The 55,020-nt window shown below is 67.3% G+C and carries 55 protein-coding genes (2 of these 55 only partly in view); 21 read left to right on the top strand and 34 right to left on the bottom strand.

Going from position 1 to position 55,020, the window contains the following annotated elements:
• Positions 1-160, bottom strand: partial view of an SDR family oxidoreductase gene (locus tag VH569_RS14160; protein ID WP_423315913.1) — the start only. The gene continues 707 nt to the left of window position 1, outside the view; the window shows 160 of its 867 coding nt (coding positions 1-160); its start codon is at positions 158-160; the stop codon falls past the left edge of the window.
• Positions 161-265: 105 nt separating this feature from the next.
• On the opposite strand from VH569_RS14160, the gene VH569_RS14155 reads away from it, so the two are divergent.
• Complete coding sequence (locus VH569_RS14155; RefSeq protein ID WP_423315961.1) at positions 266-1,171, top strand: LysR family transcriptional regulator; 906 nt, start codon at positions 266-268, stop codon at positions 1,169-1,171.
• An 8-nt stretch (positions 1,172-1,179) separates the two neighbouring features.
• Here the strand turns inward: VH569_RS14155 and VH569_RS14150 are convergent, their stop codons facing one another.
• On the bottom strand, positions 1,180-2,088 hold the full coding sequence (locus VH569_RS14150; protein ID WP_423315912.1) for a LysR family transcriptional regulator: 909 nt from the start codon (positions 2,086-2,088) through the stop codon (positions 1,180-1,182).
• A 123-nt stretch (positions 2,089-2,211) separates the two neighbouring features.
• Here VH569_RS14150 and VH569_RS14145 point away from each other — a divergent pair, with 123 nt between their 5' ends.
• From VH569_RS14145 to VH569_RS14135, 3 genes are all read left to right on the top strand, one after another.
• Positions 2,212-2,964: an SDR family NAD(P)-dependent oxidoreductase gene (locus VH569_RS14145; RefSeq protein WP_423315911.1), complete on the top strand. Its 753-nt coding sequence runs from the start codon at positions 2,212-2,214 to the stop codon at positions 2,962-2,964.
• A gap of 62 nt (positions 2,965-3,026) precedes the next feature.
• The gene (locus VH569_RS14140) at positions 3,027-3,752 is read left to right on the top strand and encodes an SDR family oxidoreductase (RefSeq protein ID WP_423315910.1); all 726 of its coding nucleotides are present in this window, start codon (positions 3,027-3,029) and stop codon (positions 3,750-3,752) included.
• A 214-nt stretch (positions 3,753-3,966) separates the two neighbouring features.
• Positions 3,967-5,460, top strand: a complete 1,494-nt coding sequence (locus VH569_RS14135) for a M20/M25/M40 family metallo-hydrolase (RefSeq protein WP_423315909.1) — start codon at positions 3,967-3,969, stop codon at positions 5,458-5,460.
• A 107-nt stretch (positions 5,461-5,567) separates the two neighbouring features.
• On the opposite strand, the gene VH569_RS14130 is transcribed toward VH569_RS14135, so the two are convergent.
• From VH569_RS14130 to VH569_RS14100, 7 genes are read right to left on the bottom strand one after another with little or no spacing between them, the layout of a single operon-like run.
• Complete coding sequence (locus VH569_RS14130; RefSeq protein ID WP_423315908.1) at positions 5,568-6,707, bottom strand: M24 family metallopeptidase; 1,140 nt, start codon at positions 6,705-6,707, stop codon at positions 5,568-5,570.
• The gene (locus VH569_RS14125; RefSeq protein ID WP_423315907.1) at positions 6,707-7,918 is read right to left on the bottom strand and encodes a M20 family metallopeptidase; all 1,212 of its coding nucleotides are present in this window, start codon (positions 7,916-7,918) and stop codon (positions 6,707-6,709) included. Before VH569_RS14125 ends, VH569_RS14130 begins: the two co-directional genes overlap by 1 nt.
• A gap of 19 nt (positions 7,919-7,937) precedes the next feature.
• Positions 7,938-9,539: an ATP-binding cassette domain-containing protein gene (locus tag VH569_RS14120; RefSeq protein WP_423315906.1), complete on the bottom strand. Its 1,602-nt coding sequence runs from the start codon at positions 9,537-9,539 to the stop codon at positions 7,938-7,940.
• Entirely contained in the window at positions 9,536-10,366 is an 831-nt protein-coding gene (locus VH569_RS14115) for an ABC transporter permease (protein WP_423315905.1), read from the bottom strand. The genes VH569_RS14120 and VH569_RS14115 overlap by 4 nt, the downstream gene beginning before the upstream one ends.
• Entirely contained in the window at positions 10,359-11,306 is a 948-nt protein-coding gene (locus tag VH569_RS14110) for an ABC transporter permease subunit (RefSeq protein WP_174472124.1), read from the bottom strand. Before VH569_RS14110 ends, VH569_RS14115 begins: the two co-directional genes overlap by 8 nt.
• 4 nt (positions 11,307-11,310) lie before the next feature.
• Positions 11,311-12,882, bottom strand: coding sequence for an ABC transporter substrate-binding protein (locus VH569_RS14105; protein ID WP_423315904.1), 1,572 nt, complete (start codon positions 12,880-12,882; stop codon positions 11,311-11,313).
• Positions 12,879-14,252 (bottom strand): M20 family metallopeptidase, encoded by a 1,374-nt coding sequence (locus VH569_RS14100; RefSeq protein ID WP_423315903.1) that lies wholly within the window; start codon positions 14,250-14,252, stop codon positions 12,879-12,881. The genes VH569_RS14105 and VH569_RS14100 overlap by 4 nt, the downstream gene beginning before the upstream one ends.
• Positions 14,253-14,377: 125 nt before the next feature.
• Between VH569_RS14100 and VH569_RS14095 the strand changes: the two genes are divergently transcribed.
• Positions 14,378-15,106 carry a GntR family transcriptional regulator gene (locus VH569_RS14095; RefSeq protein WP_423315902.1) on the top strand — a complete coding sequence of 243 codons (729 nt, stop codon included), beginning with the start codon at positions 14,378-14,380 and terminating at the stop codon, positions 15,104-15,106.
• Between the two features lie 69 nt (positions 15,107-15,175).
• Here the strand turns inward: VH569_RS14095 and VH569_RS14090 are convergent, their stop codons facing one another.
• The 6 genes from VH569_RS14090 to VH569_RS14065 form a co-directional block, all read right to left on the bottom strand.
• A complete protein-coding gene (locus VH569_RS14090) occupies positions 15,176-15,877 on the bottom strand; it encodes an ABC transporter ATP-binding protein (protein WP_423315901.1) in 702 nt (233 codons plus the stop codon).
• Complete coding sequence (locus VH569_RS14085; protein WP_423315900.1) at positions 15,877-16,632, bottom strand: ABC transporter ATP-binding protein; 756 nt, start codon at positions 16,630-16,632, stop codon at positions 15,877-15,879. The genes VH569_RS14090 and VH569_RS14085 overlap by 1 nt, the downstream gene beginning before the upstream one ends.
• Complete coding sequence (locus tag VH569_RS14080; protein ID WP_423315899.1) at positions 16,625-17,614, bottom strand: branched-chain amino acid ABC transporter permease; 990 nt, start codon at positions 17,612-17,614, stop codon at positions 16,625-16,627. The genes VH569_RS14085 and VH569_RS14080 overlap by 8 nt, the downstream gene beginning before the upstream one ends.
• Positions 17,611-18,543, bottom strand: a complete 933-nt coding sequence (locus VH569_RS14075) for a branched-chain amino acid ABC transporter permease (RefSeq protein WP_423315898.1) — start codon at positions 18,541-18,543, stop codon at positions 17,611-17,613. The genes VH569_RS14080 and VH569_RS14075 overlap by 4 nt, the downstream gene beginning before the upstream one ends.
• 32 nt (positions 18,544-18,575) lie before the next feature.
• The gene (locus VH569_RS14070) at positions 18,576-19,772 is read right to left on the bottom strand and encodes an ABC transporter substrate-binding protein (RefSeq protein WP_423315897.1); all 1,197 of its coding nucleotides are present in this window, start codon (positions 19,770-19,772) and stop codon (positions 18,576-18,578) included.
• A 297-nt stretch (positions 19,773-20,069) separates the two neighbouring features.
• On the bottom strand, positions 20,070-20,537 hold the full coding sequence (locus VH569_RS14065) for an ester cyclase (protein ID WP_423315896.1): 468 nt from the start codon (positions 20,535-20,537) through the stop codon (positions 20,070-20,072).
• A 94-nt stretch (positions 20,538-20,631) separates the two neighbouring features.
• On the opposite strand from VH569_RS14065, the gene VH569_RS14060 reads away from it, so the two are divergent.
• Positions 20,632-21,570: a LysR family transcriptional regulator gene (locus VH569_RS14060; protein ID WP_423315895.1), complete on the top strand. Its 939-nt coding sequence runs from the start codon at positions 20,632-20,634 to the stop codon at positions 21,568-21,570.
• 31 nt (positions 21,571-21,601) lie between these two features.
• Here the strand turns inward: VH569_RS14060 and VH569_RS14055 are convergent, their stop codons facing one another.
• The 14 genes from VH569_RS14055 to VH569_RS13990 form a co-directional block, all read right to left on the bottom strand.
• Positions 21,602-22,279 (bottom strand): TetR/AcrR family transcriptional regulator, encoded by a 678-nt coding sequence (locus VH569_RS14055; protein ID WP_109490819.1) that lies wholly within the window; start codon positions 22,277-22,279, stop codon positions 21,602-21,604.
• Positions 22,280-22,401: 122 nt separating this feature from the next.
• Positions 22,402-23,421 carry a TRAP transporter substrate-binding protein gene (locus VH569_RS14050; RefSeq protein ID WP_423315894.1) on the bottom strand — a complete coding sequence of 340 codons (1,020 nt, stop codon included), beginning with the start codon at positions 23,419-23,421 and terminating at the stop codon, positions 22,402-22,404.
• Positions 23,422-23,456: 35 nt separating this feature from the next.
• Complete coding sequence (locus tag VH569_RS14045; RefSeq protein WP_423315893.1) at positions 23,457-24,737, bottom strand: TRAP transporter large permease subunit; 1,281 nt, start codon at positions 24,735-24,737, stop codon at positions 23,457-23,459.
• 12 nt (positions 24,738-24,749) lie between these two features.
• Positions 24,750-25,376, bottom strand: a complete 627-nt coding sequence (locus VH569_RS14040) for a TRAP transporter small permease (RefSeq protein WP_423315892.1) — start codon at positions 25,374-25,376, stop codon at positions 24,750-24,752.
• A 57-nt stretch (positions 25,377-25,433) separates the two neighbouring features.
• Positions 25,434-26,336: a shikimate dehydrogenase gene (locus VH569_RS14035; RefSeq protein WP_423315891.1), complete on the bottom strand. Its 903-nt coding sequence runs from the start codon at positions 26,334-26,336 to the stop codon at positions 25,434-25,436.
• Positions 26,333-26,782, bottom strand: coding sequence for a type II 3-dehydroquinate dehydratase (aroQ, locus tag VH569_RS14030; RefSeq protein ID WP_109447771.1), 450 nt, complete (start codon positions 26,780-26,782; stop codon positions 26,333-26,335). The genes VH569_RS14035 and aroQ overlap by 4 nt, the downstream gene beginning before the upstream one ends.
• A gap of 40 nt (positions 26,783-26,822) precedes the next feature.
• Positions 26,823-28,754, bottom strand: coding sequence for a bifunctional sugar phosphate isomerase/epimerase/4-hydroxyphenylpyruvate dioxygenase family protein (locus VH569_RS14025; protein ID WP_423315890.1), 1,932 nt, complete (start codon positions 28,752-28,754; stop codon positions 26,823-26,825).
• Between the two features lie 355 nt (positions 28,755-29,109).
• A complete protein-coding gene (locus VH569_RS14020; RefSeq protein ID WP_098735723.1) occupies positions 29,110-29,574 on the bottom strand; it encodes a DUF1348 family protein in 465 nt (154 codons plus the stop codon).
• 96 nt (positions 29,575-29,670) lie between these two features.
• Positions 29,671-31,770 carry a pyridoxamine 5'-phosphate oxidase family protein gene (locus tag VH569_RS14015; RefSeq protein ID WP_423315889.1) on the bottom strand — a complete coding sequence of 700 codons (2,100 nt, stop codon included), beginning with the start codon at positions 31,768-31,770 and terminating at the stop codon, positions 29,671-29,673.
• 88 nt (positions 31,771-31,858) lie between these two features.
• The gene (locus tag VH569_RS14010; RefSeq protein ID WP_423315888.1) at positions 31,859-32,470 is read right to left on the bottom strand and encodes a glutathione S-transferase family protein; all 612 of its coding nucleotides are present in this window, start codon (positions 32,468-32,470) and stop codon (positions 31,859-31,861) included.
• Positions 32,471-32,643: 173 nt separating this feature from the next.
• Complete coding sequence (locus VH569_RS14005; RefSeq protein ID WP_423315887.1) at positions 32,644-33,543, bottom strand: LysR family transcriptional regulator; 900 nt, start codon at positions 33,541-33,543, stop codon at positions 32,644-32,646.
• Between the two features lie 155 nt (positions 33,544-33,698).
• A complete protein-coding gene (locus tag VH569_RS14000; protein ID WP_423315886.1) occupies positions 33,699-33,941 on the bottom strand; it encodes a hydrogenase maturation nickel metallochaperone HypA in 243 nt (80 codons plus the stop codon).
• A 176-nt stretch (positions 33,942-34,117) separates the two neighbouring features.
• Positions 34,118-36,289: a formate dehydrogenase subunit alpha gene (gene fdhF / locus VH569_RS13995; protein ID WP_423315885.1), complete on the bottom strand. Its 2,172-nt coding sequence runs from the start codon at positions 36,287-36,289 to the stop codon at positions 34,118-34,120.
• 67 nt (positions 36,290-36,356) lie between these two features.
• Positions 36,357-36,899, bottom strand: coding sequence for a 4Fe-4S dicluster domain-containing protein (locus VH569_RS13990; RefSeq protein WP_377805154.1), 543 nt, complete (start codon positions 36,897-36,899; stop codon positions 36,357-36,359).
• 547 nt (positions 36,900-37,446) lie between these two features.
• On the opposite strand from VH569_RS13990, the gene VH569_RS13985 reads away from it, so the two are divergent.
• Genes VH569_RS13985 through VH569_RS13930 form a run of 12 tightly spaced genes read left to right on the top strand, consistent with a single transcriptional unit; the run spans position 37,447 to position 49,783 of the window.
• Positions 37,447-38,040 carry a 4Fe-4S dicluster domain-containing protein gene (locus tag VH569_RS13985; protein WP_098735729.1) on the top strand — a complete coding sequence of 198 codons (594 nt, stop codon included), beginning with the start codon at positions 37,447-37,449 and terminating at the stop codon, positions 38,038-38,040.
• Positions 38,037-40,064: a hydrogenase 4 subunit B gene (gene hyfB / locus VH569_RS13980; protein WP_423315884.1), complete on the top strand. Its 2,028-nt coding sequence runs from the start codon at positions 38,037-38,039 to the stop codon at positions 40,062-40,064. Before VH569_RS13985 ends, hyfB begins: the two co-directional genes overlap by 4 nt.
• 12 nt (positions 40,065-40,076) lie before the next feature.
• Positions 40,077-41,015, top strand: a complete 939-nt coding sequence (locus tag VH569_RS13975; RefSeq protein ID WP_423315883.1) for a respiratory chain complex I subunit 1 family protein — start codon at positions 40,077-40,079, stop codon at positions 41,013-41,015.
• Between the two features lie 19 nt (positions 41,016-41,034).
• A complete protein-coding gene (locus VH569_RS13970; RefSeq protein ID WP_423315882.1) occupies positions 41,035-42,498 on the top strand; it encodes a hydrogenase 4 subunit D in 1,464 nt (487 codons plus the stop codon).
• A gap of 14 nt (positions 42,499-42,512) precedes the next feature.
• A complete protein-coding gene (hyfE, locus tag VH569_RS13965; protein WP_098735733.1) occupies positions 42,513-43,166 on the top strand; it encodes a hydrogenase 4 membrane subunit in 654 nt (217 codons plus the stop codon).
• Positions 43,167-43,171: 5 nt separating this feature from the next.
• Positions 43,172-44,812 (top strand): hydrogenase 4 subunit F, encoded by a 1,641-nt coding sequence (locus VH569_RS13960; RefSeq protein WP_423315881.1) that lies wholly within the window; start codon positions 43,172-43,174, stop codon positions 44,810-44,812.
• Positions 44,809-46,524, top strand: coding sequence for an NADH-quinone oxidoreductase subunit C (locus tag VH569_RS13955; RefSeq protein ID WP_423315880.1), 1,716 nt, complete (start codon positions 44,809-44,811; stop codon positions 46,522-46,524). The genes VH569_RS13960 and VH569_RS13955 overlap by 4 nt, the downstream gene beginning before the upstream one ends.
• 12 nt (positions 46,525-46,536) lie before the next feature.
• On the top strand, positions 46,537-47,112 hold the full coding sequence (locus VH569_RS13950) for a formate hydrogenlyase complex iron-sulfur subunit (protein ID WP_423315879.1): 576 nt from the start codon (positions 46,537-46,539) through the stop codon (positions 47,110-47,112).
• Positions 47,109-47,912 (top strand): NADH-quinone oxidoreductase subunit B family protein, encoded by an 804-nt coding sequence (locus VH569_RS13945; RefSeq protein ID WP_423315878.1) that lies wholly within the window; start codon positions 47,109-47,111, stop codon positions 47,910-47,912. Before VH569_RS13950 ends, VH569_RS13945 begins: the two co-directional genes overlap by 4 nt.
• Positions 47,909-48,376: a formate hydrogenlyase maturation HycH family protein gene (locus tag VH569_RS13940; RefSeq protein ID WP_423315877.1), complete on the top strand. Its 468-nt coding sequence runs from the start codon at positions 47,909-47,911 to the stop codon at positions 48,374-48,376. The genes VH569_RS13945 and VH569_RS13940 overlap by 4 nt, the downstream gene beginning before the upstream one ends.
• Entirely contained in the window at positions 48,373-48,831 is a 459-nt protein-coding gene (gene hycI, locus VH569_RS13935; protein WP_377805143.1) for a hydrogenase maturation peptidase HycI, read from the top strand. The genes VH569_RS13940 and hycI overlap by 4 nt, the downstream gene beginning before the upstream one ends.
• Positions 48,832-48,874: 43 nt before the next feature.
• On the top strand, positions 48,875-49,783 hold the full coding sequence (locus tag VH569_RS13930; protein WP_423315876.1) for a formate/nitrite transporter family protein: 909 nt from the start codon (positions 48,875-48,877) through the stop codon (positions 49,781-49,783).
• Positions 49,784-49,854: 71 nt separating this feature from the next.
• Here the strand turns inward: VH569_RS13930 and fdhD (VH569_RS13925) are convergent, their stop codons facing one another.
• Positions 49,855-50,637: a formate dehydrogenase accessory sulfurtransferase FdhD gene (fdhD, locus tag VH569_RS13925; RefSeq protein WP_423315875.1), complete on the bottom strand. Its 783-nt coding sequence runs from the start codon at positions 50,635-50,637 to the stop codon at positions 49,855-49,857.
• 483 nt (positions 50,638-51,120) lie between these two features.
• On the opposite strand from fdhD (VH569_RS13925), the gene hypA reads away from it, so the two are divergent.
• From hypA to VH569_RS13910, 3 genes are read left to right on the top strand one after another with little or no spacing between them, the layout of a single operon-like run.
• The gene (hypA, locus tag VH569_RS13920; protein ID WP_423315874.1) at positions 51,121-51,462 is read left to right on the top strand and encodes a hydrogenase maturation nickel metallochaperone HypA; all 342 of its coding nucleotides are present in this window, start codon (positions 51,121-51,123) and stop codon (positions 51,460-51,462) included.
• A gap of 23 nt (positions 51,463-51,485) precedes the next feature.
• A complete protein-coding gene (locus VH569_RS13915) occupies positions 51,486-51,767 on the top strand; it encodes a HypC/HybG/HupF family hydrogenase formation chaperone (protein WP_423315873.1) in 282 nt (93 codons plus the stop codon).
• A gap of 44 nt (positions 51,768-51,811) precedes the next feature.
• On the top strand, positions 51,812-52,390 hold the full coding sequence (locus tag VH569_RS13910; protein ID WP_423315872.1) for a HupE/UreJ family protein: 579 nt from the start codon (positions 51,812-51,814) through the stop codon (positions 52,388-52,390).
• 120 nt (positions 52,391-52,510) lie between these two features.
• On the opposite strand, the gene fdhD (VH569_RS13905) is transcribed toward VH569_RS13910, so the two are convergent.
• The 4 genes in view from fdhD (VH569_RS13905) to fdnG are tightly spaced (at most 16 nt apart) and all read right to left on the bottom strand, a layout consistent with a single transcriptional unit that may run on beyond the window.
• Positions 52,511-53,347, bottom strand: coding sequence for a formate dehydrogenase accessory sulfurtransferase FdhD (gene fdhD / locus VH569_RS13905; RefSeq protein WP_423315871.1), 837 nt, complete (start codon positions 53,345-53,347; stop codon positions 52,511-52,513).
• A 16-nt stretch (positions 53,348-53,363) separates the two neighbouring features.
• Complete coding sequence (locus tag VH569_RS13900; RefSeq protein ID WP_423315870.1) at positions 53,364-54,023, bottom strand: formate dehydrogenase subunit gamma; 660 nt, start codon at positions 54,021-54,023, stop codon at positions 53,364-53,366.
• Positions 54,020-54,931, bottom strand: coding sequence for a formate dehydrogenase subunit beta (gene fdxH, locus VH569_RS13895; protein ID WP_423315869.1), 912 nt, complete (start codon positions 54,929-54,931; stop codon positions 54,020-54,022). Before fdxH ends, VH569_RS13900 begins: the two co-directional genes overlap by 4 nt.
• A 4-nt stretch (positions 54,932-54,935) precedes the next feature.
• Positions 54,936-55,020: the 3' end of a formate dehydrogenase-N subunit alpha gene (gene fdnG, locus VH569_RS13890; RefSeq protein WP_423315868.1), read on the bottom strand. It continues 2,978 nt past the right edge of the window; only the last 85 of its 3,063 coding nucleotides appear in the window; its start codon lies beyond the right edge, outside the window — the gene reads right to left on this strand; it ends in the stop codon at positions 54,936-54,938.

The raw sequence follows: 55,020 nt of genomic DNA, 5'->3' as shown, positions 1-55,020 counted from the left end.
CGATGTCCAGCATGTCGCCCTGGGCGACTTCCACACCGGCGGGGAAAGCGGCTTTCGACGGGTCGCGGGTCAGCACGCGCACGTCGGCGCCGCGCTTGACCAACTGGTCGACGACATGGCGGCCGACACGGCCGGTGGCTCCGGTAACGAGGATGGTCATGGGGGTCACTCCGCTTTGGGGTTCAGTTGACGCCCTTGACTTTACCGATCCATGCAGGGTCCGATAGGCGGCGAATTTGGACGGATCGTCTCACTGGTGGAACGGATGGACCTGCTCGCCCTGGCCGATTTCAATCTGGTCGCCCGCCATGGCGGGTTTGGAAAGGCGGCGCGCGCGGCCGGTCGCCCAAAGGCGACCTTGTCGCGGCGTGTCGCGGAGTTGGAGGCAAGCCTCGATCTCCGCCTGTTCGAGCGCGGCGCTCGGACGCTCAAGCTGACCGCGGAGGGCCAGGCGCTGTTCGAGCGGACCGGCGCATTGCTGACCGAACTCGACGAGACGGCGAAGGCGATTGCGTCCGGCGGCCACAGCCCTCGCGGACGGTTGCGGATCAGCGCGCCGCTGCTGTTCTCGCAGACCGCCGTTGGCAAGCTGGCGGCCGGATTCCTGCGCAAATACCCGGAGGTCCGGCTTGAGATCGTCACGGAGGACCGCGCCGTCGACATGGTCGAGGAAGCCTATGATCTGGTCATCCGCGTCAATCCGGACCCGGACGAGGGCCTTGTCGGGCGCGTCTTCCTGCGGGACCGCCTTGTCGTGGTGGCGAGTCCGGACCTGCCGTTCCCCGCGGGCAACGACACCGTTCCTGTCGTCACCCGCGGATCGCCGGGACAAGCCGGACCCGGGTCCGGATCGTGGGAGATTGCGACATTGGCCGGGCCGTCGAGTATCGCGGTCGAACCGATGCTCAGCCTCTCGTCCTTCGTCATGGTCCGCGATGCGGTTCGCATGGGTGTGGGGGCCGCCCGCCTGCCGCTGTCGCTCGCCAGCCCGGATCTGGCTGCCGGCAGGCTGGTGAGATGGGGCGATGTTGTCGGGTCCGAGACGGAGTTGTGGGTGCTCTACCCGACGCGGCGGCTGCTCAATGCGCGCGTCTCTGCCTTCCTGGAGCATCTGAAGTCGGCGTTCCCACAGGGAACCCCGGAAGAGCTTGCGGCCTATGTCGAGGGGTGACAGGACGGTTACCCGGATTTCGTTCCCTCACGGTGGCGCCGCACATGGTCGATCAGGGCGCGGAGCTTGGGCGTCACCGTCCGCCGGCTCGGAAAATACAGGAAGAAGCCGGCGAAGGGCGGCAGCCAGTCGTCGAGGATCGTGACCAGTTCACCGCGCTCAAGATAGGGCTGGAACGTCTCCTCGATCCCAAAGGTGATGCCAGCGCCGGCGAGCGCGGTGCGAAGCATCAGCAGCATGTCGTTGGTGGTGATCTGCGGCTCGACCGACACGTCGAAGGCGTGCCCGTCCTTCTCGAACTCCCAGCGGTAGGGGGCCGTCTCCGGCTGTGGCCGCCAGCCGATGCAGCGGTGGCGGACGAGGTCGCGCGGGTGCCCCGGCGTCCCGTGACGCGCGAGATAGCCGGGTGTCGCCACCGCGATCTGGCGCTGGTCGCCCGTCAGCGGCACCGCGATCATGTCGCGCTCGATGACCTCGCCGAGACGCACGCCCGCATCGAAGCCGGCAGCAACGATATCGAATTCCAGATCGGTCACCGTCACGTCGAGGGTGACGCCCGGATAGGCTTCGCTGAAAGAGGCGATCAGCGGCCCGGACAGGAAGCGCTCGGCAATCGAGGTGACGGCGATCCGCAGCAGGCCGCGGGGTTCCGCCGCCGAGCCTGACGCCGCATCGATGGCGCCCGCGATTTCGGCCAGTGGGGTGGAAACCTGCGCCAGGAAGCGCTCCCCGGCTTCGGTCAGCCGCACGCTGCGGGTGGTACGCAGGAACAGCGCCTGCCCCAGCGCCGCCTCCAGGCGCTGGACGCCCTGGCTGACGGCCGAGCGCGTCACCCCGAGGCGGTCGGCCGCCGCACGGAAATTGCCGGTCTCCGCCACCGCGGCGAACAGGGTCAGGAGGTTTAGGTCGATCTGCATTGGTTAGCTGTTCTAACCACAGCGTCCAATAAATGGCAAGTTATCTCGACAGCGGTCGAATGCCACCTTCTGGGCATGGACGGCAGGCGAGTACATCGCTCTGCCGGATTGAGGGAGACCGCAATGACCAATCTGCCAAACACCTACGATCTGACCGGCAAGGTGGCGCTCGTGACCGGCGCCCGTCGCGGCATCGGGCGGGCCGTGCTGGACCTGCTGCGGACCCGCGGCGCGCGGGTCGTGGCGACCGACCTGTCCGACGAGGTCCGGTCGCTCGAAGCCGACGATGTCGCCACGCTGGTCGGCGACGTCTCGGACGAGGGGCTTGCCCGGCGTTCGGTCGATCTCGCCCGCGAGCGCTTCGGCCGGCTCGACATCGTCGTCTGCAATGCCGGACGGACCCTGAACAAGCCGCTGGCCGAAACCTCGGTCGAGGAATACGACCGCATCTTCCAGATCAACGCCCGCGGCGCTTTCGTCACCATCCGCGCGGCGGTGCCGCTGATGGAGGAAGGCGGCGGCGGTGCCATCGTCATCAATTCCTCGCTGTCGGCGACCACGGCTTTTCCAACGCAGGCTGCCTATGCCTCATCGAAGGCGGCTTCAGCGCAGCTCGCCCGCATCGTCGCCGTCGAATATGGCCGTCGCGGCATCCGCTGCAATGTGGTCCTGCCCGGCGTCATCGACACCGACATCATGGAAGGCGTGGTCGAGAACGGCCGGGAGATGCTGCGGAGCTTCGGCGACGCCCACCCGGTCGGTCGCATTGGTCGTCCGGAGGAGGTTGCCGAGGCAATCGCATTCCTGGCTTCGCCAGCCTCCAGCTTCATCACCGGCGCACAGCTTTTCGTCGATGGCGGCTACACGGCGCAGTGACCGCCGCCGATAGCTTGCCGCAACCGTCGACATCCATATCCATTGAAATACAGGAAATCGTCATGACCATCGACCAAGTCGTTCTCATCACCGGTGCGTCCAGCGGCATCGGCGAGGCCACCGCGCGCATTCTCGCCGGGGCCGGTACCACCCTGATGCTGGGGGCGCGGCGGACGGAGCGGCTCGACGCGCTTGTCCGGGAAATCCAGGCGAAGGGCGGCAGGGCCGCCGCCCGCGCCCTCGACGTGACCGACCGCGCCAGCATGGAGGGCTTCGTTGCCGAAGCCAGGGACCGCTTCGGCCGGATCGATGTCCTCGTCAACAATGCCGGCGTGATGCCGCTCTCCCCGCTCGCCTCCCTGAAGGTCGAGGAATGGGACCGGATGATCGACGTCAACATCCGCGGCGTCCTCCATGGCATCGCGGCGGTCCTGCCGGTCATGGAGGCGCAGGGAGGCGGGTACGTCGTCAACATCGGTTCGGTCGGGAGTTTCGAGGTGGTGCCGACCTCCGCCGTCTACAGCGCGACCAAATTCGCGGTGCGGGCCATCACCGACGGATTGCGGCAGGAGAGCGAGACGATCCGCACGACCTGCATCTATCCCGGCGTGACGCGCTCCGAACTCGCCGACACCATCACCGACGAGACGGCTGCCCGCGCGATGGTCGAATACCGCCGCAACGCAATCGAACCGGAAGCCATCGGGCGGGCCGTCCTCTTCGCCATCGAACAGCCGCGGGATGTCGGGGTCAACGAGATCACCGTCCGTCCCGTCGCCCGCAGCTGAAGGCAGGGCGCGCCGATCCGTCGGGAGTTGCCGGGGCCGTCCGCCCCGGCCGCTTGCCGCGCGCGCTGCACAGGGCAGCCCTGTGAAAACAGGTGATAAACTTGACGGTGCCTGCAATTCCTTCGTAAAAATTACGTCATGAACACGTAAGAGGGAAGAAATGTCGGGCAGAGAGAAACTTTCTCTTAAACAAGCGCTTCTCATCGGCGCGTGCATGTTTTTGCCGGTCCAGGCGGGTGCCGCGTCGCCATCCACGGATACGCTTGCAGCGAAGCACGCATCTGCGAATTACAAGGAATTTGTCGAGCTTCTCGCCATTCCCAACGATGCAGTTGTTCCGGCTGACATTCAGAAGAACGTCGCATGGCTGGAGCAGGCCTTCCAGAAGCGCGGCTTCCAGGCGCGGGCGTTGGCGAACAACGGCAAGCCGATGCTGTTTGCGGAACTGCCCGGCGCCGACCCTGCCAAGAAGACCATCCTGTTCTACGCCCATCTGGATGGCCAGTCGGTCACCCCGCAGCAGTGGAAGCAGAAGAGCCCCTGGGACGCGACGCTGAAGCAGAAGACCGACAAGGGCGAGTGGGAGACGATCCCGCTGGAGAGGCTGTACGGCGAGCAGGTCGACCCCGACTGGCGGCTGTTTGCGCGGTCTTCGTCGGACGACAAGGGTCCGATCATGATGCTGCTGACGGCGTTCGACGCGCTGAAGGAGGCCGGCCAGAAGCCCAGTGTCAACGTCAAGATCATCCTCGATTCCGAAGAGGAGAAGGGGTCGCCGTCGCTCGGCGAGGTGATCCGGCAGAACGCCGAGCTGCTGCAGAATGACGCGCTGCTGGTGCTCGATGGCCCGATGCACCAGAGCAACAAGCCGACGCTGGTGTTCGGCAACCGCGGAGTCGCCCAGGCGACCCTGACGGTCTTCGGCGCCAAGCAGGGCCTGCACAGCGGTCATTTCGGCAATTATTCGGCCAACCCGGCGATGCGGCTGGCGCAGCTGTTGGCGTCGATGAAGGACGAGAACGGTCGGGTCACCATCCCCGGCTATTACGACTCCGTGAAGATCGACGCGGCGGCGGAAAAGATCATGGCCGCCGTCCCCGACGACGAAGCGGCGCTGCGCAAACGGCTGGGCATCACGCAGGCGGAAAAGGTCGGCAAGAACTATCAGGAAGCGTTGCAGTACCCGTCGCTCAACGTCCGCGGCATGGCGGCGGGCGACGTGGGTGCCAAGGCGCGGACGATCATTCCGGAAAGCGCCGTCGCCGAACTCGACTTGCGCACGGTTCCGGAAACGCCGCCGGAGCAGCTGATCGGCATGCTGAAGACGCATATCGAGGCCCAGGGCTATCATCTGGTCCAGGGCAACCCGACGGACGAGGACCGGGCCAAGTACGACAAGCTGGCCTCCCTGGCTTCGGAGGAGGTTTCCGCCTCCAGTTCCGCGGCGCGGACCGACATGCAGGCGCCGGTCGGCGAGTGGCTGTACCGCTCCTTCAAGGCGACCTACGGCGAGGACCCGGTGCGCATCCGCATGATGGGCGGCACCGTACCCACCGGAGCGGCGGTCGAGGCGCTGAAGGTGCCCTTCGTCATCGTCCCGCTGGTGAATGCCGACAACAACCAGCACAGCTACGACGAAAACCTGCGCGTCGGGAATTTCGTATCGGGCGTGAAGGGCCTGATCGGACTGCTCCAGCAGCCGTTCTGATCCCCGAAGCGGCGCGCCCGGGCTCCCCAGCCCGGCGCGTCGTTTTCCGCATATGGCTCAGGTCTGGTGCGACACCTGACCGAACCGTGCTCGACACTGTGGCGGGCTCAGCCTTCCATGGGCCGACGCGGGCAGGTCGTCAGCAGGCGCGGCTCGCCTTCGGTCACAAGAACGGTCTCGCTCACGGCGACGCCGCGCGCCGACACGTACATGTGGAACACCTGCCCCGCTTCCAGACGGAAGTCGGCACCGGGGTGGAAGGACTGCGAGAAATCGCTCGGCCGCGGCGTGCGGGCGTAGAGGCCCATGGCGTAGCCGGTCACGTTGCCGTAGTCGGCCCGCAACCCGGCGTCCAGCACCGCCGTCCGCAGCAGGGCATCGACATCGCGGGCCGCCGCTCCCGGACGCATGGCGGCGATCTGCCGGTCCTGAAGCTCCGCCAGCTGTTGGAAGGTCTCCCGCGCCCCGGCCGGCGGGTCGCCGACGAAGACCGGCCGCATCAGCCGGGCGCCGTAGTTGCCGACCCGCGGTGTCAGCTCGACATGCAGGATGTCGCCCGGCATCAGCGTCCGGTCGAGGCCGCTGCCGTGCAGGAAATCGACGTGGCCGCCGGTTCCATGGCTGCCCGACACCAGGATCGGCCCCGGTCCGCCGTCGTCGGCGCCGAGCCAGAGCTGCGCCGCCGCCGCCGCCGCCGCCACTTCCCGCACCGTCCGGCCGGGAGGCACATGGCCTTCCAACCCCAGCATGCACCGGTCGGCAATGGCCGCCGCCGCCGCGATGGCGTCGATCTCGTCGGCGAACTTGCAGGCGCGCAGACGGTCGCTCACACCCGGCAGCGGGACGAACCGGGCGTCGGGAAGCAACTCGGCAAGGCGCTGCGCGGTGGCGACGGTGTGGCCGTAGGAGGCCGGATCGACGCCGATCCGTGCAGCCGCGAGGCCATGTGCGGCGAGCGCGTTCGCCACCGCGCCATGTGGGTCCTCGTGGCCGTCGAAGGTCACCACCTCGTCGAACCACACCCCGGCGCGGCAGGGACCGGCGTCGATGGAGCGCAGGACGAAGCAGGGATCGGCGTCCATCGGCACGATGACGGCGCGGTAGAGCGTTTCCGATACGGTGTAGCCGCAGATCCAGGCGATCAGCTCGGCATGGTCGGCCAGGAAGGCGTCGCAGCCCCGGGCCGCCATGGCCTCGCGCAGCCGGGCGATCCGCGGCGCGAAGCGTGCTGCGGACGAGCCGGCCATTATCCGCAGATCTCCAGGATGGTCAGCATGTAGACGCGGATCATGTCGAGATAGTCGTCGATGTCCACCCGCTCGTCCGGCATGGTGTTGTAGCGCCCGCCGGGACCGCAGACGACGCCCTCCATGCCGCCGGAATGCTGGAGATGGCCGGCGTCGGTGCCGTAGAAGCCGGGCGGGGTGATGGCGCCGGTCGGCTGGTCGGTGCCGCGCACCGCGCGATAGGCGCGGTTCACCGCCTGGACGATGGCACTGTCCTTCGCCACCTCGAAGGTCGGCATGGTCGGTGTGCCGCCGCGGTCCTCGGAGAAGACGCTGGCCTTCAGGCCCGGAAAGCGCGCTTCCAGCGCGTCCAGCTCGCGCCGCAGGTCGGCCAGCGCCCCGTCCTCGCTCTGGCCGGTGGCGTAGCGGGCGGACCCCTTGATCCGCACGAAGTCGGCGACCTGCGGCGAGCGCCACTCGTGCAGTTCCTTGCCCAGCGCGCCGTGGACGACGCCGACATGGACACGGTTGATCGTCGCATGCTCCGGCGACCTGGCACCGGACAGGGCCAGGGCGTTCAGCCGCGGGATCAGGTCGCAGGCGGCGACGACGGCGTCGACCGCCTCCTCGCGCTTGGACAGGTGGCGGGTGTCGCCGACCAGTTCGATGACGAAGCTCAGCGCCGCCGCGTGCATCGTCATCGCCTGGAGGTCGGTCGGCTCGCTGTTGATGAAGCAGTCGGCGCGCAGCCCCTGCTCCATCAACGCGAGCGTGCCGACGCCGCCCTGAAGCTCGCCCACCACATAGGTCAGGATGACGTCGCCGCGCAGCTTCACCCCGGCGTCCATCAGGGTCTTGACCGCGCAGAAATAGGCGGCGTCGCCCGCCTTCATGTTGGAGCAGCCGATGCCGTAGATGAACTTGTCGTCGATCTTGCCGCCCCAGGGATCGACGGTCCAGCCCTCGGTCACCGGGTTGGTGTCGATGTGGCCGTTGAACAGCAGGCTCTTGCCGCCGCCGGTGCCGCGCCAGCGGCCGACGGCGTTGACCCGCCCGCCGGGCACCGGCGTCAGTTCCGCCTCCAGCCCCAGCCCCGACATGGAGGCGGCCATGAAGCGGGCCAGCTCGCGCTCGCCCTCTGTCTGGCTGTAGCTCTTGTGCTGGACCATGCGGGCGAGGAAGGCGAGGGCGGCATCGGTGTCCAGGCGGGCGAGAATCTCTGCGGTGTCCATGAGGAATGTTCCCGGAAGCTCAACCGACGGGCGTCGGCGAGGCGGCCATCAGGTCGCGCGTGTAGGGGTGGACATGGTCGGCGTCGACCGCGTCGATGGGCAGCAGGTCGACCAGTTCGCCCCGGCGCATCACGGCGATGCGGTGGGCGATCTGGCGGATCAGGTTGATGTCGTGGGTGATGAAGAGATAGGCGGCCCCGGTCTCGGCCCGCAGGGCCAGCAGCAGCTCGATGATCGAGGCCTGGACCGAGACGTCGAGCGGGGCGGTGATCTCGTCGCAGATGACCAGCGAGGGCTTGGCGGCGAAGGCGCGGGCGATGGCGACGCGCTGCTTCTCGCCGCCGGAGAGCTGGTGCGGCCAGCGGGTGGCGTAGGCGGCCGGCAGGCGCACCTGCTCCAGCAGCCGGCCGATCTCGGCACTCAAGTTGCCGGTGGTGGGATTGCCCGAGCCGGTGCCGAACAGCTTCAGCGGGCGCGACAGGATCTCGCCCACCGTCTGGCGCGGGTTCAGCGAGCCGTCGGGATGCTGGAAGACGATCTGCACCGCGCGGCGATAGGCGCCGTCCATGTCGCGGGCCGAGCCGATCGGCCGGCCATCGAAGCGGATGCCGCCGGAAAACTCGGCCAGACCGGTCAGCGCTCGCGCGATGGAGGATTTGCCGGAGCCGGACTCGCCGACGATGCCCAGGATCTCGCCGGCCCTGATGTCGAATCCCACCGCGTGGGTCGCCGGCGGCGGGGGCGGACGGAACAGGCGCGGCCGGGCGTAGCGGACCGAGACGGCCTCGGCGGCGAGCAGGACGCGGTCGCCCGGCCGGTCGTGGACCAGCCGGTTTTCCGGACGCGGCACCGCCGCCACCAGCTTGCGGGTTTCCTCGTGGGCGGGGCGGGCGAAGATCGAGGCGGCCGGGGCCTCCTCCACCAGCCGGCCCTTCTTCATCACCGCCACCCGGTCGGCGACGCGCGAGACCAGGGCGAGGTCGTGCGAGATGTAGAGCGCCGCCACCCCGGTCTCGGCGCGAAGCCGGGCGAAGAGGTCGAGGATGCGGGCGCCGGTGATGACGTCGAGCGCGGTGGTCGGCTCGTCGAAGACGATCAGCTCCGGCCGGCAGCCGAAGGCGGTGGCGATGAGGATGCGCTGCTTCTCGCCGCCGGAGATCTCGTGCGGATAGCGGCGCATCAGCGCTTCGGGGTCGCGCAGCTCGACATGGCCCAGCAGTTCCAGCGCCAGATCCCAGGCGGCGCGCCGGGTCAGGCCGCGGTTGGTGACCAGCGTCTCCGTCACCTGCCGGCCGACGGTCAGCGTCGGGTTCAGCGCGGTCGACGGATCCTGGAACACCATGCCGATGCGCCGGCCGCGGATGCGGGTCAACTCGCGCGGCGGCAGGCTCCGCAGGTCGGTGTCGCCGAGCCGGATGCTGCCCGACAGCTCGCGGGCGTTCTTCGGCAGGTGCCGCATGATCGCCCAGGCCAGCGTGCTCTTGCCCGAGCCGGATTCGCCGACCAGCCCCAGCACCTCGCCGGGCGCGATGTCGAGGCTGATGTCCTGCAAAACCCGCAAGGGACGGCTGCCGGTGAGGTAATCCAGCGTGTAGTCGCGCAATGAGAGGACTGCGGTCATCGTTCGTCCCGCGGGTTCATAGCGTCGCGCAGCCCGTCGCCGAGCAGGTTGAAGGCGATTGCGGTCATCGCGATGGCCAGCGACGGCGCGATGAGGATCCAGGGCGCCTGATGGACGTACTGGCGCGCCTCCGCCACCATCAGGCCCCATTCGGAGGCCGGCGGCTGGGCGCCGAGGCCGAGGAAGCTGAGGGTGGCGAACAGCATCACCGCGAAGGAGACGCGGATCGTCGCCTCGATCACCACCGGGGCCATCACGTTCGGCAGCATCTCGCGGAAGATGATCCAGGACGCGCGCTCGCCGCGCACCGTGGCCGACTTGACATAGTCCTGACCGCGTACGGTCAGGGCCACCGCGCGGGTGACGCGCGCCATGCCGGGAGCAAAGGTGACGGCGATGGCGATCATCGCGTTGCCGGCGCCGTTGCCCAGCGTGCTGACCAGCAGCAGGGCGAGCAGCAGGCCTGGCACCGCCATCACCGCGTCGATGGTGCGCATGATCGCCTCGTCCCAACGCCCGCCGAGATAGGCCGACGCGGTGCCGACCACGGCGCCGGCGACGGTGCCGAGCAGGGTGGCGGCCAGCGCCATCGGCAGGGTGGAGCGGGCGCCGACCAGCAGGCGGCTCAGCACGTCGCGGCCGAACTGGTCGGCACCGAACCAGTTCTGCGCTCCGAGCGGGCGGAAGCGGCCGAGGAAGTCCATCTTCTCCGGGTCGTGGGGGGCCAGCCAGGGGCCGAGCAGGCAGGCGGCGGCCAGCACCGCCAGCAGGATCAGGCCGATGGCGCCTTGCGGCGTGCGCATCAGGCGGCGCAGCAGGTCAGTCATAGCGGATCCTCTTGTCGAGGACGGCGTAGGCGACGTCGGCCAGCGTGTTGGCGACGGCGTAGGTCGCCGACATGATGAGGGCGCCGGCCTGGATCGACGGCAGGTCGCGGGCGGTGACCGCCACCATCAGCTGCCGGCCGATGCCGGGAATGGCGAAGATCTCCTCGATGACGATGATGCCGCCCAGCAGATAGCCGACATCCAGCGCCACGATGGTGACCACCGGCAGCAGCGCGTTGCGCAGGGCGTGGCGGACCAGCACCGTGCGTTCCGGCAGCCCCTTCAGCCGGGCGGCGCGGATATAGTCGCTGTGCAGCACGTCGAGCGTCTCCGACCGCACCATGCGGGCGACATGCGCCACCAGGATCAGCGAGGCGGTCAGCACCGGCAGGGCCAGATGCCGCAGCGCCCCGCCGAAATCCTCCAGCGGCGAGACGTAGCCGGTGGCGGGCAGCCATTGCAGGGTGTCGGCCAGCAGCATGGCGAGCAAGGTCGCGGTGACGAATTCCGGGAAGGACACCCCGAGATAGGAGATCAGCCCGGTCGCCATGTCGGCCAGCTTGCCTTGCCGCACCGCCGCCAGCATGCCGAGCGGTACGGCGATCACCAGCATGACCAGGATCGCGGCGACGGCCAGCAGAAGCGAACGGCCGAGCGCCGTCAGCATCTCCGGCCCGACCGGCTGCCCGGTGCGCATCGACAGGCCGAAATCGCCGGTCGCGGCATGGCCGACCCAGCGCAGATACTGCCACCAGATCGGGTCGCCGAGGCCGAGGCGCTCGCGGATCGCGTTCAGCGCCTCGGCGGTGGCGTTCTCACCCAGCAGGGTGACGGCGGCGTCGGCGGGCAGCGCCTGGGTGATGCCGAAGACCAGCACCGACACGATGAACACCGTGTAGAGGATCAGCGCCAGCCGCCGCAGGAGCCAGGATGCGCTCACGGCCTCAACCCCGCTTGGGAGCAGCCGCCCCGAACGAGACGAAGTCGAGGCGGAACACCGAGCCGCGCGGGTGCAGGTCGTAGCCCTCCACGTAATCGCGCCGCGCCGCCAGCAGGTCGAAGAAGACGGGGATGACCGACGGCACCTCGTCATGCATCAACTGCTGCGCCTTGGCGTAGAGGGCGGCGCGCTCGGTCTCGTCGGTCTTGGCCCGCGCCTCGGCGACCAGGGCGTCGAAATCCTTGTTGTTCCAGCGCGTCTCGTTCCAGGCGGCGTCGGAGGTGTAGAGCAGCGAGAAGACCGCATCGGCGGTCGCCTGCATGTTGTAGAAGCCGACGTAGAAATTGCCCTTCTTCCACACCTGATCCAGATAGGTGGCGTGCGGCATGGTCTGCACCTGGATGCGGAAGCCGGCGGGCTTCGCCATCTCGCGGATGGCGACCGCCAGTTCGGTGCGGGTGCCCGGCTTGTCCGACGCGATCATGGTCAGATCGACGCCGTTCGGATAGCCGGCCTCTGCCAGCAGCTTCTTCGCCTGGGCGAGGTCGGCCTTGCGCAGCGGCTGCTCGCGGTGGAAGCGGTAGGCCGGGCTGATCGGCGTGTCGTTGCCGGGGGTGCCGTAGCCGCCGGCGACGAAACCCACCATCGCCTCGCGGTCGACGGAGAGCGCCAGCGCCTTGCGGACGCGCGGGTCGGAGAAAGGCTTCTGGTCGCAGCCCATGTTGACGTTCAGGAACTGGCCCGACGGCACGCGCAGCGCCTTGACGCCGGCAGCCTTCTCCAGCCGCTGATATTCGCCGGGGGCGGTGCCCAGCATCAGGTCGATGTCGCCGGAGATCAGCGCCGAAGCCTCGGCGGTGCGGTCGGGATAGACCAGCACCTCGACCCGGTCGAGATAGGGGCGCGCCGGGTCGTAATAGGCGGGATTGCGCTCCACGACGATCTTGCGGTCGGGTTCGAAGGAGACCAGCTTGAACGGGCCGGTGCCGACGGCGCCGCGCGACAGGCTGTCGAGGTCGGTCTCGATCACCTTGGCCGGAACGATGCGGGCGTTGGTGTAGGCCAGCGCCACCGGCAGGTCGGCGTAGGGCGAGGTCAGGCGGAACAGCACCGTCCGCTCGTCCTTGGCCGTCACCTCCTTGATCGGGCCGACGTTGGTGCGGCCCGGCGAGGCGGTCTTGGGATCGAGGATGGCGGTGAAGGTGGCGACCACGTCGGCGGCGGTGCAGGGCGAGCCGTCATGGAAGGTCAGGCCCGGCCGCAGGACGAAAGTCCATTCGGTCAGCGTCTGGTCGGGCGACCAGGATTCGGCGAGGTCCGGTTCCACCTTCATGCCGGCGGCGAGCCGCGTCAGGCCGGAATAGAGCAGCTCCGCCACCAGATATTCCGGATTCACGCGGGTGCGCAGCGGATGGATGACGCTGGCGGCCTGATCGACCGAGATGCGCAGAACGCCGCCGCGGCGCGCGGCGGTCTGTTGGGCGAAGGCCGGCAAAGCGCCCAGCAGGTTAAAGGCGGGCAGGGCGCCGAGGCCGGCGGTCCCGGCGAGAAAGCGGCGGCGGGTCACGGAATTCATCGGTCGGACTCCTTCTGCGGGCCGCGGCCTGGGGTCGGCACGGCGTTCGGATCGGTGTTCTCGGGAATAAGGTTGGGGGCGAAGCCGGCGGTCAGATAGGCCAGCACGCTCTGCGCCAATGCCACGATGTCGGCGACGGTGGTGTGTTCGTCGGGGGAGTGGACGTTGCTCTCCGGCCGGCCGAGCCCGGTCAGCAGCACCTCCTGCATGCCGGTGCGCTGGACCCAGCCGAAGTCGGAGCAACTGGCCGCCCCCCAGGCGCGGAACTCTTCCCCGCGGTAGCCGAAGCCGGCCGACAGCGCCGCCTGCCAGCGCGGCCAGTGCGGCCCGGTTGGATCGCCGGTTGGGGCGAGGTGGCCGACCAGCTGGATGTCCACCGCGATGCCGGGGCTGCCTGCCATCGCGCGGGCGACGGCCGTTTCGATCTCCGCCCGCGCCTCCTCATAGTCCTCTTCCGGCGCATAGCGGCGGCAGACCAGGATCTCGAACAGCGAGGGGACCTGCCCGCCGCAGATGCCGCCATGGGCGGCGGCGATGTCGAGCCGTGCGGCCAGCGGCCCGGAGGCGGTCGGAGGCGGCGGCAGGGCCGAGGTCCGTTGCGCCACCACCGGCTTGAGGTCGGTCAGCGCCTGGAGCAGCGGCAGCGCCGCCTCGATGGCGTTGACGCCGGAGCCGGAGCGGTTGCCCTCGCCGGCATGGACGGTGTGGCCGTGCAGCCGGATTTGCAGGTTGAACAGGCCGAAGCAGCCCGCCCAGATGCGCGGCGCGGCGCTGCCGTTGAAGTTCAGGATATGGCCTTTCAGCAGCCCCTGTTCGGCAAGGTAGCGCACGCCGGGATAGAGCCCGCCCTCTTCGTCGGTGCAGAACAGCAGCATGGGATCGTAGGCGAGCGGCAGGCCGCAGGCCTCGGCCGCGCGCAGTGCCAGCAGCACGGCGGCGATGGTGCCCTTCATGTCGGCGGCGCCCAGCCCGTACAGCCGGTCGCCGTCGCGGGTCAGGCGGAGCGGATCCTTGTCCCAGCCGGCGGCGGCGGGCACGGTGTCGACATGGAAATACAGCCCGAGAACCGGCTTGCCCGTCTCGCGTTCGCCGATGAGATTGGTGCGCCGGCCGGACGCCGGCCCGCCGGGCACCCGCCACAGCGCGTCGGGGACGACGACCCGGCTGGAGCGGAAGCCCAGCGGGGCGATCAGCTCATCCATCAGGTCGGCGAAGGCGTCGTAGCCGGCACCGGGAGGAAAGGACGTGTCGACAGCGATCATGCGGGCGAGATCGGCCACGGCGGGTTCAGCCGAACGTGCGATCCAGGCCATCGCTGTATCGAGGCCATCGTCGCCGGTGGGCTGGCCGATTTCGTGCCGATTGTCCATGACAGGCTCGCTGTTTTCTATATTCTATAAAGAAATGTGACCGGCGCACAAATCTTTGTCAATCGTCAAGATTCGAGCAATTTCTGGCTATTTTCGAGGCGGTAGTGAACAAAAAGACGGCAAACATGGCGGGTGACCTGCCGATCCCGCTCTACGAGCACGTCAAGCGCCGCATGGCGGAAGCCATTCTGCTGGGCGAATGGCCGCCCGGCATGGTGCTGCCGGGCGAGGTCGCGCTTGCCGCCGATTATGGGGTTGCGGTGGGAACGATGCGCCGCGCGCTGGCCGACCTGACCGCCGACGGCATGCTGATGCGCCGGCGCAAGACCGGGACGGTGGTCACCGGACGCACGCCGCAGCACAGCCTGCGCTTCTTTTTCCAATATTACCGCTTGCATGGCGGCGACGGCCAACTGCTGTCGTCCGAGGCGGTAGTGACCGAGGTCGGGCTGAGCCCGGCCACCGACGGCGAGGCCGCCCTGCTGGGCGAGGCACCGGGGGAGCCGCTGATCCGCATCGCGCGGCTGCGCCGGGTGGAGGGGCGGGCGGTGATGCGCTCCCACATCGCGATGGTGGCCCGCCGGGTGCCCGATTTCCCGCTGGATCCGTCACTGGTGCCGCAGCGGCTCTACCTCCACCTGCTCGACGTTCACGGCATCCGCATTTCCGCCGTGCGCGAGCGGGTCTCGGCCGGGCTCGCCACTGCCGAGGATCGCGCCGACCTCGGCGTTCCCGACCCGACGCCGCTTCTGATCATCGACGAGGAGGCGTTCGACCAGACCGGAACCCTGACCATCGTCAGCCGTCACAGGACGCTGACGGACGACCACAGATATGTGAACGAAGTGCGCTGACGGACGAGAGGCCATGGCACCGTCGACAGCGGCCGGCCGATACCCCGCGGTGCGGGGGTGCCCGACGCTTCAGATGTGCAGGTAGGTTTCCTGAATGTCGGCCGCCCGGCCCAGATCCGCGCTGGTGCCGCTCCACACCGTGCGGCCCTTCTCGATCACCGCGCAGGCGTCGGCGAGGCGCAGAACCGCCGACAGGTTCTTGTCCACCAGCAGGATCGACTGGCCTTCGCGCTTCAGCGTCTCCAGCACCGCCCAGATTTCGGCGCGGATCACCGGGGCCAGCCCTTCGGTGGCCTCGTCCAGGACCAGCAGGCGCGGGTTGGTCATCAGCGCCCGCCCGATTGCCAGCATCTGCTGCTCGCCGCCCGACAGGCGGTTGCCCAGGTTGCGGCGGCGTTCGCGCAGGCGGGGGAACAGCTCCCACACCGCCTCCAGCGTCCAGCGCGCAGTTCCGTCGCCGCGTGTGGCGGCGGTGGCGACGAGGTTTTCCTCCACCGTCAGGGTCGGGAAGATCTGGCGGCCTTCCGGGACCAGCCCGACCCCCAGCCGCGCCACCCGGTGCGGCGGCATGCGGCCGATGCCCTGGCCGTCGAAGCTGACGCTGCCGCCCCAGCGCGGAATCAGCCCCATTACGGCGGAGATGGTCGTCGTCTTGCCCATGCCGTTGCGCCCCATCAGGGCCAGCACCTGCCCGGCCTCGATGGACAGCGACACGCCGAACAGCACCTGGCTCTGGCCGTAGCCCGCCGTGAGGTTGTCGATCTTCAGCATCACGCCAGCGCGTCCTCTCCAAGATAGGCGGTGCGGACCTCGGGGTGACCGCGGATCTCGTCCACCGTGCCGGTGACGATGACACGGCCATAGACCAGGACGGAGATGCGGTCGGCCAGGGCGAACACCGCCTGCATGTCATGCTCGACCAGCAGGATGCCGTAGCGGCTGCGCAGGTCGCGCAGGATGCCGATCAGCCGCTCCGTCTCCTCCGGACCGGCCCCGGCCAGCGGCTCGTCGAGCAGCAGCAGGCGGGGGTTCATCGCGATTGCGATGGCGAGTTCGAGCTGCCGCTTCTCGCCGTGCGACAGGGCGGCGGCGGTGCGGTCGGCAACCCGGCCCAGCCCTACGGTGTCGAGCGCCTCCAGCGCCTCCCCGTTCAGCGTCGCTTCGCCGGCCACCGGGCGCAGGAAGCGGAAGGAGGAGCCGCTGCGCGCCTGCACTGCCAGCGCGACGTTCTCCAGCGCGGTGAAGCCCGGCACGATGCTGGTGATCTGGAAGCTGCGGGCCAGCCCCAGCCGGGCGCGGCGCTCGAACGGCAGGGCGGTCACGTCCTGGCCGGCGAAGCGGATGGTTCCGCGGTCCGGGCGCAGCGTGCCGCTGATCTGGTGGATCAGCGTGGTCTTGCCCGCCCCATTCGGGCCGATGATCGCATGGATCTCCCCCGGTAGGACGGTCAGCGACACGTCTGAGGTCACGGTCAGCGCGCCGAAATTCTTGCTCAGGCCGTGCAGTTCCAGCAACGGATCAGGCATCGGCATTCCTCCGCTTGGGCGAGGCGAACCGGAAGGCGGCACGCAGGCGCAGCGGCGCGCCGATAAGCCCATCGGGCAGGAACAGCACCGACAGCACCAGCAGCGGCCCGAACACCAGCCGCCAGTAGACCAGCAGGTGCGACAGCGTTTCCTCCAGCAGCACGATGGCGAGCGCCCCCAGGATCGCGCCGCCGAGCTGGCCGACGCCGCCGAGGATGACCATGAACAGCAGTTCCCCCGACCGCGTCCAGGACAGCAGGGCAGGGGACACGAACTCCGTCGCGTTGGCGAGCAGTGCGCCCGACAGGCCACCGACCGCCCCCGCCATCGCATAGGCGACAAGACGGTAGGGGTAGGGCTGAAAACCCACCGCCAGCGCCCGCTGCGGATTCTCCCGCGCCGCCCGCAGCACCCGGCCGAACCGGCTGCCCAGCAGCAGGGTTCCGCCCACCCACACCAGGGCCAGCAGGCCCAGGCAGAGGAAATGGAAGGTCAGCCGGTTGTCCAGGATCCGGCTTCCCAGCCACTCGGTGCGGGCATAGAGCGTGTAGCCGTCGTCGCCGCCCAGGCTGGAGAAGGAGGAGGTGGTGAAGAAGGCCATCTGGCCGAAGGCCAGGGTGATCATGATGAAATGCACGCCGCTGGTGCGCAGCGAGACCGCTCCCGTCACGAGCGCATAGGCGGCCGCCGCGGCGATGGCGGCGGGGAAGACGATCAGCCCCTCGCTGACCCCGGCGTCGTCGAAGGCGACCACGGCATAGGCGCCGATCCCCATCGTCGCGGCGTGCCCCAGGCTGACCAGCCCGGCGCCGCCGACCAGCAGCGAGAGGCTGACCGCCGCCATGCCCAGGATCATCGCGCGCGCCAGCAGGCTGAGCGCGAAGCCGTCGCCGAAGCCGAGGAAGGGGGCCGCCGCCAGCGCCAGCAGCGTGGCCAGGGCCAGCGCATGGTTGCGGAGGGTCTTGTGGAACGGGGCCGTCATGCCGAACGTCCCCCCGGGAAAAGCCCGGCCGGACGGAAGAACAGGATGGCGGCCATGACGATGTAGACCAGCATGGAGGCCAGCGCCGCCCCGGTCTGCCGGGCCGACGACGGGTCGAGCAGCAGCCGCAGCAGGTCGGGCAGCATTGCCCGCCCCACACTGTCGAGCAGCCCGACCAGCAATGCTGCGATGAAGGCGCCGCGGATGGAGCCGACGCCGCCGATGACGATCACCACGAAGCACAGGATCAGCACGGTGTCGCCCATGCCCGGCGCCACCGGGAAGATCGGGCTGGCCAGCGCCCCGGCGAAGCCCGCCAGCATGGCGCCGAAGGCGAAGACGACGGTGAACAGGCGGCGGATGTCCACCCCCAGCGCCGACACCATGGCGGGATGGGTCGCCCCCGCCCGCACCAGCATGCCGGCCCGCGTCCGCTCCACCAGGAACCACAGCAGCAGCGGCACCACGATGCCGACGCCGATGATGACCAGCCGGTAGGTCGGGTAGAGCAGCCCAGGCACGATCTCCACCCCGCCCATCGGGCCGCCGGTCAGCCCGGACGGCTCCAGCACGGTCTGCGGGGCGCTGCCCCACAGCGCCCGCGTCGCCTCCTCCACCGTCAGGATCACGCCGAAGGTGGCGAGCACCTGGCTCAGATGGTCGCGGCGGTAGAGATGGCGGAAAACCAGCCATTCCAGCGCCAGCCCGACCAGCAGCGCAACCGGCAGAGCCAGCAGCGCCCCCAGCCAGAAGCTGCCGGTCCACACCCCCAGCGTGGCGGCGACATAGGCCCCCAGCATGTATTGGACGCCATGGGCCAGATTGATCAGGTCCATGACGCCGAACACCAGACTGAGTCCGGCCGCCACCAGGAACAACAGCACCCCGAATTGCAGGCCGTTGAGGGCCTGCACCAGAAGCATGGACATCGCGAAAGCCCCCCGTCAGCCCGTCCCGCCCGTCATCCCATCTTGCAGGAGGCGGCGTAGCCGTCGGCGTCGGCGCTCAGCACCTTGCGCACGGTTTCCGTCTGGAACTTGCCGTCGGCGCGCTTGGCGACCTTGCACAGCCAGAAATCCTGAATCGGGAAATGGTTGGGCCCCAGCCGCAGCGCGCCCCGCACCGACGGGAAGTCGCCGGCCTCCAGCGCCGTGCGCAGCGCCGCCTTGTTGGCGACGTCGCCGCCTGTCCGGCGGATCGCCGCGTCCAGCATGTGGGCGGCGTCATAGGCGTGGGCGGCGAAGTTCGACGGGACATAGCCGTAGGCCGCCTCGAACTCCTGCACGAAGCGGCGGCTGTGCGGGTTGTCGAAGTTGGGCGCCCAGGTGGCGGCGGTGTAGAAATCGAGAGCCGACTCGCCCTGGGCCGGCAGGGTCGATTCGTCCACTGTGAAGGTGGACAGGAAGGGGATGTTGGCGAGCCCGGCCTGCCGGTACTGCCGCACCAGATTGACGCCCAGCGCGCCCGGCATGAAGGTGAAGATGGCGTCCGGCTTGGCGGCGGCGATCTTGGTGACCTCGGTCGAGAAGTCGAGCTGGCTCAGCGGCACATAGACCTCGTCGACCACCTCGCCCTTGTAGCGGCTGCGGAAGCCGGCCACCGCGTCCTTGCCGGCCTGATAGTTCGGCACCAGGATGAAGACGCGCTTGTAGCCCAGATCCTGCGCCGCCTGCCCCATCGTCGCGTGCGGCTGGTCGTTCTGGTAGGCGCTGCTGAACAGGAAGGGGCTGCATCCCTTGCCGGCGAGGGTGGAGGGGCCGGCGTTGGCGGTGATCAGGAAGGTGTTGCTCTCCGTCACCGGGCGGACGATGGCCTGAAGCATGTTGCTGAAGACGACGCCGACCACGAAATCGACCTTGTCGCGCTCCAGCGCGGCGCGGACCTTCGACACCGCCACGTCGGGCTTCAGCTCGTCGTCGATCACCAGCGTCTCGACCGCCCGGCCGCCGAGCTGGTTGTTCAGCCGCGTCACCCCCGCCAGCCAGCCGTCGCGCAGATGCGTGCCCAGCGCCGCCCCCGGACCGGACAGCGTGCCGACGAACGCCACCTTCACCGCCTGATTCTGCGCCCGCGCGATGGACGGTGCGAACGCGAATCCCCCGGTGGCGGCGACGGTTGCGGCTGATGCGGTCGTGGTGAGAAAGCTGCGACGGTTCATTGGTGGATTTCCCTGTTCTTGATGTGTCGGAAGCATACCCTCGCAGTCCGGCTTTTGGCATCCGTGTCTGTGCGGTGCGCCGGTTGTCCGTGGTGGGGGGCAAACTGTCCAGATCCGAAATCCGGTTCTTCCGAACCGGACCGGACTGTCTGGAAGGACGCCTGATGGCGGCGATGGCCTGAGTCCGGGGCGCGGATGCTTCGCCCCGGTCAGCGCGCCTTCATGCCGACACTGAAAAGAACGCGGCGGGAAACCGTTCCAACTGTCCCTTGGCGGAAAGGACAGCGGGTTGGGAGGCTACCGTCCGGCCTCCTCCGCCAGAACGGGGCGGGCTCCGATCTGGTTCATCCAGCCGAACCAGTCCTCAAGATGCCAAGTGTGGGTCAGCTTGCCGTCGGCGATGCGGTGGAATTCATGGATCGCCACCCGGAAGGGCCGGCCGGTCGGCGCGATCCCGAACCAGTCGCCGCTGTGGGTTCCGGTCATCACCGCCCGCACGGCGGCACGGCCGGGCGCGCCGATGATGTCCAGGACCTCGATCTTGGTGTCGGGGAACGCGGCGAGAAATCCGCGGATCAGCGGCTTCATCCCGTCACGGCCCGGCTGCTGGCCGGGATTGAGGGGAATGTCCTGCCAATCCTCGGTCACCGCCTCGTCGAGAAGGTCCGGGTTGCCTTCGCTGAAGGCGCGGTAGAGCGTCTCGACGGCGCGGAGTTCCTGCGGCGTGAGCCCGGTTCCGGTCACGGTATCGTCCTTCGGTGCCATGGGGCTTTTCCTTATCAAGGATGCGATGAGGGGACGCTACCCGATGGCCGGACATGCTTGAAATCGATCCTCGATATATGAAAACATCCATGCCATGGATTTGCATGGCATCGACCTGAACCTGCTCGTCGCCTTCGATGCCCTGATGGCCGAGCGGAGCGTGACACGGGCCGGGGCCCGCATCGGCCGCACCCAACCGGCCATGAGCGCCGCGCTTGCCCGTCTGCGCGGGCTGCTGAAGGACGAACTGTTCGTGCGCGGGCCGAATGGGTTGCAACCGACTCCGCTGGCGCTCGACCTGGCGCAACCGATCGGCCGGGCCCTGACCGAACTCCAGCAGGCCCTGGCGTTCACACAGAGCTTCGACCCGTCGACCTCCACCGCCAGCTTTACCCTGGGCCTGTCGGACCACCCGACCTTCGCCCTGCTGCCGGCCCTGCTGGAAATCCTGCGCGAACAGGCGCCGGGCGTCACCCTGCGCATCCGCAACTTCATCGCGCGGGACGATGCCATCGGCATGCTGGACGCCGGCGAGGTCGATCTGACGGTCGGTGTGCCGCCAACCACCACCGGCAGGATTCTCAGCCGCATCCTGTTCGAGGAGCGCTTCGTCTGCGTCGTCCGCAGGGGTCATCCGACCGTGCGCCCACCGCTCGAACTGAGCGGCTTCCTGGAGCAATCGCACCTTCTGGTGTCGCCGGAAAACGAGAGTTACGGGGTGGTCGATGCGGCCCTGGCAAGGCAGGGATTGAAGCGCCGGCTGGCCCTGACGCTGCCGCAGCTCTATGCCGCTCCGGCCCTGGTGGCGCAAACGGACCTGATCGCCACCCTGATGGAAGGCGTGGTCGCCGCCTCGGGCCATGCGGAGCGGCTTTGCATCATGCCGGCCCCGCTCGACCTTCCGCCGATCCTCTTCGCCCTGTCCTGGCATCGCCGCAACGACGTCCACCCGGCACAGCGGTGGTTCCGCGATCTGCTGGCGTCGGTTCCGCACCGCGCCGGACTTCGCACCCCTGCCGATCCAGCCGCCTGATGCGGCGGTGAGCCTGTTCGGCGAGGCCGGTTCAGGTGCCCGCGGCTTCGGTCTTGAGCAGGCTGACGATGGCGTCGGCGATCATCCGCTTGTGCCGGGTGCGCGTGTCGGTGGCGGCGAGATTCTGGTGGAAGATCAGGTTGAAGGTGTGGCGGTTCGACACCCGGAAGAAACAGAAGGCGCTGATCATCAGATGCAGATCGATGGGCTGGATGTCGGCCTTGAACACGCCCGCCGCCCGGCCGCGCTCCAGAATCCGGGCCAGCGTGTCGATGACCGTGATGTTCAAATTGGCGATGGCCTTTGATTTCTTCATGTGTTCGGCGCGGTGGATGTTCTCGATGCTGACCAGCCGGATGAAGTCCTCGTGCTGCTCCTGATAATCGAAAGTGAAATCGATCAGGGCACGGATCGCCGCTTCCGGGTCCAGATTCTGGAGGTTCAGCCGGTTTTCGATGGCGCGGATGTCGCCATAGACCTTCTCCAGAACGGCAAGATACAGCTCCTCCTTGCCGCCGAAGTAATAATAGATCATGCGCTTGGTGGTGCGGGTGCGTGCGGCGATGGCATCGACCCGGCCGCCGCTGAAGCCGAGCGAGGCGAACTCCTCCGTCGCCACCTCAAGAATGTCCTGGCGGGTGCCTTCCGGATCGTTCTTGCGGCTCGGCTTGGCTTTTGGAGTTGTTCCGGTCGCGTCGTCCGCCGTCATGCCCTGTTCCATTTTCATGCGGCGCAGAGAGCGCCTTCAACGGAGGTAATGGACGAACATGATGGAAAGCTCAATGCCGGAGTGGTGGAGCGTGCGGAGACGCTCCACCTTGAACTCTCCGGTCAGTTCGAGGCGCGCTTCTTTTCGATGGTGGCATAGGCCTGGGTGACCAGTGCATCGCCGATTTCGGCCTTGTACTTGTCGACCACCGGCTTGACCTTCTCGCGAATCTTGCCGAGTTCGTCGGCCGGCAGTTCGTCGATGGTCATGCCCTTGGCCTTCAGCGACGCCAGCGCATCGGCCTCCTGCTCGCGCGACAGTTTGCGCTGGAAGACGGTGGCTTCGGCCGCAGCGCTCTGGAACAAAGCCTTTTCGTCGGAATTCAGCGTGTCCCAGAACTTCTTGGAGATGATCAGCGACTGCGGATTGTAGATGTGCCGCGTGATCGTCATGTATTTCTGGACTTCGTTGAACTTGGTCAGTTCGATGGTCTTGGCCGGGTTCTCCTGCCCGTCGACGGTGCCGGTCTCAAGCGCGCTGTAGAGTTCGGGGAAGGCAAGCGGCACCGGGTTGGCGCCCAGCGCCTTGAAGATGTCGATGTAGATCGGCGTCTGGATGACGCGGATCTTCAGGCCGGCGATGTCGGCGGCGGTCTTCACCGGCCGGCGGTTGTTGGTCAGGTTGCGGAAGCCGAGGTCCCAGAAACCGAGCCCGACCAAGCCCTTTTCCGGCAGCTTCGCCATCAGCTGCTCGCCCACCGGACCGTCCAGCAGGGCGTCGGCCTCGGTCGCGCTGTTGAACAGGAAGGGCAGGTCGACCAGCGCGAATTCCTTGGCCTGGGACACCAGGATGCCGGCATTCATCACCGACATCTCGACAATGCCGCCCTGTAGCGCCGAAACGGTCTGCACATCGCCGCCCAGCGTGCCGCCGGGGAACAGCTTCACCTTGATCTTGCCGCCGCTCTTCGCCTCGACGATGTCGGCGAACTTCTGCGCGCCCTGGCCCTGCGGGTGCTCCTTGACGTTCTGGAAGGCGAATTTGACCGAACGGTCCTTGTACTCCGCGGCGGCGGCGGCACCGGCGAACAGCAGGCCGGGCAGCAGCAGGCCGGCGACCAGGGATTTCATGTGCGTCTTCATTGGGTTTCCTCCGGGTTTTTTCTTGCGGAATGGGATCAGTGGCTGAGCCAGGCCGCCGGAACCATCACCAGCGACGGGAACAGGGTCAGCAGGAAAAGGACGACCAACTGCACCAGCATGAAGGGCCAGACGCCTTTGATGACGCCCTCCATGCTGACCTTCGACACGCCACAGACCACGTTCAGCACGGTGCCGACGGGCGGGGTGATCAGGCCGATGGCATTGTTGATGATGAACAGCACGCCGAAATAGACGGGGTCGATGCCGGCCTGCTTGCACACCGGAACCAGGATCGGCGTCAGGATCAGGATGGTCGGCGTCATGTCCATCGCGGTGCCGATCGCCACCACCAGCGCCATCATCGCCAGCAGCAGCAGGGTCTGGTTGCCCATCAGCGGCTCCAGCAGATCGGTCACCATCCCCGGCAGGTTGGCGACGGTGATCAGCCAGGACGACACCAGCGCCGCCGCGACCAGGAACATGACGACGCTGGTCGTCTTCGCCGCCCCCAGTAGGGCGGGATAGATGTCGGCGACCGACATCTCGCGATAGACGCAGACGGCGACGAACAGCGAGTAGACGGCGGCGACCACGGCGGCTTCGGTGGGGGTGAAGACGCCGAACTTCAGCCCGACGATGATGATCACCGGCAGCATCAGCGCCCACACGCCCTCGCGCAGGATCGCCAGCACCTCGCGCAGGGAGCGGCGCGGCGGCGGCGACAGGTTCTCCTTGCGCGACACGTACCACCAGGCGCCGCACAGGCCGACGGCCAGCAGGATGCCGGGGAAGATGCCGGCCAGGAACAGCTTGGTGACCGAGACGTTGCCCGCCACGCCATAGATGACGAAGCCGATGGAGGGCGGGATGATCGGCGCGATGATGGCACTGGCCGAGACCAGACCGGCCGACCGGTTGCGGTCATGGCCGGCCGCCACCATCATCGGCACCAGCAGGGTGGCGAGCGCTGCCGCATCCGCCACGGCGGAGCCGGACAGGCTGGCCATCACCGTCGCCGCCAGGATGGTGACGTAACCGAGCCCGCCGCGGATGTGGCCGACCATCGCCATCGCGAGGTTGACGATGCGCTTGGCGAGGCCGCCGGTGTTCATGATCTCGCCGGCCAGCATGAAGAAGGGCACGGCCATCAGGGGAAAGCTGTCGGCGCCGTTGATCAGATTCTGCGCCACGATCTGCGCGTCGAACAGGTCGAGATGGATCATCAGCGCCACGCCGCACAGCAGCAGCGCATAGGCGATGGGCATGCCGATGGCCATGGCGCCCAGCAGGGAGCCGAGGAAGATGGTGATGGTCATGGTCCGGCGCCCTCAGCGGCTGGAGACGGTGCGGGGAGGCAGCGGCACAGTATTCGTCCGGTTGCCCCCCTGGCTGGTGGACTGGTGCGTCCGGTGGCCGCCGGTGTGGGCGCCATGGGCGGTGGCCTCCGGCAAATCCTCCGATTCCGAGACCATCACGAGGTCGTCGTCGGAGATCTTTCCGGTCAGCAGCAGATACATCTCGTGCAGCAGGATGGCGCCGGTCGACAGGCCGAACACCACGCCGATGCCGTAGAGCAGCCCCATCGACAGGCCGGTGGCCGGTGCCTGTGCGCTCCAATTGATCAGGGTCTGGGTCCAGCTTCCCTGCAGCACCAGCCAGGTGACCCACAGCATCAGGCCGCAGCTGAGCACCGCGCAGACCATCTTGCCGGTCCGCGGCAGGCGGGCGACCAGCGTATCGACGCCGAGATGCGCCCGCTCGCGCAGGCCCAGGATGGCGCCGAGGAAGCACATCCAGACGAAGAACAGGCGCGACATCTCCTCCGACACCGTGATGCCGCTGTTGAAGGCGTAACGCAGCACCACATTGCCGAACACCAGCACCACCATGCCGGCCATGCACAGCGCCATCAGAATCTTGATGAGGGTGAAATAGGCCTCGACCAGCTGTCTCATGCGGTCCTCCCGGTGCCGGCGCCCCGCCGGCTTATCTCTATTCGATTGGGGCCAGTATCAGACGGCGGATCGGCCGGCGTCCATCGACGCGAAATGGGCGCGGATGCGTTCGGCATCGGGGGAAACCCCAGTGAACAGTTGGAAGGCGTCCACCGCCTGGAACACCGCCATGCCGCCGCCATCCAGCGTCCGGCAACCGATGGACCGCGCGGCGCGCAGCAGTTCGGTTTCCAGCGGGAAATAGACGATCTCCGCCACCCAAAGCCGCGGGTGCAACATCTCTGCCGGAAGCGGCAGGCCGGGGAACTTCGCCATGCCGGTGGGCGTGGCATGGATCAGCCCGTCCGCCGCCGCCACGGCGGCGCGCAGGCTCTCCCGGTCGGGGATCGCCATGGCCCGTCCGCCGCCGAAGCGCGTGTCGATCTGGTCGGCCAGCGCCGCCGCCCGCGCCGGGTCGGCGTCGAAGATGTCCAGCCGGCCGGTCCCGAGATGGAAGGCGGCATGGGCGACCGCCGCTCCGGCCCCGCCGGCGCCGAGAAGCACCACCCGGTTCATCGGCACGCCGGCCAGCCCGCGGCGGAAGCCCTCGGCGAAGCCCGAACAGTCGGTGTTGTGACCGACCCGCCGGCCGTCCTTCAGCACGACGGTGTTGACCGCCCCGATGGCGCGGGCGTCGTCCGAAAGCTCGTCCAGCAGCGGAATGATCGCCTGCTTGCACGGGTAGGTGACGTTCAGCCCGGTGTAGCCCATGCGCTCGGCGCCCGACAGCAGTTCCGGCAGGGCATCGGGGCCGAGACCGAGGCGGTCGAGGTCGATCAGCCGGTAGATGCAGCGCAGGCCGAGCGCGTCGGCCTCCCGCTCATGCATCGCCGGGGTGCGTGAGGCCTGGATGCCGGCACCGATCAGGCCGACGAGGATAGAATTGCCGACGGCGGGTGCCGGCCGGGACAGGGCGTTCATTTCGCGGCACTTTCCAGCAGCCGGGCCATGCGCTGGAGGGCCAGCGTGTAGCCCTGGGTGCCGAAGCCGCAGATCACCCCGGCGGCGACGCGCGAGACGTAGGAGAAATGACGGAATTCCTCGCGCCGGTGGATGTTGGAGATGTGGACCTCCAGGATGGGGAAGGCGCAGGCCGACAGCGCATCCATCAGCGACACCGAGGTGTGGCTCAGGCCGGCCGGGTTGATGACCAGCCCGGCCATCGTCTCCCGCGCGTCGTGGATCCAGTCGATCAGCACATGTTCGGCGTTGGATTGCCGGAAATCGACGGCAAGGCCCAGCGCCTCGCCGGTGCGGCGGCAGTCGGCCTCGACATCGGCCAATGTCTCATGGCCATAGATGTGCGGCTCGCGCTTGCCCAGCAGATTGAGGTTGGGTCCGTTGAGGACGAGGATCGGGCGGCTCATGGTGGGGCGTCTCCAAACAAACGCACTGTTTCGTTCATTTTCAGTCGAGATAAAGTTCGGGCCGGGCGCCTTCGCGCAGCTGGGCCTGCACCGCCATGCGCACGGCGGCGTTCACCGCTCCGAACTGCCGGTAGCCGCCACGCCGCTCCACCACCTCGAAGAAGAAGCGGTCGTCGAAGCTGTCGGTGTAGGCGTGCAGGAACTCGCCCTGCTCGTCGCGGTCATACAGCAGTTCGCGGTCCTTCAGCGTCGCAAGCGTCGCATCGTCCAGCGGGTGCTTGACCGCCAGATCGTCGTAATAGTTGGCGGGGATCGGCAGGAAGGGCGCGCCCGCGGCAAGGCGGTCCGTCACCAGCGCGTCGGCATCGGCGGTGGCGAAGGCGATGTGGTGGACACCGGCGCCGGAGGTGGCGCTGACGAAGCGGCCGGTGGCGGTCCGTCGGCTTTCCGAGATGTTCAGCGGCAGCCGCACGCCCCGGCCGGGCTCGGCATCGGGGCTGACCAGCGCCCGGCTGCGGATCAGGCCGTAGGGATCGGGCAATTCCCACAGGCTTTCCGGCACGAAGCCGAAGACCGTGCGATAGAACAGGACGAAGCTGTCCATCCGCCCGAAGGGCAGGGCCTGGGCGACATGGTCGATGCCGAGCAGGGGGGAGCCATGTGGGGGCGGCGTGTTGGACTCCTGTCCAACCGGCTCTTCCGCGAACAGGTGGAAGTCGTCCTCCCAGATGCTGCGGCGGGCTTCCTTGCCGTCGACCAGATAGATCAGCGTGCCGTCGGGTGCCCGCAGCGCCGGGATCCGGCGTTCGCCGTCGCCGACCCGCTCGCGCCACAACACACAGCGCAACGCCTCGGCACGGGCAATGGTGCGGGCGGCATCATCCACCGTGAAGGCCATGGCGCAGACCGAGGGGCCATGCATCTGGAAATGCTCCGACGCCGCCGAATCTTCCTCGCTGTTCAGCACCAGATTGACGCCGCCCTGGCGGTAGAGATCGACATCCTTGGAACGGTGGCGTCCGGCATGGCGGAATCCCAGGCTGCCGAGCAGGGCCGACAGTTTGTCGCGGGCCGCCGCATCGACGGCGAATTCGAGAAACTCCACGCCATGGCAGACCGGTGGCGCCGGCAGGCCGGGACCGAAGCCGGCCTCGGCCTCGGCATGGATGAGCGACCGCAAACCGTCGAGGGCGGTCAGGCGGGCAGGGGCGGCGCGGAACTCGTCGTTGAAGATCTCCAGCGACAGCGGACCGCGATAGCCCGATGCCAGCACCGAATCGAGAAAGCGCCGGACCGGCAACTGCCCCTGGCCGGGGAAATTGCGGAAATGACGGCTCCAGGACAGCACGTCCATCGACAGCGCCGGGGCGTCGGCCAGCTGCACGAAGAAGATGCGGTCGCCCGGCAGGTCGGCGATACCGGACGGGTCGTCGTTCAGGGCCAGCGTGTGGAAGCTGTCGACGATCAGCCCCAGCGCCGGATGGTCGGCGCGCTGCACGATGTCCCAGGCCTGGCGCCAACGGTTGACATGCCGGCCCCAGGCCAGCGCCTCGTAGCCGACGCGCAGGTCCCGGCGCTGCGCCCGCTCCGCCATTTCGGCGAGGTCGGCGGCGGCACGGGCCGGATCGTCGATGGCGGCGGGCTGGACGTTGGAGCAGACCAGCACGAGGTCGGTGCCCAATTCCTGCATCACGTCGAACTTGCGTTCGGCGCGGTCGAGATTGCGGGCGCGGATCGGATCCGGCATCGCCTCGAAATCGCGGAACGGCTGGAAGATGGTGATTTCCAGACCCAAGCCCTCGGCGATGCGGCGGACATCGGCCGGCGACCCGTCGAACGTCAGCAGGTCGTTCTCGAAAATCTCGACCCCGTCAAAGCCGATGGCAGCCGCCGCCTCGAGCTTTTCCGGCAGGGTGCCGCTCAGCGAAACGGTGGCGATCGACTTTTTGAAGGTAAAGGCGCTGGACGGCATGGGAGCCCCTTCGGCAGCGGCATGGTTCGTACACACCAACAAACGTACCAGTTCGTACATTTTGGTGCAAGACGCTTTGATTGCCAATGATCGGTACATCCAACAACGTTTCTGGCTTGGGCCATGCGACGTCGCATGATAGTCATTTTAATTTCCATAAGGACACTTATGTGTTTTTTGTCTGTAGGTGCAATGTCAGAATGTCAGTCCCTCGCAACATAGAAATGTCAGTCTTCCCTCAGCTTTAAAGCGCTGGCAATAACAAATGGCAACGGGGCCGCCACGGTGGACGGCCCCTTCACATCTGGGGTCAGTTGCCTTTCCCTATCGAAGTTTCGACGCGTGAAGCTCGGTTTCAGAAACCGAAATGGCTGAGACCGGGATGGTCGTCGGGCCGGCGGCCGAGCGGCCAGTGGAACTTGCGGTCGGCTTCGACGATGGGATGTTCGTTGATGCTGGCATGCCGGGCGCGCATCAGCCCGTCCTCGGCAAACTCCCAATTCTCGTTGCCGTAGGCGCGATACCACTGGCCGCTGTCGTCGCGGTATTCGTAGGCGTAGCGCACCGCGATGCGGTTTCCGGTGAAGGCCCAGAGCTCCTTGATCAGCCGGTATTCAAGCTCCTTGTTCCATTTGCGGGTGAGAAAGGCTTGGATCTCGGCACGGCCGGTCGCGAATTCGGCGCGATTGCGCCAGCGGCTGTCCTCGCTATACGCGAGCGTGACCTTCGCCGGATCGCGGCTGTTCCAGCCATCCTCGGCGAGCCGGACCTTCTCGACGGCGGACTCTGCGGTGAAAGGGGGAAGCGGCGGACGGGACATGGGTATGCTCCTTCTTGCGGATGAAACGATAAAGGCGGTGATGGGAGAGCGTGGCGCGGCGCGATCCGCACCCGGTTGACGTGGTTGGTGAAGGGCTCACAGGGCGAGCTGGATGCGGTTTTCATCATCCGGGCCGGTTTCGGCAGGCACGGCACTGCAAATCAGGACCTCGTCGGGGGCGACGCTGGCACCCGGTTCGCGGACATAGGTCACGGCCCCCTTCAGCAGCTTGGTCCGGCAGGTTCCACAGGTGCCTTCTCGGCAACTGTATTCGGGCTCCAGTCCGCGCGCTTCCGCCAACTCCAGCAGCGTGCCGGACGACGGCGTCCAGCGATCCTCCTTCAGCGAGGTCATGAAGGCCACCGGCACCGGCTTGCTCGACGGCAGGGGCCGGGCCGGTGGAGGTGCGGCCCCGACGTCCGCCGTGCGCTGCAAGGACGACGGCCCGAATGCCTCGGCATGGATCCGCCCGTCGGCGATGTTGCGGCTCCGCAGCCCGTCATAGAGCGCCTGCGTGAATGCCGAGGGGCCGCACAGGTAGAAATCATAGTCGTCGAACGGCAGGAAGCGGGTCAGCAGGGCCATGTCGATGCGGCCGGCCGCCTCATAGTCGACGCCCTCCTTGGCCGCGCCGGGCTCGCTGAGCACCCGGATCCATCTGACGGCACCCTGCGTGGCTGTCCCCTGCCCTGTCGCCCCCTGCGCGGCGTTCACCAGTTCGGCGATCTCCCGGTCGAAAGGACGCTCGGACATCGAACGGGCGGCCTGGATGAGGATGGTCGGTCGCATCCGCTGTTTGCGCAGCCCCTCATAGACGACGTGGCGCAGCATCGCCAGCAGCGGCGTGATCCCGATGCCGCCGGCCAGCAGGACCGCCGGCCTTGTCCCGTAAGGGTCGATGGTGAAGGCGCCGTCGGGTGCGCGCGCTTCGATGATGTCGCCGGCAAGGATACGGTCGTGCAGATGGCGCGAGACCAGCCCTTCCCGCTTGACGCTGATCCGGTAGTGGCCATCCGACGGCGCGGCCGACAGCGTGTAGGTGCGGATGACCGGCTTGTCCGACCCTGGAACCATCACGCGGATCGGCAGATGCTGACCGGCGGCATGGGGAAGAAGGCCCGCTCCATCGGCCGGTTGCAGGTGGAAGGAGCGGATCGCCGGGGTTTCGTCGACGATCTTCGTCACCCGGTACGGGCGCCAGCGTGTCGCCAGTTCGCGGGCCTGCATGCGGGCCGCCGCCTGCGCCCAATCCCCCGTCATGAGCGAACTGGGCGACCAGCCCTCCTTGCGGAACGACCAGCGGAGCGCCAGTGCGCCGGCCCGGCGCAGAATGCGGCGCGGCTTGAAGGTCCACAGCCGCTCGGCTCCCTGGAAGGCCGCAATCTCCGGCGATTCCAGGATCACCTCCGCGTCGCCGGTCATCTGCAGCATGTCGCCGCTGCCGTAATCGACGAAGACGAGCCCGGCCTTGCCGTTGAGAACGATGTTCCCAAGGGTCGAGAAGAAGAGGTTGCCGTTGAAGTCGGGCACCGTGAGGGTGCCGTCCTCCGCGACACGGACGAAGCCCGCCTTGCCGCCGCGATGGGACACGTCGACCTGACGGCGCTCGGCACGGTCCGCATAGGTGGCGACGAAGAAGGCATCCGCCTCCCCGATCATGGTCCGCGCCTGTTCGTCCAGCTGCGGCAGGACCTCCACCACGCCGGTGAACGGTTCTGCCGGGTCCCGTGCATAATCGACATCGCGAAGCTGGATATAGCGCGGGCAATTCCCGAAGCTCTGGTCGACATCGACCCGAAATCCGCTGCCGATGGCGGTGACGACGCCGTTCATGCGGTTGCGGCGCCGGGTGTGCATTTCGATCCCGAGGAGGCCGATGGGATCGCCGTCCCGCATGCCCTCCCCCGCCGGATCGCCGGGATCGGCCTGGGTAGCGATGTCGAGCCTCGTCGGCGTCGGCGACGACAGGAAGCCCGGCTTGCCGACGAGGAGCGTGGCCCACGGGTCGCCCGCGGGATCGACGCTGCCCAACACGATGAAGGGAAGCTGGGCATAGAAGTCACGATGCTGGTCGGGCATGTGGTCGCGGATCACCCGCTGACCGACGGCCTCCATCCGTTCGGCCACCCCCAGCTTCCGCTGGATGAACGTCTCACCCTCATGCCAGGGCGGCAATGTTTTCAGTGCAGCGGTCATCGTCGGTGTCCCATGCTGGGGGCGGTCGGACGTTGTGTCCAAAAGCGGGATGTGGCCGTGGGGGCAGACCCCCGATCTTCCCGATGGATCAGGCTGCGAGGCCGACAGGCGTCCGTACGAAGGGAACGAAGCCCGGCAGTTGCTCGATGCGGCCGAGGAAGGCCGTGACGGAGGGATAGCCGGAGAGATCGACATTGCCTTCCGGCGCCTGGGCGACGTAGCTGTAGATCGCGACGTCCGCAATCGTCGGGTGATCGCCGACCAGCCAATCCTGCGCGCTCAGGTGATTTTCGAGCCGGGCCAGCAGGGTATGGGCTCGGCCGATGACCTCGTCGGCGTTGAACGCCGCCCCGAACACCGTGATGAGCCGGGCGGCAGCCGGGCCGTAGGCCACCTCACCGGCCGCCACGGAAAGCCAGCGCTGAACCGCAGCCGCACCGGCGGCATCTTCCGGCAGCCAGTCGCCCCGCCTTGCCTTCTTCGCGAGATAGACCAGGATCGCGTTGGAGTCGGCGACGACGATGCCTGCATCGTCCAGGACCGGCACCTGGCCGAAGGGGTTGAGCTTCAGGAAATCGGGGCTCTTGTGCGCACCGGCCTTGAGGTCGACCTCCACCAGCTCATGCGGCAGGCCAAGAAGCGATACGAGCAGACGGGCGCGATGCGAGTGGCCCGACAGGGGATGATGATACAGCTTCATGTCCAGCTCCGGTGATCTGCCGGACGGGGCCATTCCCGTTCCGCATCACCAGAGTGCTGGAACATCACCGCTGAGAGAATGCCCGGCTTTCGCAGTTCATTCTTGCCTGAAGTGAAATAATCCCCTGCCCGCTTCTCTCGTGTGGCCGCTCCTTTATATGGGGAGCTAGGCCGTCAGGCGGCATTCGCCAGTTCTGGAGCGAGGCGGCGTGCGTCGGCGATCAGCGCCGCGGTCAGCGGCGGCTGAGGGTCGCGCCGGCACACCACAAGGCCGATCAGGGTCGACAGTTCCGGCGCCACGATGGGGATGGCGCGGATCGAAGGGGGGAGCAGCAGCGAATCCGCCATGATCCGCGGCATGATCGTCGACCACATACCGGTGCAGAGATGATTGGTCAGTACGACGATGGAATTGGATTCGAGCATCGGTTCGGCATGCACGCCAGCCTCGGCGAAGGCGCGGTCGATGATCCGCCGGTTCTGCATGGTGGTGTTCAGCAGGCAGAGCGGCAGGGTCGCCGCCTCTTCCCAGGTCACGCTGTCGCGCGTGCCGAACGGGCTGTCCGCCGAGGTGATCAGGTGGTAGCGCTCGTGGTAGAGCGGCACCTCGTCGACATTGCCGAGCGGTTCGTTGTCGAGATAGGTGATCCCGGCCTCCGCCTCCAGATTCTCGAGCTTGGACAGGATCTCGGTGGAGCTGTGGGAGGCGATGGTGATCTTGATGCCGGGATGCATCGACCAGACGGTGGCGGTCAGCCGCTGGACCATCGGCAGTGCCGTCGGCACCACCACCAGCCGCAGCGTGCCGGTCAGCCCCTGCTTCATCGTCTCGACATCGGCGCGCATCGCCTTGTAGTCGCCGACGATGCGCCGCGCCCATTCCAGCACCCGCTCCCCTTCCGGGGTGAAGCCGATGAAGCGCGCGCCGCGGTCGACCAGCGGCACACCCATGGTCGATTCCAGCTGCTTGATCGCGGCGGACAGATTGGGCTGCGACACCCCACAGACCTGTGCCGCACGGCCGAAATGCTTTTCCGTCGCCAGCGCGATCAGAAATTCGAGTTTTTCCTGCATGCCGGGTCTCCTCCCACCACGTCTTGCGCAGCGTGGATCGGGAACGTATCGATCACGACCCGAGCAACATCATTGATCCCAAACATATGTCCGCGTCTCCGCGCGGGCTGCCGCAGCGGCAATGCGACGCATCGTAGGCCCACGAAGCTTTATCCTCACGACACTTCCATCTCGACGAGCCGGAACGCCTCGCCCGGCGGACGGTCGATCCGCAGATCGGCACCCTCAAGGAAGGTGTCGCGGCTCAGCAGGTCGAAGGCATGACGCAGGGCGTCGGGCTGTACCCGGCTGGCGCAACCGACCGACACGATGACGCACACCACCCGGTCGAAGGGATTGGCCTCGCGCGCCCTCATCGCCTGTTCAAGCAAGGATTGGCACAGCGCGATCTCATGCATGGGCTGGCTCCTGCGATTGCCCTCTCCCGCCCCGGGAGAGGGAGGGGACCCACAAAGTGGGGAGGGTGAGGGGTATTCCAAGAAATCTGAACCGCATGGCTTCTTGGATCACCCCTCACCCTTCCCAAGCTATGCTTGGGCCCCTTCCCTCTCCCGGGGCGGGAGAGGGAGAAACCTCACGCGTAGGCGGGAGCCTTCTTCGACGCACCGGTCACCGCATTGCTGAGGCCGCCCTTCAGCTTCGCGTATTCCTGCTGGACGTAATTCTCTGCCCAGACCTGATCGGCGATCGCCTCGACCCGGACGGCGGCGTATTTGTATTCCGGCGTCTTGGCGATGGGGTCGACGGCGTGGATGGTCAGCTCGTTGCAGGCGCCGATCCACCACTGGTAGGTCATATAGACGGCCCCCTTGTTGGTGCGGTCGGTGACGCTGGCGCGGCTGATCACCTTGCCGCGGCGCGACGACACCCAGACCAGCTCCTGGTCACGGATGCCCAGCGCCTTGGCGTCTTTCGGGTTGATGGTGACATAGCCCGGCTCGTCGGCCAGCGTCTGCAAGGCGGCGCAGTTGCCGGTCATCGACCGGCAGGAGTAATGGCCGACCTCGCGCACGGTGCAGAGGATCAGCGGGAACTCGTCGGTCAACTGGTCCTGCGGCGGACGCCATTCGGTGGCGAACAACAGGCCCTTGCCGCCCGGCCGCTGGAAGACGTTGCCCTCGTAGAGATACTTGGAACCGGCCGAGTCGAGGTCGCGGCACGGCCATGGAACGGCACCCAGCCCCTCCATCTTCTCGTAGGTGGCGCCGTAGAAGATCGGGCAAAGCTCGCGCAACTCGTCCCAGATCTCCCTGGTATTGTCGTAATGCATGGGATAGCCCATCGCCGTGGCGAGCAGGCTGATGATCTCCCAGTCGTGCTTGACGTCGCCCTTGGCGTCCACCGCCTTAGTGAAGCGCTGGAAGCTGCGGTCGGCGGCGCTGAACACGCCCTCATGCTCGCCCCAGGAGGTGGCCGGCAGGATCAGGTCGGCGAACATCGCCGTCTTCGTCATGAAGATGTCCTGGACGATGACGAACTCCATCGCCTCGAAGCCCTTGCGCACCTGGGTCAGGTCCGGCTCGGTCTGGGCCGGATCCTCGCCCATCACATACATGGCCTTCAGCTTGCCGGTCTCCGCCAGATGCGGCACGTCGGTCAGACGGTAGCCGATCTCGCCGGGCAGCGACGGGACGCCCCAGGCCTTGGCGAACTTCTCGCGAATCTCCGGGTCGGTGACCTTCTGGTAGCCGGGGAACTCGGTCGGCAGCACGCCCATGTCGCAGCTGCCCTGCACGTTGTTCTGGCCGCGCACCGGGCCGACGCCGACATTCGGACGGCCGAGATTGCCGGTCAGCAGCGCCAGCCCCGACAGCCCCTTCACCACATCGACGCCCTGGCTCCACTGGGTGACGCCCATGCCCCACAGGATGGTGGCGGAGGGAGCGGCGGCGTAGATGCGCATCGCTTCGCGGATATCCTCGGCCGGCAGGCCGGTGATCGCCTCGGCATATTCGGGGGTGTATTTGTCGACGATCTTCCTGTACTCGTCGAAGCCTTCGGTGTGGTTGGCGACATACTCCTTGTCGTAGAGCCCTTCATTGATCAGGACATTGGCGAAGGCATTGACCAGCGCCATGTTGGAGCCGTTGTTCAGCGGCAGCCACAGATCGGCTAGACGCGCCGTCTCGATCTTGCGCGGGTCGCAGACGATGATCCTGGCGCCGCGCTCCTTGGCCTTGATGATGCGCTTGGCGATCACCGGATGGCTGTCGGCGACGTTGTAGCCGAAGACCAGGACGCATTTGGTGTGCTCGATCTCCGGGATCGAGTTGCTCATGGCGCCATTGCCCAGCGTCACCTGCAATCCGGCAACCGACGGGCCGTGGCAGACGCGCGCGCAGTTGTCGACATTGTTGGTGCCGAGGACCGCGCGGGTGAATTTCTGCATCACATAGTTGGTCTCGTTGCCGGTGCCGCGGGACGAGCCGGTGGTCATGATCGAATCGGGGCCGTACTTGGCCTTGATCTCGCCCAGCTTCTTCGCCGCGTACTGGATCGCCTCGTCCCACGACACCGCCTCGAAGGCGGCATCGCGCGAGCGGCGCAGCATCGGGTTGCGCAGACGCGGCGTCAGGATCTTGGTGTCGTTGATGAAGTCGTAGCCGAAATAGCCCTTGAGGCAGAGTTCTCCTTCATTGGTGACGCCGTTGAGGGGTTCGGCACCGACGACCTTCCCGCCCTCGACCAGCAGATTCAGTTTGCAGCCCGTACCGCAGTAGGGGCAGACCGCCATATGCTTTTCCATCTCGACCTCGATGTTCGCTCGATTGTGCCGGCTGTGCGTCAGCCGCAGTGATGGGGAGTGATGGGAGTCAGGCCGCGACTTCAGCGGCTTCCAGGGCGGCGCGCTCGCGCCGGCGGCGCAGGGTCTCGTCCATGGCGTCCCGGTCCATCAGGGTCAGGGCACTGGTCGGACAGACCGAAACGCAGGCCGGGCCGGCATCGCGGCCGATGCACAGGTCGCATTTGTGCGCCTGCGCCTTGACGCCGAGGCTCAGCGTCATGCCGGCGAACTGCCGGACCGCCGGCACCGTCACCACGTCCATGACGCCGAACGGGCAGGCCAGCACGCAGTTCTTGCAGCCCAGGCAGCGCTCCTGCTCCACCTGCACGCTGTGCTGGCGGTAGACGATGGCGTTGTTCGGGCAGGAGTTGACGCAGGGCGCGTCCTCGCAATGGTGGCACATCACCGCGGTGCTGACGTCGGCCGTCTTCACCATGCGGATGCGCGGCTTGAAGCTTTCCGGCGCCAGTCCTTCGACGCCGGCCCCGTCGGAATGGGCAAGCGCACAGGCGACCTCGCATGTGCGGCAACCGATGCACTTGCTTGGGTTGGCAGTGACGAATCTGTTCATTCCCGTCGTCCTTGTTGGCAGCCGGAGGGGGCCGTCGAGCGGCCCCGCCCCGGCATCGCTTCACTGTTCCCTGGCGTTGCGCGCCGGTTGGCCGCTGTGGACACCGGTGGCTTCACGTCCGATTGAAATCGCTTATCGCCCGATCTTTAAAAGTAATCGACGCCGATAAGCCGATCCTATCGAGTATATTCTCTCTCTTATCAGAGTTTCCGGGGCGCCATTTGACAGTCAATACGCCATCAGGCCCCCGGTCTTTGTGTCGCGCACCTTATACCCACTTTTTTTATGTGTCTAGTTGACATCGCGTCACCCAGAGGAATAGCGTAGCGAAGTCAATGGCGATCCAAAGCAAGACCGCCCTCCTGACAAAAATCGCAACAGCTGGCTCTCCTTCTGCCGCACCGCCCGTGAAGACAGGCGGCGTGGGGGCGTGCGCGAGCCAATACTGTCTTCTTATTGGCTGATCAGGTTTTCTTATCGGGATTTCCAACAAAGAAACCTGATCGGCCAATTCGACGCACCCGCCCGGGAAGCCGGAGGTCTGGATATGAATCGCTTCGTTATCGCGGAACCGAGAAAATGCATCGGGTGCAACACCTGCATGGCGGCCTGCACCGAGGCACACAAGAAACAGGGGTTGCAGGCGCATCCCCGGCTGACCGTCATGCGGATCGGCGACGACACCGGCCCGGTTCTCTGCCACCAGTGCGAGGACGCGCCCTGTGCCCGCGTCTGTCCGGTCGACGCCATCACCTTTGGGGCCGACGCCATCCTGCTGAATGAGCAGACCTGCATCGGCTGCAAGATGTGTGCGCTGGCCTGCCCCTTCGGCGCCATCACGCCAAGCGGCACCGGCATCGCCGGGGTCGCCGGCATCGCCGTCGCGACACCCAGCCATTCGGCGGCGCTCGACCCGCTGCTGGCCTGGGACATCGGCGTGCGCAGCGTGGCGGTGAAATGCGATCTCTGCGCCTTTTCCGGCGACGGCCCGGCCTGCGTGCGCGTGTGCCCGACCGCCGCCCTTTACGCGGCAGACGCCGATGCCACCCGCCAGGCTGCCGCCGTCAAGCGCACGCTGGCCGCAGCGGCACCGGTCAGTCCTGAAACGCCACTCGCCTCGCTGGAGGGGCTGGACCCATGATTCCACTCTCCCTGCTCATCATGTCGCTGCTGCTGTCCTGCGGCGGCGCCATCCTCTGCCTCCTCCTGAAGCATCGGGAGGGGGACATCCGTCTTGGCGGCAGCGGCGTCGGCATCGCCGCGGCGCTCGCCGGGCTCGGCGCCGGGCTGACGGCCATCGCGGCCGGACAGCCGGCCGTGCTCGATGCCGCCGGCCCCTACCCCTTCGCCCATTTCGTCCTGCGGCTCGACCCGCTGGCCGGCCTGATGATCGCGGTCATCTCGCTCCTGTCGCTGGTCGCCTGGATCTACGGCTTCGCTTATGTGCGCGAATATGCCGGGCGCGGCGTCGGGGCGATGGGCTTCTTCATGAACGCCTTCATCGCGTCGATGATGCTGGTGGTGGCGGCCGACAACGCCTTCTGGTTCCTCATCTTCTTCGAGATGATGTCGCTGGCCTCCTATTTCCTGGTCATCTTCGACCAGGACGACGAGGCGGTGGGCGCCGGCTTCCTCTATTTCCTGGTCGCCCATGGCGGCTCGGTGCTGATCATGGCCGCCTTCTTCCTGATGGCGAACCAAGCCGGCAGCTTTGATTTCGCCGCCTTCCGCGCCCATCCGCTGCCGGCCCCGCTGGACAGCGTCGCCTTCCTGCTGGCCTTCATCGGCTTCGGCGCCAAGGCCGGCATGATCCCGCTGCACATCTGGCTGCCGCGCGCCCATCCGGCCGCCCCGTCGCACGCCTCGGCGCTGATGTCGGGCGTGATGATCAAGATCGGCGTCTTCGGCATCGTCAAGGTCGGCATCGACCTGCTGGGCGCCAGCGCCGGGCCGGCGATGCTGGGCTGGGGCCTGCTGGTGCTGGCCTTCGGCGCGGTGTCGTCGGTGCTGGGCGTCGTCTATGCGCTCGCCGAGCACGACATCAAGAAGCTGCTCGCCTACCACTCGGTCGAGAATATCGGCATCATCCTGCTGGGCGTCGGCACCGGCATGATCGGCATGGCGCTGCACCAGCCGGTGCTGGCGGTGCTGGGCCTGATGGCCGGCCTTTATCACCTGCTGAACCATGCGGTGTTCAAGGGGCTGCTGTTCCTCGGCGCCGGTTCCGCCATCTTCCGCATGCACACCAAGGACATGGAGCAGATGGGCGGGCTGGCCCGCACCATGCCCTGGACCGCCCTGTCCTTCCTGGTCGGCGCGCTGGCGATCTCGGCGATCCCGCCGCTGAACGGCTTCGTGTCGGAATGGTACACCTACCAGGCGCTGTTCGCCGCCGCGCTGGACGGCACCCCGCTGGTGAAATTTGCCGCCCCCATCGCCGCCGTCATGCTGGCGCTGACCGGCGCGCTGGCGGTGATGTGCTTCGTCAAGGCCTACGGCATCATGTTCGCCGGAGCACCGCGCAGCCATCATGCGGAGGAGGCGCGCGAGGCGCCGGCCGCGATGGTCGCCGGCATGGCAATTCTGGCCGTCGCCTGCGTCGCGCTCGGCCTGCTGGCCCCGCTGGTGGCGCCGGTGATGGGCCGCATCGCGGCGGCGACCATCGGCACCGCTCCGGTCACGCTGGCGGTCGGCGCCACCCTGCTGCCGGGCGATGCCCGGCAGGCGACGCTCTCCACCCCGCTGCTCTCCATCCTGCTGATCGCCATGGCCTTCCTGCCCATCGCGCTGAAGGCGGCCTTCGCCGCCAAGCGCGGCGGCGACCGCAAGGTGGCGGCCCCCTGGGCGGCCGGCTATCTGCCGGACCACCACATGCCCGCCAGCGCCGGCAGCTTCGCCCAGCCGATCCGCATGTTCTTCGCCCCGCTCTACACCATGCGCCGCGCGATTGCCGGGCGCTGGACCGGCATCGCGCTGGGCTTCGAGCGGGTGGTCACGCTGGCGCGGCGCACCGAACCGCTGGCCGACCGGAGCGTCATCGCCCCGATCGCCGGCGCCATCGATGCCAGCGGCAAGTGGCTGCAAATCATCCAGGCCGGCGATTTCCGGATCTACTGCCTCTACATCGTCGCGGCGCTGATCGCGCTGCTGGCGCTGGCCGTCTGACGGGAGGACGCCATGCTGACCTTCTCACACCTGATCCTGGGACTGTTCCAGGCGCTCCTCCTGTTCGCCGCGGCACCGCTGGTCTCCGGCCTGTCGCGCATGGTCCGGGCGAAGCTGCACACCCGCCACGGGCCGGGCCTGCTGCAGGACTATCGCGACATTGCCAAGCTGCTGACCCGCCAGGATTTGACCCCACCGGACAGCGGCTTCGCCTTCCGCGCGATGCCGGCGGTGATGCTGACGACGGTGCTGGTCATCGCCATGGGCATTCCGATGCTGACCCGCTTCACGCCGGTCGCGCCCATCGGCGACCTGATCACGGTCATCTATCTGTTCGCGCTGGCCCGTTTCTTCTTCTCGCTGTCCGGCATAGACAGCGGCAGTTCCTTCTCCGGCATCGGCGGCAGCCGCGAACTGACCATGGGCGTGCTGGTGGAGCCGGTGATGCTGCTGTCGCTGTTCGTCGCGGCCCTGCTGGCCGGCTCGACCAACCTCGGCGCCATCGGCAGCGCCATCGCCGACGGCCATGTCCGGTCGGCGACCGCGACGGTGATCGCCGCCCTGTCCTTCGCCTACGCCATCTACATCGAGCTGGGCAAGCTGCCCTACGACATGGCGGAAGCCGAACAGGAACTTCAGGAAGGCCCGCTGACCGAATATTCCGGCCCGTCGCTGGCGCTGATCAAATGGGCGATGGCGCTGAAGCAGACGGTCGTCGTCGCCTGGTTCATCGGCGTCTTCCTGCCCTTCGGCAGTGCCACCGGAATGACCGTCTTCGGGCTGCTGTTCGGGCTGGTCGCCTTCGCCATCAAGCTGGTCCTGATCTTCGCCGCCGTCGGCGTGGTCGAGAACAGCGTCGCGCGCGTCCGCTTCCGCCTGACCCCCCAGCACAGCTGGGTCGGGGTCGGCGCCGCTTCGCTCGCCTTCGTCTTCTATCTGGTCGGCCTGTGAGCCGGCGAGGGGCAGCATTATGATAACACTCCCCACGGAACCGCTCGGGCTGTTGGCGCTGGCCGCCATCCTGGTCCCCTTCGGCGGTGCGGCGGCGATTGCGGCATCGGAACGGGCATCGGCCAAATGGCTGTGCCAGGGCTTCGCCGCCGCCACCGTCGCGGTGATCGCCATCCTCGCCATGTCGCTGCTCGGCGACGGCAAGATCGGCGGCACCTATGAGCTGATCTCCTTCGGATCGGTCTCGATCCTCGGGCTGGTGGTGGACAGCGTCAGCGTGCTGATCGCGCTGGCGGTGATCGCCATCGGCCTGCTGGTGGCGGTCTATTCCGCCGCCTACCTGAACGCCGGCAACCGCGAGCATCCCGACATCGGCCGGCGGCGCTTCTACGCCTTCCTGCTGGTGTTCATCGGCGCCATGACCGGGCTGGTGTTCAGTTCCACCGTCGTCGGCCAGCTCGCCTTCTTCGAGCTGACGGGCGCCTGCTCCTGGGCATTGATCGGCTATTATGAATCGCCCAAGGCGTTGCGCTCGGCGGCGAAGGCGCTGCTGGTCACCCATGTCGCCTCGCTCGGCCTCTATGCCGCGGCGGCGCTGCTGTTCCTGTCGACCGGCACCTTCGCGCTGACCGCCATCGCCGATCTGGCGCCGGGGATGAAGGCGGCCGTGCTGCTGGCGATCCTGGTCGCTGCCTGGGGCAAGTCGGCCCAGTTGCCCTTCCACATGTGGCTGCCCGACGCCATGGAGGCGCCGACCCCGGTCAGCGCCTACCTGCATGCGGCATCCATGGTGAAGGTCGGCGTCTATATCTTCGCCCGCGGGCTGATGTCGTCGGGCGGCGCGCCGGAGATCGTCGGCTGGGTCGGCTCGATCATGGCGGTTCTGACGCTCGTCTATGGCTTCTTCATGTATCTGCCGCAGGTCGATCTGAAGCGCCTGCTCGCCTATTCGACCATCACGCAGCTGGCCTACATCCTGCTGGCGCTGTCGCTGTCGGTGTTCGGCTCCGACCTCGCCTTCAAGGGCGCCATCGCCCACATCTTCAACCACGCCTTCGCCAAGACGCTGTTCTTCCTGGTCGCCGGTGCGCTGAGCTACACCGCCGGCACCCGGCTGCTGCCGTCGCTGCGCGGCATCGTCACCAAGTCGCCGTTGCTGGGCGTCGCCTTCGTCTGCGCTGCCCTGGCGATCACCGGCGTGCCGCCCTTCAACGGCTTCTTCAGCAAGTTCGCCATCTTCGCCGGCGGGTTCGAGGTCGGGGCGCATCACTGGGCGCTGATGCTGCTGGTCGTCATCGCGCTGGCGGAATCGGTCGGCTCCTTCGCCTGGTTCCTGAAATGGCTGGGCCATTCGGTGCCCGGTAAGCCGTCCGCCACCATGGCCGCGGCGGCGCCGCTGCCGGCCGGCATGAAGTTCGTGCTGGTGGCCCTGGTGGTGATGACGGTGGTCTCAAGCTCCATCGCCGCCTCTTGGCTCGGTTGAGGGAGGGAACGGTCATGAACGGATTTCTCATCGTCAACGGCCTGTCGGGCCTGCTGATCGTCAGCTCCCTTCTGGTCACGCTCGCCGGCAACCCGGCCAACTCCGCCCGCTTCTACGCGCTGCAAAGCTTCATCCTGGTGATGCTGTTCGTGGCGCTGGCGGGGGCCACCGGGTCGGGCGAGCTGTATCTCTGGTCCTTCACCGCGCTGCTGACCAAGGTGATTTTGGTCCCGGCGATCATGTACCGTGCCTTCCGCCGGCTGAGCGACCCGGCCATCGGGTCGGGTGCGGTGATGCCGACGGCACTGTCCATCGTCGGCGCCGCGGTCGCCGTCATCCTGTGCTTCGGCGTCGCCTCCAAGGTGACGCTGCCGGCGGCCGACGCCATCAAGCCGGCGCTGGCGGTGTCGCTCGCCCTGTTCTTCATCGGGCTCGCCTGCATCGTGGCGCAGCGGAACATCCTGAAACAGGTGTTCGGCTATTGCCTGATGGAGAACGGGTCGCACCTGACCCTGGCCCTGCTGGCCCCCAACGCGCCGGAACTGGTGGAGATCGGCATCGCCACCGACGCCATCTTCGCGGTGGTGGTGATGGCGGCGCTGGGATCGCGGATCTTCGACACGCTGCACACGCTCGACGCGCGCCAGCTCACGAGCCTGAAGGGATGACCGCCATGGTACCCTCGATCCTTCCCCCACTTCTGCTGATCGGTCCGCTGGCGGTGGCGCTGTTCCTGCTGACCCTGCCCTGGTTCCGGGAGTCGCTGCCCGAAGCCTTCGCGACCGACACGGGCAGCGTGACGCTGCTGGAGCGCATCCATCTGGGCTCCATCGGCTATGTCTTCCTGCTCAGCATCGCGGCCCTGATCCAGGTGCTGTCGAGCGGTGCCATCTCCGCCTTCGGCGACTGGCTGTTCGTCGACGCGCTCGGCGCCGTCTTCATGATGCTGATCGGCGTGGTCGGGCTGATGACCGGCCTCTATTCCATCGCCTACATCCGCCACGACCTGGAGTCCGGTGCCATCGACGCCGGCAAGGTCCGGATCTATTACGGCTTCTTCAGCCTGTTCCTGTTCACCATGCTGCTGGCGGTCACCGCCAACAACATCATCATGATGTGGGCGGCCATCGAGGCGACGACGCTGGGTTCCGCCTTCCTGGTCGGGCTGTACGGGCAGAAATCCTCGCTGGAGGCCGCCTGGAAATACGTCGTCATCTGCACGGTCGGCGTCGCCTTCGGCCTCTACGGCACGGTGCTCGTCTTCTCCAACGCCGCCGACGTGCTGGCCGACCCGCATCAGGCGGTGCTGTGGACGGCCCTGGTCGGCCATGCCGCCGAGCTGGACCCGATGCTGGTCAAGCTTGCTTTCGTCTTCGCCCTGATCGGCTTCGGCACCAAGGCCGGCATCTTCCCGATGCATGCCTGGCTGCCCGACGCCCATTCCGAGGCGCCGAGCCCGGTGTCGGGCCTGCTGTCGGGCGTGCTGCTGAAATGCGCGCTGCTGATCGTCATCCGCTTTTACGTCATCACCGTCGGCACGGTGGGCACCGGCTTCCCGCAGATGCTGCTGCTGACGCTGGGCCTTCTGTCGGTCGGCGTCTCGTCGCTGCTGTTCTTCGTGCAGCAGGATCTGAAGCGCAAGCTGGCCTATTCCAGCATCGAGAATGTCGGGCTGATCGTCGTGGCGCTCGGCGTCGGCGGGCCGCTCGGCATCGCCGCAGCCCTGCTGCACACCATCAACCACAGCGTCACCAAGGCCCTGTTCTTTTGCAGCGCCGGCAATGTCCTGATGAAGTACGGCACCCGCGACCTGCGGGCGGTGAAAGGCGTGCTGCGGGTGGCGCCTGCCACCGGCCTCCTGATGATGGGCTGCGCCCTGGCGCTGGCCGGCTTCCCGCCCTTCAACATCTTCGTCAGCGAATTCATGGTCTTCATGGCCGGGCTGAACGAAGGCTATGGCTGGATCATGGCGCTGTGCGCGCTCTTCCTGTGCATCACCATCGCCGGTCTGGTGAAGATCGTCGCCGACAGCGTGCTGGGCAAGAGTCCGGAGACGATGGCCAAGGGTGACGTGGGCTGGAGGGCGCTGGCCCCGCTGGGCGTGCTGGCGGCGCTGGTGCTGACGCTGGGCTTTGCCGTGCCGCAGCCGCTGTCCACTCTGGTGCAGCAGGCGACGACGGTGGTGATGAACGGCGACAGCCGCCCGGTGGTGGCCGCCCCCTGGCAGACATACGACAGGCCGACATACGACACGGTTCGCGCCGGCGGACAACTGGTGACCGGCAGCCTCTCGCAGACGGAGATCTCCAAATGAATATCCTCACTCCGGTCCGGGTCGGGAGCGGCTACATCGCCTCCCTGCGCGAGAGCCTGCCCCATGCCATCCTCGATGAATCCTGGCAGACCGAGGCCCAGGTCACCATCACGGTCAAGCCCGTCTCGCTGCCCGACGTCGTCGCCAGCCTCTATTACGACCACAACGGCTGGCTGTCGGTGGTCGTCGGCAACGACGAACGGCCGCTGAACGGCGGCTACGCCGTCTATTATGTCCTGTCCATGGAGGGCGCGGACAAGTGCCATGTGGTGGTGCGTTGCGAGGTGCCGGCCGACACGCTGGAATACCCGTCCGTTACCCCGCGGGTTCCGGCTTGCGTCTGGGGCGAGCGCGAGGTGCGCGACATGTTCGGCCTGCGCCCGGTCGGGCTGCCGGACGAACGCCGCCTCGTCCTGCCCGACGACTGGCCGGACGAGCTGTATCCGCTGCGCAAGGATTCGATGGACTACCGGCTGCGGCCGGCGCCGACCAGCGACGACGAGACCTACCGGTTCATCAACGAGGCCAAGCAGGAAACCCGCGTCGTCCCGCTGGGGCCGCTGCACATCACCTCCGACGAGCCCGGCCATTTCCGCCTGTTCGTCGACGGCGAGGACATCATCGATGCCGATTACCGCATGTTCTACGTCCACCGCGGCATGGAGAAGGTGGCCGAGACGCGGATGGGCTACAATGACGTCACCTTCCTGGCCGACCGCGTCTGCGGTATCTGCGGCTACGCCCACAGCGTCGCCTATGCCAACTCGGTCGAGAATGCGCTGGGCATCAAGGTGCCGCCGCGGGCCCAGGCCATCCGCTCCATCCTGCTGGAGACGGAACGGATGCACAGCCATCTGCTGAATCTCGGCCTCGTCTGCCACTTCATCGGCTTCGACACCGGCTTCATGCAGTTCTTCCGCGTGCGCGAGAAGGCGATGACGCTGGCCGAACTGCTGACCGGCGCGCGCAAGACCTATGCGCTGAACCTGATCGGCGGCGTGCGCCGCGACATCCTGGGCGACCAGCAGGCCAGGACGCGCGAACTGGTCGCCGAACTGCGCGACGACGTGACCCGTCTGGTCGACGTGCTGCTGTCCACCGCCAACGTCAGCGGCCGCGTCAAGGGCGTCGGCCGGCTCGACCCACAGATCGCCCGCGACTACAGCCCGGTCGGGCCGGTGGTGCGCGGCAGCGGCCACCGCCGCGACACCCGCGCCGACCATGCCTTCGGCGGCTACAAGCTGCTCGACATGCCGGTGCATGTCGAGCAGGGCTGCGACGTGCTGTCCCGCACGCTGGTGCGGGTGGCGGAGTTCTTCGACAGCCTGTGGATCATCGAACAGTTGCTGGACAAGGCGCCCGCCGGCCCGGTGCTGACCGAGGATTTCACCTATGTCCCGCACAAGTTCGCGCTGGGCTTCACCGAGGCGCCGCGCGGCGAGGACATCCACTGGTCGATGACCGGCGACAACCAGAAGCTCTACCGCTGGCGCTGCCGCGCCTCGACCTACAACAACTGGCCGGTGCTGCGCTACATGCTGCGCGGCAATACGGTGTCGGACGCCCCGCTGATCGTGGGCAGCATCGACCCCTGCTATTCCTGCACCGACCGCGTGACCGTGGTGGACGTTCGCAAGAAGCGCTCCAAGACCATCGCCTACAAGGAGATGGAGCGCTACTGCCGCGAACGCACGGATTCACCGCTGAAGTGACGGGGGCCAGAGATGCTCAAGCTACTCAAGGAAATCTTCCGCACGGGCGAGGCGACGGTCAAATACCCCTTCGCCCCGATGCCGGTCTGCAAGGACTTCCGCGGCAAGCCGGACCATAATGCGGTGGACTGCATCGCCTGCGCGGCCTGCACCGTCGCCTGTCCGGCCAACGCCATCGGGATGGAGACCGACACCGCCGCCGGCAGCCGCACCTGGTCGATCGATTACGGGCGCTGCGTCTTCTGCGGCCGCTGCGAGGAATCCTGTCCGACCGGCGCCATCCGCCTGTCCGACGATTTCGAACTGGCGGTCGGCAGCAAGGCCGACCTGACGCGCAAGGCGGTCTTCACGCTGGCCGACTGCGCCTGCTGCGGCAAGCCCTTCGCCCCGGCCAAGGAGGTCGATTATGTCGCCCGCCTGCTGAGCCAGTCGGCCCGCAGTGCGGAAGAGGCGGATCGGCTGCGCCTGATCGCTTCGACCTGCCCGGCCTGCAAGCGGGCCCAGGATGTCCACCACATCGCCGGCATGGGCATCGCCCGGCAGATGGAAACCGGAAAACCGGTCAAGGAACTGGAGACCACGCCATGAACGTCCCCGTAGACCCCAAGACCCTGGTGGCGGAGATGTCGCCGGTCTCCACCAGCGAACAGATCGCGACGATGAAGAAGGCGCTGCTGAAGAACATCCAGCGCTCCGCCTACGTCTATCGCGTCGATTGCGGTGGCTGCAACGGGTGCGAGATCGAGATCTTCTCGTCCATCACCCCGGTGTTCGACGCGGAACGCTTCGGCATCAAGGTGGTGGCCTCGCCGCGCCATGCCGACATCCTGCTGTTCACCGGGGCGGTGACGCGCGCCATGCGGATGCCGGGGCTGCGCGCCTACGAGGCGGCGCCCGACCCCAAGATCGTGGTGTCCTACGGCGCCTGCGGCTGTACCGGCGGCATCTTCCACGACCTCTACTGCGTCTGGGGCGGCACCGACCACATTGTGCCGGTGGACGTCTACATCCCCGGCTGCCCGCCGACGCCGGCCGCGACCATCCACGGCTTCGCCGTGGCGCTGGGCCTGCTGGAACAGAAGCTGAAGGCCGAGACCCATGTCGAGGCCGCCGGCGAGACCGCCGCCCTGGCCCATCCCGACATCCCCTATGCGCTGCGGGTTCGGCTGGAGCGCGAAGCGCGGCGGATGGCCGGCTACCGCCAGGGCGGCGACATCGCCGAGGAGTTCATGACCCTGCTGGAGGGGCATGCGCACACGCCGGGCAGCTTCACCCTGCCCGACCGGATGATGGAGGCCATCGGCATGGAGCGCGACCCGCGCCGCGCCGAGATCATCGCCCGGCTGGCCGACGTCGTGCAGCAGGCCATCCGGGGAGAAGCGCCATGAGCATGCCCGTACAGGCCGATCCCGGTTCCATCCCAGGTCTGCGTGCCGGCCGCGGCGTGGTGCCGGAGGTGGTCTTCTACCAGCTGAACGCCAAAGTGCTGGAGCGCAAGGAGGATATCCCCGAGGATGCCAAACAGGTGGTCTACTATTCGCTGGCCATCGGGCATCACATCGGCGTGTTCGACTGCTTCAAGCCGGCCTTCCGCTGCACCACCGCGGTGTTCGACCGCGTTCTCGACGCGCTGAAGGACAGCGAGGAGGCGCACCGCAAGCTGTCGGGCCTGTTGCGCTTCGGCGAGATCACGGTGGACAGCAGCCACATCCGGCCGCTGACGATGGCCGTCGAGGCGGCGCTGCCCACGGCTCCGCCCGATGTTGCCGCGTGGCTCGACCGGCTGCGCACGGCGCTGGACGCCATCCGGCGCGAGCCCGCGATCTATCTGATGGGGAGACGGCTGTCATGACCGATGTCGTATTCACGGTTGGAAACGTCCTGCGCGGCGACGACGGCGCCGGCCCGCTGCTGGCCCAGCTGCTCGACGAGCAGCCGGCCCCCGGCTGGATCGTGGTGGATGGCGAGGATGTGCCGGAGAACCACACCCACCACATCCGCGCGCTGGCACCGCACCGGGTTCTGATCGTCGATGCCGCCGACATGGAGCTGCCGCCGGGCGAGGTCCGCCTGATCGAGCAGGACAGCGTCGCCGAGCAGTTCATGGTCACCACCCACGCCATCCCGCTGAATTTTCTGATCGACAGCCTGCGGGAGACCATCCCGGAGATCCTGTTCCTCGGCATCCAGCCGCAGGACACCAGCTTCTTCGCACCGGTCACCATCACCGTCCGCAACTCCGTGGAGGCCGTGCATGACCGGCTGGTCCGCGGCGAGGGATTCGAGGCCTACGAGACGGTCGGCTGAACCGGACATCGAGGCAATTCAAGAGAAGTGGAGGAAATTCGCCATGGCGGATCCTGCATCGAAAGACACACCGGTCCTCGGCATGGACGCCTATTCGCCCGCCGAGATCCAAGACAAGGTCGAAAAGCTGGGGGTGAAGAAGGCGACAATGCCCTTCCTGCCCAGCTTCATGCTGGCGGTGGTCGCCGGCGGCGGCATCGGTCTGGGCGGCATGTTCTTCGTCATCGTGCTGGCCGATCCCGCTCTGAGCTTCGCCGTCCAGCGCATATTGGGCGGGCTGGTCTTCTCGCTTGGCCTCGCCATCGTCATGGTCGGCGGGGCGGAGCTGTTCACCGGCAATTGCCTGATCGTGATGGCGCGGGCCAACGGCCAGATCAGCACGGCGCAGGTGTTGCGCAACTGGGCGACGATCTGGATCGGCAACGCGGTCGGGGCGATGGGCCTCGTGTTCCTCATCTATATGGCGCATCACACCGAGATGAACAACGGTGCGGTCGGCGCCGCCGTGCTGAAGCTCGCCATCGGCAAGATCGCACCCGACGCGGTGACCATCTTCTTCAAGGGCATCCTGTGCAACCTGCTGGTCTGCCTTGCAGTATGGCTCGCCTATGCCGGCCGCACGGTGACGGACAAGATCGTGGCGCTGACCCTGCCGGTCGCCGCCTTCGTCGCCGCCGGCTTCGAGCACTGCATCGCCAACCTGTATTTCCTGCCGCTGGCCTATGTGCTGAAGGTGACGGGCCATGTGCCGGCCGGGCTGGACGTGTCGACGATCACGGCGGGCGGCATCCTGCACAACCTGCTGTTCGCCACGCTGGGCAACATCGTCGGCGGATCGGTGTTCGTCGGCGGCATCTATTGGCTGATCTACCGCAAGGGTCTGGGCGGCCTGACCCCGCTGCCGGCGCAAAAGCCGCTGCCGTCGATGGGGCAGCCGGCGGCGACCCACTGAAGACACGGCACACGCAAAAGATAAGCCTGCGGACCGGTTCATCGCCGGCCCGCAGGCTTTTCCGAATCCGATCAGGCGGGCATCGCAACCCGCGACGGAACGGCGTAGACGGTGAGGCGGCCTTGGCGCACGAAGGCGACGACCCCCACCCCCACCGTTTCGGCGAAGCCGACGCACAGCGAGGTCGGGGCGGAGATGGCGGCAATCAGCGGGATGTCGGCGGCGGCCGTCTTGTGGACCATCTCGAAGGAACAGCGGCTCGACACCACGACGAAGCCGCCGGTGGGATCGATCCGGGCGCGGGCAAGCGCGCCGATCAGCTTGTCGAGCGCGTTGTGCCGGCCGACATCCTCACGCACCGCCACCAGTCCGCCATCGGGCCGGGCAAAGCCGGCGGCATGGACGGCGCCGGTCTCCCGGTTCAGGCTCTGCCCCGCCGGCAAGGCCGCCATGGCACGGATGATCGCGTCCGGTTCGATGCAGGCGGCGGAGCGGACCGGATCGAGCGGTCTCAGGGTTTCGGCGAAACTGTCGGTGCCGCAACGGCCGCAGCCGGACCCACCCATCAGGTTGCGCTTGCGACGAAGCAGGGCGGCCAGCCGCTCCACCGGCAGCTGCATGCGGATGCGGACGCCGTCCGTCAGTTCATCGATGGCGGTGACGGCCAGTTCGTCGGCGCTGCCGACGATCCCCTCGCTGAGGGAAAAGCCGGTGGCGAAATCCTCCAGGTCGGTGGGCGTCGCCAGCATGACGGCGAAGAGATCGTCGGCATAGACGAGCCCGACCGGCATTTCGTCGACGATCTTCTCTTCCCGTCGGTCGAAGCCGGAATCCGTGCGGACAATCGCCTGCACCCGCCGGAGTCCGTGGTGGGAGAGCGGGCGACCCAGGGAAAGTGCGGCGGACGGCGGGGAGGTACAGGCGGTTGCATGTTCCATGGTAGGGCCCAAACCCTGGCGGTGGCGGCAATTGCGGACGGTGAGGTGCGGGCGCCGGCTGGACGGTCCGTCATGGTCTACCGTCGGCGCGGCCCGGTCCCTGGAGCATCGAACCCGGCGGCAAGGTCAGCCAAGCGCCCGCTGCCCGATTCTGCACCAAGCCGCCGCAGAACGACATGTGACATTCCGGCTCATGCCAAATATTCTCCGAAGATATCTGAATAAATACTATCTATTGAGCGATAGAAATTCATTATCAGACAGTATTGTTTTATGAAAACTGCCATTGTTCCAATTTATAATTTGCAGCAGTCAAGTGGCGGTGATATCCCTTTGAGGCCTTTCGAGCCGATGCCTTTTGCCGCTCGGTACTTCCGGCTCCCATCGTGGAGAAGGACGATGCATGAACTCTCATTGTGCGAACGCCTGATCGACTTGCTGCAGGAGGAATCGCAGCGCCACGCCTTCCATCGGGTCACGCGGATCCGGTTGGCGGTGGGGCGGTTCGCCTGCGTCGATCCGGAGGCCCTTCGCTTCGCCTTCGACGTGGTCAGGCGCGATACGTTGGCCGAGGGAGCGACGGTGGACATTCAACAGCCGCCCGGTTTGGTCTGGTGTGAAGACTGCTCAAGCGAAAGGGAGGTTCAGACGCGCCTCTCCCCCTGCCCGGTCTGCGGTGGCCTGCGCCTGTCCCCCCGCGGCGGCGACGACCTGACGCTGGTCGAACTGGAAGTGGCGTGACCGCGGCGAGAAGGAGACCGACCATGTGCCTGGGAGTACCGGCCAGAATCATCGCCATCGCCGATGTCCGGCGGATGCTCGCCGTCGCCGACATCCTGGGCGAAAGGCGGGAAATCGACCTCTCCTGCATCGCCGAACCGGGCGATGCCCTGAGCGACCTGATCGGGCAATGGGTCCTGGTCCATCTTGGCTTCGCACTTTCCCGCGTCGAGGAAGCAGACGCACGGGTCACCCTCGACCTGCTTCGTCAGATCGACGAGGCAGAGGCCGGGCGAGGGCACCTGAAAGCCTCCCTGCTCGCCTGACACGGGCGGCGTTGCCGGCCGAACCCCACGAGGAGATCGTTCCGATGAACAGGTTGTTTTCCGCCGGCCTCGCCGGCGTTCTGGCGGCGACGCTGGCTCTGCCGGCCGCTGCCCACACCGGCCATGCCGGCGACGCGATGTTCCTTCAGGGGGTGCTCCACCCGCTGACCGGCATCGACCATCTGCTGACCATGGTGGCGGTCGGCATCCGGGCGGCACAGAACGGCGGCCGCGCCATCTGGATGCTGCCGGCCGCCTTCATCGCCATGCTGTCCGGCGGTGCCGCGCTCGGCATGGCGGGGATCGAACTGCCGGCGGTGGAGGCCGGGATCGCCGCCTCGGTGGCGGTGCTCGGGCTGCTGGTGCTGCTGAACAGGCGGGTGCCGGTCGCCGCCGCCGCGCTCCTGGTCGGCGCCTTCGCCGTCCTGCATGGCCATGCCCACGGCACCGAGATGCCGCAGACCGCTGAGCCGCTCCTCTATGGGCTGGGCTTCGTTCTCTCCACTGCGATGCTGCACGGTGCCGGCATCGCCATGGGGCTGGCTCGCCACGTCCCGCGCAGGCTGCTGGCATCGCGGATGCTGCGGCAGCCGGACTCGTCAACGTCGTCAGGTCGCTGCTGACGGGATCGGCCGGTCCCCGGCTCTCGCCGACCAAACCAGACATGCGAACGCCCCGGCTCCATCGAGCCGGGGCGTTCGGTTTTATCGATTGCAAGAACGGGCAATCGCGATCCCTGGCCTTCACACGATGAAATGGCCGGGATGGCTGTAGACCACGATGCGCTCGTCACGCGCGAAGCCTGCCAGCGTCAAACCGCACCCCTCCGCCAGCCGCACGGCCAGTGCGGTCGGAGCGGAGATGGCGACGAGGCATCCGACCCCGGCAACCGCCGCCTTCTGGACCATTTCGAAGCTGGCCCGGCTGGAGGTCAGGATGAAGCCTTCGGTGGCGTCGATTCCCATGCGCGCCATCCAGCCGATCAGCTTGTCGAGCGCGTTGTGCCGGCCGACATCTTCGCGGATCGCTTTGATCGCGCCCGACCGATCGACCCAGGCGACGCCATGGACGGCGCCTGTCAGGCGGTGCAGGCGCTGGTGCTCGGCGAAGCCGGCAAGGGCGCGGGTCACGGCGGCGACCGGTACGGGTGTGCCGCGCACCACCCTGTCCTTGACCCGTGCCACCGCCTCCAGCTTCTCCACCCCGCACAGGCCGCAGCCGGTGCGCGCGGTCATGGTGCGGCGGCGGTCCTTCAAGGCCATGAAGCGTTCCAGCGGGATGTCCATATGGACCTCCAGCCCGTCGCAGCCTTCCCTGACGGCGATGTCGAACAGCTCGTCCGGACCGGCCAGGATGCCCTCCGACAGGCTGAAGCCCAGCCCCAGATCGTCCAGGTTCTCGGGTGAGGCCAGCATCACCGCATGGGAAATGCGGTTGTAGACCAGCGCGACCGGGACCTCCTCGATCACAAGGTCGTCGCAGGCCTCCGCCCGCCCCTGCTCCAGCCGCAGGACGGCGGTGCGGTGGACGGTTGGAAAGGCGGTCCCGTCCGAAGGGTCGGTCAGCATGTCGAGCGGCATGTCAGTCTCCTCAGGTTCAGACCTTCTTGCCCGTGGTCTCGCGATACCAGCGCGGATGGTGCTTCCTGGCCCAGCCATGGGTAACAACGCCTTCGACCATTGCGCGGATCGTGCCCTGAACCCAAAGCGCCGCGTAGACATGCACAATGATCGAGGAGATCAGCACCACGGCACTCGTCGCATGGACCAGCAGGGCGATGCGGATGACCGGGATCGGGAAGGAGGCGGCGAAATAGGGTCGCCACGCGATCACGCCCGAACCCAGCAATGCTGCCATGCACAGCACCATCACCCAGAACATGCCCTTCTGGCCGCCGTTGTAGCGGCCGATGTCGCCGACCTCGTTGCCCTTCATGACCTCCTTCACCGCGACCATCCAGCGGATGTCCTCGCGGTTCAGCAGGTTGTGGTGCCAGTAGCGGAAGAACTGCCGGCCGAAGGCGACGAACATGACCACCCCGACGAAGGGATGGACGATGCGCGCCAGTTCCGGCGTGCCGAACACGCCGGTCAGCCAGAAGAAGGCCGGGTAGAAGAAGGCCAGACCGGAGATCGCCAGCAGCACGAAGCAGACCGCGACGACCCAGTGATTGATCCGCTCGGCGGCGCTGTAGCGCTGGATCAGCTTTTCCTTCGCCGGATTTTGCGCGGCCGGATTTTGCGCCTTGTCCGTCATGACCGGTCCTCCTCGCGGGTGTCCGCCTTTGCGTCGTCGTGGGCGTCGTGGTGGGCGTCGTCATCGGCCCGGTTGGGACCGACCGTGATGTAGTGGAAGAAGCCGAACAGGCCGGCGGCGGCGATGCCGACCGTCGCCAGCGGTTTCAAGGCGCCCTTCCACAGGCCGACCGCCGTGCTGATCGACGGATCGTTGGGCAGGCCGGAATATTGCTCCGGCTTGTCGGCATGGTGCAGCACATACATCGTGTGCGTGCCGCCGACGCCCGGCGGGTCGTAGAGGCCGGCATTCTGGAAACCGCGGCTCTGGAGGTCGGCGATGCGGGTGGCCGCGACCTCCTTCATGTCCTCCTTCGAGCCGAACTGGATGGCGCCGGTCGGACAGGTCTTGACGCAGGCCGGCTCCAGCCCGACCGCCACGCGGTCGGAGCACATGTTGCACTTGTACGCCTTGCCGTCCTTCGGGCTGAGGCGCGGCACGTTGAACGGGCAGCCGGACACGCAATAGCCGCAGCCGATGCAGTTATCCTGGTTGTAGTCGACGATGCCGTTCTTGTATTGGACGATGGCGCCCGGCGACGGGCAGGCCTTGAGGCAGCCGGGCTCGGCGCAATGCATGCAACCGTCCTTGCGGATCAGCCACTCCAGCTTGCCGTTCTCCTCCACCTCGGCGAAGCGCATGACGGTCCAGGCCTGCGACGACAGGTCGGTCGGGTTGTCGTAGACGCCGACGCAGGTGCCGACATCGGCACGCAGTTCGTTCCATTCGGAACAGGCGACCTGACAGGCCTTGCAGCCGATGCAGACCGACACGTCGATGAGCTGGGCGATCTCGGCCGGGTTCCGCGCCTCGGCCACCGCGGTTGGGCTCGCCGAGCGGCGCTGGATGTCCAGGGATGACGAGGTCATGGCGTTACGCTCCCACGATCTTCTCGACGTTCACGAGGAACGCCTTGTATTCCGGCGTCTGGGTGTTGCAGTCGCCGACGGCCGGCGGC

It is taken from the genome of Azospirillum sp. 11R-A (genome assembly GCF_049472615.1).
Lineage (GTDB): Bacteria > Pseudomonadota > Alphaproteobacteria > Azospirillales > Azospirillaceae > Azospirillum > Azospirillum palustre.
This window is presented reverse-complemented; position numbering and strand designations above follow the sequence as displayed.

What these genes read in the sequence shown, in the direction of transcription:
- VH569_RS14135 (WP_423315909.1), top strand. Translation starts at nt 3,967, where the DNA reads ATGTTTTTGCCGGTCCAGGCGGGTGCCGCGTCGCCATCCACGGATACG.
- VH569_RS14100 (WP_423315903.1), bottom strand. Translation starts at nt 14,252, where the DNA reads ATGGACAATCGGCACGAAATCGGCCAGCCCACCGGCGACGATGGCCTC.
- VH569_RS13940 (WP_423315877.1), top strand. Translation starts at nt 47,909, where the DNA reads ATGAGCATGCCCGTACAGGCCGATCCCGGTTCCATCCCAGGTCTGCGT.
- VH569_RS13910 (WP_423315872.1), top strand. Translation starts at nt 51,812, where the DNA reads ATGAACAGGTTGTTTTCCGCCGGCCTCGCCGGCGTTCTGGCGGCGACG.
- VH569_RS14055 (WP_109490819.1), bottom strand. Translation starts at nt 22,279, where the DNA reads ATGACGGCGGACGACGCGACCGGAACAACTCCAAAAGCCAAGCCGAGC.
- fdhD (WP_423315871.1), bottom strand. Translation starts at nt 53,347, where the DNA reads ATGCCGCTCGACATGCTGACCGACCCTTCGGACGGGACCGCCTTTCCA.
- VH569_RS14155 (WP_423315961.1), top strand. Translation starts at nt 266, where the DNA reads ATGGACCTGCTCGCCCTGGCCGATTTCAATCTGGTCGCCCGCCATGGC.
- VH569_RS13930 (WP_423315876.1), top strand. Translation starts at nt 48,875, where the DNA reads ATGGCGGATCCTGCATCGAAAGACACACCGGTCCTCGGCATGGACGCC.
- VH569_RS14115 (WP_423315905.1), bottom strand. Translation starts at nt 10,366, where the DNA reads ATGACTGACCTGCTGCGCCGCCTGATGCGCACGCCGCAAGGCGCCATC.
- VH569_RS14070 (WP_423315897.1), bottom strand. Translation starts at nt 19,772, where the DNA reads ATGAACCGTCGCAGCTTTCTCACCACGACCGCATCAGCCGCAACCGTC.
- fdxH (WP_423315869.1), bottom strand. Translation starts at nt 54,931, where the DNA reads ATGACCTCGTCATCCCTGGACATCCAGCGCCGCTCGGCGAGCCCAACC.
- VH569_RS14005 (WP_423315887.1), bottom strand. Translation starts at nt 33,543, where the DNA reads ATGCAGGAAAAACTCGAATTTCTGATCGCGCTGGCGACGGAAAAGCAT.
- VH569_RS14060 (WP_423315895.1), top strand. Translation starts at nt 20,632, where the DNA reads ATGGATTTGCATGGCATCGACCTGAACCTGCTCGTCGCCTTCGATGCC.
- aroQ (WP_109447771.1), bottom strand. Translation starts at nt 26,782, where the DNA reads ATGAGCCGCCCGATCCTCGTCCTCAACGGACCCAACCTCAATCTGCTG.
- VH569_RS14120 (WP_423315906.1), bottom strand. Translation starts at nt 9,539, where the DNA reads ATGACCGCAGTCCTCTCATTGCGCGACTACACGCTGGATTACCTCACC.
- VH569_RS13900 (WP_423315870.1), bottom strand. Translation starts at nt 54,023, where the DNA reads ATGACGGACAAGGCGCAAAATCCGGCCGCGCAAAATCCGGCGAAGGAA.
- VH569_RS14040 (WP_423315892.1), bottom strand. Translation starts at nt 25,376, where the DNA reads ATGAGACAGCTGGTCGAGGCCTATTTCACCCTCATCAAGATTCTGATG.
- VH569_RS13970 (WP_423315882.1), top strand. Translation starts at nt 41,035, where the DNA reads ATGATAACACTCCCCACGGAACCGCTCGGGCTGTTGGCGCTGGCCGCC.
- VH569_RS14065 (WP_423315896.1), bottom strand. Translation starts at nt 20,537, where the DNA reads ATGGCACCGAAGGACGATACCGTGACCGGAACCGGGCTCACGCCGCAG.
- VH569_RS13950 (WP_423315879.1), top strand. Translation starts at nt 46,537, where the DNA reads ATGCTCAAGCTACTCAAGGAAATCTTCCGCACGGGCGAGGCGACGGTC.
- VH569_RS13915 (WP_423315873.1), top strand. Translation starts at nt 51,486, where the DNA reads ATGTGCCTGGGAGTACCGGCCAGAATCATCGCCATCGCCGATGTCCGG.
- VH569_RS14095 (WP_423315902.1), top strand. Translation starts at nt 14,378, where the DNA reads ATGGCGGGTGACCTGCCGATCCCGCTCTACGAGCACGTCAAGCGCCGC.
- hyfE (WP_098735733.1), top strand. Translation starts at nt 42,513, where the DNA reads ATGAACGGATTTCTCATCGTCAACGGCCTGTCGGGCCTGCTGATCGTC.
- VH569_RS14105 (WP_423315904.1), bottom strand. Translation starts at nt 12,882, where the DNA reads ATGAATTCCGTGACCCGCCGCCGCTTTCTCGCCGGGACCGCCGGCCTC.
- hypA (WP_423315874.1), top strand. Translation starts at nt 51,121, where the DNA reads ATGCATGAACTCTCATTGTGCGAACGCCTGATCGACTTGCTGCAGGAG.
- VH569_RS14145 (WP_423315911.1), top strand. Translation starts at nt 2,212, where the DNA reads ATGACCAATCTGCCAAACACCTACGATCTGACCGGCAAGGTGGCGCTC.
- VH569_RS14020 (WP_098735723.1), bottom strand. Translation starts at nt 29,574, where the DNA reads ATGTCCCGTCCGCCGCTTCCCCCTTTCACCGCAGAGTCCGCCGTCGAG.
- VH569_RS13945 (WP_423315878.1), top strand. Translation starts at nt 47,109, where the DNA reads ATGAACGTCCCCGTAGACCCCAAGACCCTGGTGGCGGAGATGTCGCCG.
- VH569_RS14050 (WP_423315894.1), bottom strand. Translation starts at nt 23,421, where the DNA reads ATGAAGACGCACATGAAATCCCTGGTCGCCGGCCTGCTGCTGCCCGGC.
- VH569_RS13960 (WP_423315881.1), top strand. Translation starts at nt 43,172, where the DNA reads ATGGTACCCTCGATCCTTCCCCCACTTCTGCTGATCGGTCCGCTGGCG.
- VH569_RS14090 (WP_423315901.1), bottom strand. Translation starts at nt 15,877, where the DNA reads ATGCTGAAGATCGACAACCTCACGGCGGGCTACGGCCAGAGCCAGGTG.
- hyfB (WP_423315884.1), top strand. Translation starts at nt 38,037, where the DNA reads ATGATTCCACTCTCCCTGCTCATCATGTCGCTGCTGCTGTCCTGCGGC.
- VH569_RS14035 (WP_423315891.1), bottom strand. Translation starts at nt 26,336, where the DNA reads ATGAACGCCCTGTCCCGGCCGGCACCCGCCGTCGGCAATTCTATCCTC.
- VH569_RS13985 (WP_098735729.1), top strand. Translation starts at nt 37,447, where the DNA reads ATGAATCGCTTCGTTATCGCGGAACCGAGAAAATGCATCGGGTGCAAC.
- VH569_RS14045 (WP_423315893.1), bottom strand. Translation starts at nt 24,737, where the DNA reads ATGACCATCACCATCTTCCTCGGCTCCCTGCTGGGCGCCATGGCCATC.
- VH569_RS14075 (WP_423315898.1), bottom strand. Translation starts at nt 18,543, where the DNA reads ATGTCCATGCTTCTGGTGCAGGCCCTCAACGGCCTGCAATTCGGGGTG.
- VH569_RS14000 (WP_423315886.1), bottom strand. Translation starts at nt 33,941, where the DNA reads ATGCATGAGATCGCGCTGTGCCAATCCTTGCTTGAACAGGCGATGAGG.
- hycI (WP_377805143.1), top strand. Translation starts at nt 48,373, where the DNA reads ATGACCGATGTCGTATTCACGGTTGGAAACGTCCTGCGCGGCGACGAC.
- VH569_RS14150 (WP_423315912.1), bottom strand. Translation starts at nt 2,088, where the DNA reads ATGCAGATCGACCTAAACCTCCTGACCCTGTTCGCCGCGGTGGCGGAG.
- VH569_RS14080 (WP_423315899.1), bottom strand. Translation starts at nt 17,614, where the DNA reads ATGACGGCCCCGTTCCACAAGACCCTCCGCAACCATGCGCTGGCCCTG.
- VH569_RS13955 (WP_423315880.1), top strand. Translation starts at nt 44,809, where the DNA reads ATGAATATCCTCACTCCGGTCCGGGTCGGGAGCGGCTACATCGCCTCC.
- VH569_RS14130 (WP_423315908.1), bottom strand. Translation starts at nt 6,707, where the DNA reads ATGGCCGGCTCGTCCGCAGCACGCTTCGCGCCGCGGATCGCCCGGCTG.
- VH569_RS14015 (WP_423315889.1), bottom strand. Translation starts at nt 31,770, where the DNA reads ATGACCGCTGCACTGAAAACATTGCCGCCCTGGCATGAGGGTGAGACG.
- VH569_RS14085 (WP_423315900.1), bottom strand. Translation starts at nt 16,632, where the DNA reads ATGCCTGATCCGTTGCTGGAACTGCACGGCCTGAGCAAGAATTTCGGC.
- VH569_RS14010 (WP_423315888.1), bottom strand. Translation starts at nt 32,470, where the DNA reads ATGAAGCTGTATCATCATCCCCTGTCGGGCCACTCGCATCGCGCCCGT.
- VH569_RS14125 (WP_423315907.1), bottom strand. Translation starts at nt 7,918, where the DNA reads ATGGACACCGCAGAGATTCTCGCCCGCCTGGACACCGATGCCGCCCTC.
- VH569_RS13990 (WP_377805154.1), bottom strand. Translation starts at nt 36,899, where the DNA reads ATGAACAGATTCGTCACTGCCAACCCAAGCAAGTGCATCGGTTGCCGC.
- VH569_RS13975 (WP_423315883.1), top strand. Translation starts at nt 40,077, where the DNA reads ATGCTGACCTTCTCACACCTGATCCTGGGACTGTTCCAGGCGCTCCTC.
- fdhF (WP_423315885.1), bottom strand. Translation starts at nt 36,289, where the DNA reads ATGGAAAAGCATATGGCGGTCTGCCCCTACTGCGGTACGGGCTGCAAA.
- VH569_RS14025 (WP_423315890.1), bottom strand. Translation starts at nt 28,754, where the DNA reads ATGCCGTCCAGCGCCTTTACCTTCAAAAAGTCGATCGCCACCGTTTCG.
- VH569_RS14140 (WP_423315910.1), top strand. Translation starts at nt 3,027, where the DNA reads ATGACCATCGACCAAGTCGTTCTCATCACCGGTGCGTCCAGCGGCATC.